General features: G+C 71.2%; 35 protein-coding genes and 1 pseudogene (1 of these 36 running past the window's edge). 18 read left to right on the forward strand and 18 right to left on the reverse strand.

What is annotated here, in order from left to right; all coding sequences use genetic code 11:
* Positions 1 to 148: 148 nt before the first annotated feature.
* Both AB0E24_RS16435 and AB0E24_RS16440 read right to left on the reverse strand, forming a co-directional pair.
* Entirely contained in the window at positions 149 to 1,156 is a 1,008-nt protein-coding gene (locus tag AB0E24_RS16435) for an aldo/keto reductase (RefSeq protein WP_069871605.1), read from the reverse strand.
* A gap of 272 nt (positions 1,157 to 1,428) precedes the next feature.
* The gene (locus AB0E24_RS16440; protein ID WP_351373738.1) at positions 1,429 to 2,460 is read right to left on the reverse strand and encodes a DUF8189 domain-containing protein; all 1,032 of its coding nucleotides are present in this window, start codon (positions 2,458 to 2,460) and stop codon (positions 1,429 to 1,431) included.
* A 280-nt stretch (positions 2,461 to 2,740) separates the two neighbouring features.
* Between AB0E24_RS16440 and AB0E24_RS16445 the strand changes: the two genes are divergently transcribed.
* The 10 genes and pseudogenes from AB0E24_RS16445 (at position 2,741) to AB0E24_RS16490 (ending at position 12,261) form a co-directional block, all read left to right on the forward strand.
* Positions 2,741 to 3,826 (forward strand): MerR family transcriptional regulator, encoded by a 1,086-nt coding sequence (locus AB0E24_RS16445; RefSeq protein WP_359377627.1) that lies wholly within the window; start codon positions 2,741 to 2,743, stop codon positions 3,824 to 3,826.
* A gap of 176 nt (positions 3,827 to 4,002) precedes the next feature.
* Positions 4,003 to 6,012: a glycoside hydrolase family 127 protein gene (locus AB0E24_RS16450; RefSeq protein ID WP_359377630.1), complete on the forward strand. Its 2,010-nt coding sequence runs from the start codon at positions 4,003 to 4,005 to the stop codon at positions 6,010 to 6,012.
* Positions 6,013 to 6,159: 147 nt separating this feature from the next.
* Positions 6,160 to 6,387 carry an SGM_3592 family protein gene (locus tag AB0E24_RS16455; protein WP_069871597.1) on the forward strand — a complete coding sequence of 76 codons (228 nt, stop codon included), beginning with the start codon at positions 6,160 to 6,162 and terminating at the stop codon, positions 6,385 to 6,387.
* Positions 6,388 to 6,558: 171 nt separating this feature from the next.
* The gene (locus AB0E24_RS16460; RefSeq protein ID WP_069871594.1) at positions 6,559 to 7,353 is read left to right on the forward strand and encodes a basic amino acid ABC transporter substrate-binding protein; all 795 of its coding nucleotides are present in this window, start codon (positions 6,559 to 6,561) and stop codon (positions 7,351 to 7,353) included.
* A gap of 43 nt (positions 7,354 to 7,396) precedes the next feature.
* On the forward strand, positions 7,397 to 8,182 hold the full coding sequence (locus AB0E24_RS16465) for an amino acid ABC transporter permease (protein WP_069871592.1): 786 nt from the start codon (positions 7,397 to 7,399) through the stop codon (positions 8,180 to 8,182).
* 5 nt (positions 8,183 to 8,187) lie between these two features.
* Positions 8,188 to 9,024 carry an amino acid ABC transporter ATP-binding protein gene (locus AB0E24_RS16470; RefSeq protein WP_284705992.1) on the forward strand — a complete coding sequence of 279 codons (837 nt, stop codon included), beginning with the start codon at positions 8,188 to 8,190 and terminating at the stop codon, positions 9,022 to 9,024.
* An 80-nt stretch (positions 9,025 to 9,104) separates the two neighbouring features.
* A pseudogene (locus tag AB0E24_RS16475) lies at positions 9,105 to 9,386 on the forward strand (acetylxylan esterase); the annotation flags it as partial.
* 273 nt (positions 9,387 to 9,659) lie between these two features.
* The gene (locus AB0E24_RS16480; protein ID WP_069871782.1) at positions 9,660 to 10,316 is read left to right on the forward strand and encodes a DedA family protein; all 657 of its coding nucleotides are present in this window, start codon (positions 9,660 to 9,662) and stop codon (positions 10,314 to 10,316) included.
* A 227-nt stretch (positions 10,317 to 10,543) separates the two neighbouring features.
* Positions 10,544 to 11,626, forward strand: coding sequence for a sensor histidine kinase (locus AB0E24_RS16485; RefSeq protein ID WP_167459970.1), 1,083 nt, complete (start codon positions 10,544 to 10,546; stop codon positions 11,624 to 11,626).
* Positions 11,617 to 12,261 (forward strand): response regulator, encoded by a 645-nt coding sequence (locus AB0E24_RS16490; protein WP_173963146.1) that lies wholly within the window; start codon positions 11,617 to 11,619, stop codon positions 12,259 to 12,261. The genes AB0E24_RS16485 and AB0E24_RS16490 overlap by 10 nt, the downstream gene beginning before the upstream one ends.
* Positions 12,262 to 12,402: 141 nt before the next feature.
* On the opposite strand, the gene AB0E24_RS16495 is transcribed toward AB0E24_RS16490, so the two are convergent.
* Positions 12,403 to 13,464, reverse strand: coding sequence for an ornithine cyclodeaminase family protein (locus AB0E24_RS16495; RefSeq protein ID WP_331717374.1), 1,062 nt, complete (start codon positions 13,462 to 13,464; stop codon positions 12,403 to 12,405).
* 350 nt (positions 13,465 to 13,814) lie between these two features.
* On the opposite strand from AB0E24_RS16495, the gene AB0E24_RS16500 reads away from it, so the two are divergent.
* Positions 13,815 to 16,004, forward strand: coding sequence for an MMPL family transporter (locus tag AB0E24_RS16500; protein ID WP_347235025.1), 2,190 nt, complete (start codon positions 13,815 to 13,817; stop codon positions 16,002 to 16,004).
* Positions 16,005 to 16,109: 105 nt separating this feature from the next.
* On the opposite strand, the gene AB0E24_RS16505 is transcribed toward AB0E24_RS16500, so the two are convergent.
* The 8 genes from AB0E24_RS16505 to AB0E24_RS16540 form a co-directional block, all read right to left on the reverse strand.
* Complete coding sequence (locus AB0E24_RS16505) at positions 16,110 to 16,922, reverse strand: alpha/beta fold hydrolase (RefSeq protein ID WP_069871583.1); 813 nt, start codon at positions 16,920 to 16,922, stop codon at positions 16,110 to 16,112.
* 134 nt (positions 16,923 to 17,056) lie between these two features.
* Positions 17,057 to 17,281: an MbtH family protein gene (locus AB0E24_RS16510; RefSeq protein ID WP_069871580.1), complete on the reverse strand. Its 225-nt coding sequence runs from the start codon at positions 17,279 to 17,281 to the stop codon at positions 17,057 to 17,059.
* Between the two features lie 55 nt (positions 17,282 to 17,336).
* Positions 17,337 to 24,542 carry a non-ribosomal peptide synthetase gene (locus AB0E24_RS16515; RefSeq protein WP_359377639.1) on the reverse strand — a complete coding sequence of 2,402 codons (7,206 nt, stop codon included), beginning with the start codon at positions 24,540 to 24,542 and terminating at the stop codon, positions 17,337 to 17,339.
* Positions 24,542 to 35,680 carry a non-ribosomal peptide synthetase gene (locus AB0E24_RS16520; protein WP_359377641.1) on the reverse strand — a complete coding sequence of 3,713 codons (11,139 nt, stop codon included), beginning with the start codon at positions 35,678 to 35,680 and terminating at the stop codon, positions 24,542 to 24,544. Before AB0E24_RS16520 ends, AB0E24_RS16515 begins: the two co-directional genes overlap by 1 nt.
* 81 nt (positions 35,681 to 35,761) lie before the next feature.
* Positions 35,762 to 36,034, reverse strand: coding sequence for an acyl carrier protein (locus tag AB0E24_RS16525; RefSeq protein WP_069871569.1), 273 nt, complete (start codon positions 36,032 to 36,034; stop codon positions 35,762 to 35,764).
* Between the two features lie 65 nt (positions 36,035 to 36,099).
* A complete protein-coding gene (locus tag AB0E24_RS16530; RefSeq protein WP_102936323.1) occupies positions 36,100 to 37,056 on the reverse strand; it encodes a hypothetical protein in 957 nt (318 codons plus the stop codon).
* On the reverse strand, positions 37,053 to 38,819 hold the full coding sequence (locus AB0E24_RS16535; RefSeq protein ID WP_359377644.1) for an acyl-CoA dehydrogenase family protein: 1,767 nt from the start codon (positions 38,817 to 38,819) through the stop codon (positions 37,053 to 37,055). Before AB0E24_RS16535 ends, AB0E24_RS16530 begins: the two co-directional genes overlap by 4 nt.
* The gene (locus tag AB0E24_RS16540) at positions 38,816 to 40,591 is read right to left on the reverse strand and encodes a fatty acyl-AMP ligase (protein WP_359378051.1); all 1,776 of its coding nucleotides are present in this window, start codon (positions 40,589 to 40,591) and stop codon (positions 38,816 to 38,818) included. The genes AB0E24_RS16535 and AB0E24_RS16540 overlap by 4 nt, the downstream gene beginning before the upstream one ends.
* 412 nt (positions 40,592 to 41,003) lie before the next feature.
* On the opposite strand from AB0E24_RS16540, the gene AB0E24_RS16545 reads away from it, so the two are divergent.
* Positions 41,004 to 41,834 (forward strand): ABC transporter permease, encoded by an 831-nt coding sequence (locus AB0E24_RS16545; RefSeq protein WP_069871560.1) that lies wholly within the window; start codon positions 41,004 to 41,006, stop codon positions 41,832 to 41,834.
* Positions 41,835 to 41,890: 56 nt separating this feature from the next.
* Complete coding sequence (locus AB0E24_RS16550) at positions 41,891 to 42,832, forward strand: TauD/TfdA family dioxygenase (RefSeq protein ID WP_283881947.1); 942 nt, start codon at positions 41,891 to 41,893, stop codon at positions 42,830 to 42,832.
* A gap of 75 nt (positions 42,833 to 42,907) precedes the next feature.
* Here AB0E24_RS16550 and AB0E24_RS16555 read toward each other — a convergent pair whose 3' ends face one another.
* The 7 genes from AB0E24_RS16555 to AB0E24_RS16585 all read right to left on the reverse strand — a co-directional run bounded on the left by AB0E24_RS16555 (position 42,908) and on the right by AB0E24_RS16585 (position 53,202).
* Positions 42,908 to 46,228, reverse strand: a complete 3,321-nt coding sequence (locus tag AB0E24_RS16555) for a non-ribosomal peptide synthetase family protein (protein ID WP_359377647.1) — start codon at positions 46,226 to 46,228, stop codon at positions 42,908 to 42,910.
* Entirely contained in the window at positions 46,228 to 47,496 is a 1,269-nt protein-coding gene (locus tag AB0E24_RS16560) for an ATP-grasp domain-containing protein (RefSeq protein ID WP_359377649.1), read from the reverse strand. The genes AB0E24_RS16555 and AB0E24_RS16560 overlap by 1 nt, the downstream gene beginning before the upstream one ends.
* Entirely contained in the window at positions 47,493 to 48,977 is a 1,485-nt protein-coding gene (gene argH, locus AB0E24_RS16565) for an argininosuccinate lyase (protein ID WP_359377652.1), read from the reverse strand. The genes AB0E24_RS16560 and argH overlap by 4 nt, the downstream gene beginning before the upstream one ends.
* A complete protein-coding gene (locus AB0E24_RS16570) occupies positions 48,974 to 50,047 on the reverse strand; it encodes a cysteine synthase family protein (protein WP_173963147.1) in 1,074 nt (357 codons plus the stop codon). Before AB0E24_RS16570 ends, argH begins: the two co-directional genes overlap by 4 nt.
* A 104-nt stretch (positions 50,048 to 50,151) precedes the next feature.
* A complete protein-coding gene (locus AB0E24_RS16575) occupies positions 50,152 to 51,105 on the reverse strand; it encodes an efflux ABC transporter ATPase subunit, DrrA-related (RefSeq protein WP_069874970.1) in 954 nt (317 codons plus the stop codon).
* Between the two features lie 169 nt (positions 51,106 to 51,274).
* Positions 51,275 to 52,114 (reverse strand): TrmB family transcriptional regulator sugar-binding domain-containing protein, encoded by an 840-nt coding sequence (locus AB0E24_RS16580; RefSeq protein WP_141765418.1) that lies wholly within the window; start codon positions 52,112 to 52,114, stop codon positions 51,275 to 51,277.
* Positions 52,115 to 52,566: 452 nt separating this feature from the next.
* A complete protein-coding gene (locus AB0E24_RS16585) occupies positions 52,567 to 53,202 on the reverse strand; it encodes an HAD family acid phosphatase (protein WP_069874965.1) in 636 nt (211 codons plus the stop codon).
* 271 nt (positions 53,203 to 53,473) lie between these two features.
* Here AB0E24_RS16585 and AB0E24_RS16590 point away from each other — a divergent pair, with 271 nt between their 5' ends.
* From AB0E24_RS16590 to AB0E24_RS16610, 5 genes are all read left to right on the forward strand, one after another.
* Positions 53,474 to 53,794 (forward strand): hypothetical protein, encoded by a 321-nt coding sequence (locus AB0E24_RS16590; protein WP_099016100.1) that lies wholly within the window; start codon positions 53,474 to 53,476, stop codon positions 53,792 to 53,794.
* On the forward strand, positions 53,791 to 54,591 hold the full coding sequence (locus AB0E24_RS16595) for a DUF427 domain-containing protein (protein ID WP_351373683.1): 801 nt from the start codon (positions 53,791 to 53,793) through the stop codon (positions 54,589 to 54,591). Before AB0E24_RS16590 ends, AB0E24_RS16595 begins: the two co-directional genes overlap by 4 nt.
* 307 nt (positions 54,592 to 54,898) lie before the next feature.
* Positions 54,899 to 56,173, forward strand: a complete 1,275-nt coding sequence (locus AB0E24_RS16600) for an O-antigen ligase family protein (protein WP_359377659.1) — start codon at positions 54,899 to 54,901, stop codon at positions 56,171 to 56,173.
* A 328-nt stretch (positions 56,174 to 56,501) separates the two neighbouring features.
* Positions 56,502 to 57,128 carry a LysE family translocator gene (locus tag AB0E24_RS16605; RefSeq protein WP_147965748.1) on the forward strand — a complete coding sequence of 209 codons (627 nt, stop codon included), beginning with the start codon at positions 56,502 to 56,504 and terminating at the stop codon, positions 57,126 to 57,128.
* Positions 57,129 to 57,337: 209 nt separating this feature from the next.
* Positions 57,338 to 57,671 carry the 5' portion of a hypothetical protein gene (locus tag AB0E24_RS16610; protein WP_250849263.1) on the forward strand. It continues 95 nt past the right edge of the window, so 334 of the gene's 429 nt are visible here — the first part of the coding sequence; it begins with the start codon at positions 57,338 to 57,340; the stop codon falls past the right edge of the window.

Genomic DNA, 57,671 nt, shown 5'->3' on the forward strand with positions numbered 1-57,671 from the left:
CCGCGGGCACGATGGTCATGCGGACGATGAAGGCGTCGAGGGCGACGGCGACCGCGAGGCCGAATCCGAGGGCCGCGATGACGGATTCCCGCCGCGCCGGGCGCGGCGGGCCTCAGGTCATCCGTGTGGGTCCCGGGGCCGGGGCCCGTCAGGGGATCTCGACCCCCGCCTCCGCCGAGAGCCGGTCGATCTCGGCCAGCTCGGCGTCGGTGAAGGCGGGCGCGTCCAGCACCGCAACGTTCTGCTCCAGCTGGGCGACGCTGCTGGCGCCGATCAGCACCGAGACCACCCGGGGGTCCCGCAGCACCCATGCGAGCGCCAGCTGGGCGAGGGTCTGGCCACGCCCCTCGGCGAGCTTGTTGAGGGCGTGCAGCAGGGCCAGCCGCTCCTCGGTGAGCGCCTCGCGCTTGAGGAAGTGGCCGAGCGCCATGCGCGAATCGGCGGGCACCCCGTGCAGATAGCGGTCGGTGAGCTGTCCCTGCGCCAGCGGCGAGAAGGCGATGACGCCGACGCCCGCCTCGGCGGACGCCTGGAGCACCCCGCCCTCGACCCCGCGCTGGAGGATCGAGTACGGGTACTGGTTGATCAGGTACGGGGTGCGCAGCTCCTTCAGGATCGCCGCGGCCTCGGCGATCGCCTCCGGCGGGTAGTTGGAGATGCCCGCGTAGAGCGCCTTGCCCTGCCGTACCGCGCTGTCGAGGGCACCCATCGTCTCCTCGAGCGGGGTGTCCGGGTCGAAGCGGTGGGAGTAGAAGACATCGACGTAGTCCAGTCCCATCCGGGACAGCGACTGGTCGAGGCTGGCGAGGACGTACTTGCGCGAACCCCATTCCCCGTACGGCCCCGGCCACATGAGGTGTCCGGCCTTGGAGGCGATGAAGAGCTCATCGCGATAGGGGCGGAAGTCCTGGGCGAAGATCGAGCCGAAGTTGGCCTCGGCGCTGCCGGGCGGCGGACCGTAGTTGTTGGCCAGATCGATATGGGTGACGCCGAGGTCGAAGGCGCGGCGCAGCACCGCGCGCTGGGTCTCCAGGGGGTGGGTGTCGCCGAAGTTGTGCCACAGGCCGAGCGAGACCTTCGGGAGCAGCACACCGCTGCGTCCGCAGCGCTGGTACTGCATCGAGTCGTAGCGGTTCTCGGCGGCGAGGTGGACCATGGGCGTCGTCCTTGTCCGTACGGTGCGGTTGGGTGCGGGCAGACCGTGGGCACGGCCCGCCCGCCCGAGCCTCTCAGCTTTGGGCCAAAGTGGCGACCTCATTAGCGCTGAGTGTCCTGCCGTACACGCGGAAGTCGTCGAACGCGGCCTTGAGATACGGGTCCGGGTACTGCGACCTGCCGAGGTAGCCGGCGCGGATGTGGTTGCCGAAGTGGACGGGCTCGACGGTGACGGCGGAACTCTCAGCGGCTCGGCGATCCGGCGAGGAGGGATCAGACGAAGGTCTGGCGCTGGAGCCAGAGGTCCCTGGCGGTTCCGCTGCCCTGGATGAAGACGTAGAGCAGATTCTCCTCGTTGAGGATGGGGACCCCGACACCCGCGGAGCCTACGACCCCGCCCAGGGACTGGAAGCCGCTGTACGCCGTGCCGTTCTCGGTGTTCTGGACGGCGACCCACAGGGCGTTGTCGGTGGCCTTGATGAACACGTTGATCCGGCCGTCCTGGGCCAGGGCGCAGGTGGGCCGCCAGACGATCTGGGCGCCGAGGCTCACGGGGGCGCCGAACGTGTCGTAGTCGTCGCTCTGTCCGACCCGCCGGACGGACCCGTCGGAACCCCGGTAGAAGATCTGCACCCGGCCCGCCGCGTCCGGGCACACCGACGGGCGGCTGGTCACATTGGAGGCGTTGAGGGAAAAGGCTTCCCAGACCGTGGAGTTCGCCGTCTGCTGCTGGATGGTGTAAAGGGTCTCGCCCGCCCCCTTGACCGCCACCACGAGCCGTCCTCCCCCGTCCAGGATGGGCGAAGGCGTGGCGAAGATGCCGCCCCCCAGCGACGTGGCGGCGCTGTAGGTCTCGTATTGCAGATCCTGGTTGCGGATGTACCACAGGGCGTTGTCGGTGCCGGGGAAGAACACATAGATGCGGCCGTCGGCGCCGAGCGCGGCGGCCGGGTCGTCCCCGATGCCGGTGACCAGGGTCTGGGGCGGTCCGTACCCGGAGTTGATGGAGGTCTGGGTGATGACCTCCAGGTTGTTGCTCGGGGTGCGGTAGAAGACCCGGACCTTTCCGTCCTTGCCCCGGATCGGCGCCGGGATGCCGTCGACGGACAGGCCCGGGTATTGCTGCCACGGCCCCCAACTGCCGTCGCGGGCCTCCACCCTGCTCCACAGGACGTTCGACCCGCCCCGGATGAAGACCTGCACCCGGTCGTCGGCGAACGTGACCGGGGCGGGCTCGGAGTGGATACCGCCCTGCAAGTTGATCCAGGTGCCCCAGACGGTGCCCGGGGTGGTGGAAACGGCCATGAGAGGACCTCCCTCTTCTCGTGAGGCCACGAGAACGCGCGGATACACCGTCAGTTCCCGGGTAAAGCATGGCGGATACCCGAAGAAGGCAAGATGTATGGATATGACCGACTCATTGCCATGAGAGCTTGATATCGGATCGTGGGCGCTCACTTGCTTCGGGAATTCGTTCGCCTGAGAGTCGAGCTACTGATCAGGGGCCCATCGTTGACCTTCCCCAAAGGGGAAGCCCGAGCATCGTGGTGGCCGGGCGAGGTGCCCGGCGACGAGGAGGGCGAGCATGGGGCTGCTGACCATCGGTGCGTTCGCGAGGGCGTCGCGGCTGTCCCCCAAGGCGCTTCGCCTGTACGACGAGCTCGGACTGCTGCCGCCCGCCCGCGTCGATCCGTACTCCGGCTACCGCCGCTACGATCCGGCCCAGCTGGAGCGGGCCCGTCTGGTGGCGTGGCTGAGGCGGCTCGGCATGCCACTGGCCGACATCCGGGCGGTGTGCGAGCTGGCGCCGGAGACGGCGGCGCGGGAGGTGCGCGCGTACTGGGCGCGGGTCGAGGCCGACACCGCCGCCAGGAGGGACCTGGCCGCCTTCCTCGTCGACCATCTGTCCGGGAAGGACATCACGATGTCTTCTGACCACCCCACCCTGGGGATCCGCTACGCCGTGCTCTCCGACACCGGCTCGGTCCGGGAGAGCAACGACGACGCCGGCTACGCCGGTCCGCGCCTGCTCGCCGTGGCCGACGGCTTCGGGGGCGGCCGGCACGCCGGCGAGGCGGCGATCGAGGCGCTCAAACCGCTGGACGCGGGCGTCCCCGGCGGGGAACTGCTGAGCGCCCTGGAGGAGGCGGCCCACCGGGCCCGGGAGTCGGTCTCCGCGCTGGCCGCCTCCGACCCCACGCTGCGGGACGTCGGCACGACGCTCACCGCGATGGTGTGGTCGGGCTCCCGCCTCGGGCTGGTCCATATCGGCGACTCGCGCGCCTATCTGCTGCGCGACGGTGAGCTGTTCCAGATCACCCATGACCACACCGTGGTCCAGTCGCTGATCGACGAGGGGCGGATCACCCCCGAGGAGGCCGCCTCGCACCCCCAGCGGGCGCTGCTGCTGCGCGCCATGGGCGGCGGTTCGGCGTTCGAGCCGGACTTCGCCCTGCGGGACGCCCGCGCCGAGGACCGCTATCTGCTGTGCTCGGACGGGCTGACGGGGGTCGTGCCCACCGGGGAGATCCGGCGCGTGCTCGCCTCGGAGGACGACCCGGGCAGGGCCGTACGGGAGCTGGTGGCCCTCGCCAACCGCGCGGGCGGGCCGGACAACGTCACCTGTGTGGTGGCCCATGTGGCCGAGCAGGGGGCGCTGACCTCGGCGTAGGCCACCGCCGCGGCCGCCGCGTCCGCACACCGTGCCCACATGTTGAATGTTGTTGAATGGTGTGTGGAAAGTCTTGTCGGCCGGAAGAACACCTCCTTATGCTCGCGGCGGAAACCGGTTTCCACTCCTGACCGGGAGACAGGCATGGCCGGCGGTGCGGTGTAAGGGGTGGGCGGATGTCCGCAGGTCCGATCCGGCTCTCCGAGGCAGCGCACACCGCGCTCCGCCCGGCCACCGCGGCACGGATCACCGGGGGCTTCTGGGCCGCCAGACGCCGGGTCAACGCCGAGGTGAGCGTCGCCCAGGGGCCGGACCGGCTGGAGCGGGCGGGCAATCTCGCCAATCTGCGGGCCGCCGCGGGAGCGGAAGCGGCCCGGTCCGGCTTCCGGGGCGACTTCCCGTTCCAGGACTCCGATGTGCACAAATGGCTGGAGGCGGCGTCCTGGCAGCTGGCCGACGGCGGCGAGGGACCGGCCGAGGAGGAGTTGTCCCGGCAGGTGGAGCGGCTGGCCGGGCTGGTGGCCGCCGCACAGGCCGAGGACGGCTATCTCCAGACGTACTACCAGCTGGGGCCGGACGCCCGGCGGTGGGCGGAACCGCACTGGGGGCATGAGCTGTACTGCGCGGGCCATCTCCTCCAGGCCGCGGTCGCGCACCACCGGGCCACCGGCCGGGACGGGCTGCTCGCGGTGGCGGTGCGGTGCGCCGACCTCGTCGACGCCACGTTCGGGCCCGGCAAGGACGAGACGGTCTGCGGACATCCGGAGATCGAGACGGCGCTGGTCGAGCTGTACCGGGAGACCGGTGAGCGGCGCTATCTCGAACTGGCCGGGCACTTCGTGGACCGGCGCGGCCGGGGCAGCCTCGGCGACGGCCCGCCGGAAGGCTCCCCCGGCCCCCGGCCCGGGGCGCCCTACTGGCAGGACCATGTCCCGGTGCGGGAGGCGACGGCGGTCGCCGGGCACGCGGTGCGCCAGCTGTACCTCCTGGCCGGGGCCGCGGACGTGGCGGCGGAGACCGGCGATACGGGGCTGCGGGACGCCCTGGTGCGGCTGTGGGAGGACATGGTCGCGACAAAGACCTATCTGACGGGCGGGGTGGGATCCCGGCATGAGCTGGAGTCCTTCGGGGACGCCTACGAGCTGCCGCCGGACCGGGCGTACGCGGAGACCTGCGCGGCCGTCGCCGCCATCCACTTCGGCTGGCGGATGGCGCTGCTGACCGGGGAGGCCCGCTACAGCGATCTGGTGGAGCGGACCCTGTTCAACGGCTTCGCATCGGGGGTCTCGCTCGACGGTGAGCGCTGGCTGTATGTGAATCCGCTGCACGTCCGCGAGGACGATGAGCTCCGTAAGACGGCCACCGGCGATCAGAACGCCCACCGGACGCCATGGTTCCGGTGTGCCTGCTGCCCGCCCAACGTGATGCGGCTGCTGGCCTCGCTGCCGCACTACATGGCGAGCGGCGACGCCGAGGGGCTCCAGCTGCACCAGTACGCGTCCGGCTCGTACGAGGCGGGCGGCGGGGCGGTGCGGGTGGGGACCGGCTACCCGTGGGAGGGGCGGATCGCGGTGGTGGTGGACGCGGCCCCGCGGGACGCGGACTGGACGCTTTCGCTGCGCATCCCGCACTGGGCCCGGACGTACGAGGCCACGGTCGGCGGGGAGCCGGTGGCCGAGCGGGCCGAGGACGGCTGGCTGCGGCTGCGGCGGCGCTGGCGGCCCGGGGAGACGGTCGTGCTGAGCCTGGCGCTGGACCCCCGGCTCACCCGTCCCGATCCACGGGTCGACGGGGTGCGCGGCTGTGCCGCGATCGAGCGCGGCCCGCTGGTGTACTGCCTGGAGCGGCCCGACCAGCCCGCCGGGCTGCGGCTGGACGACATCGCCCTCGCCCCGGGTGCCGCGCTGAGCGCCGAGCACCGGCCGGAGCTGCTGGGCGGGGTGACCGTGATCACCTCCCGGGCCCAGTGCCGGCCCGTGGCGCGCGACGGCTGGTGGCCGTACCGGGACGGCGGCGTGGGCTCCCGCGGGGGCGCGGGCGGCGCGGACGTCGGCTCCGGCGGGGAGGCGGACGGCGCGGAAGTCCCCGAGCCGGTCCGGGTGACCGCGATCCCCTACTACGCGTGGGCGAACCGCGAGCCCGGCGCGATGCGGGTGTGGCTCCCGGTCCAGGACCCGCCCGGCTGATCTTCGCGGGACCGGGCGCAGACCAGGCACAGACCGGGAACAAACCGGACGGTGTCCGCCGGAACTCGGCGGACACCCCAGGCGTTTCTCGCTAGAGGAACACGCTTTCGTGCCCGAGCGGCACTGTTGATTAAGGGGAGGTGCCCCTTGAGCACCGGATCCACACCCCAAGGGGACGACGCCGACGGCTGGGACGACGTCGAACTCGACGAGGACTTCATACGGGGTGCCGAGGTCACCGAGCCCGCCGCGCGCACCCGGATGCTCACCGCGCGGTGGCGGCGCGGCGCACCCGAGCCCCAGCCCTGGCGAGCCGACGAGCCACCGGCCGGCTGGTTCTGGAGCAAGCGCCGCAAGCGGCGCCGGCGGCGCTGACCTCGTCCCTGTCCGTGCCTGTCGGTGCCCGGCCGCGCCCGTCGGCGCCCGTCCGTTACGTGGTCGCAATACACATCTGAAGACATCGCGCCACCTCCGGTGGGAGGATTCGGGCCGACTCACTGATCATGAGATCCGTGATCGTCCTGCCCATCCTGCCCCGGAGGCGCCGTGTCCGCTCGCTCCGCGTTGCCCGTCATAGCCGTCGCCGCTGTATCCGCCCTGCTGGCCGGGTGCACCAGCACCAAGTCATCGGGGTCCGGCGGCTCTGACATCAGCCTGGTGAAGTCCGGGAAGCTCACGACCTGCACACATCTGCCGTATCCGCCCTTCCAGTCCAAGCAGGGCAAGAAGATCGTCGGCTTCGATGTGGACATCGTCGATCTCGTGGCATCGGCGCTCGATGTGAAGCAGGAGATCGTGGACACGCCCTTCGAGGGCATCCAGTCCGGGGAGGACCTCAACACCAACCAGTGTGATGTGGCCGCCGCCGGGATGACCATCACCGATGTGCGCGAGAAGAACCTGGACTTCTCCGAGCCCTATTTCGAGGCCACCCAGGCGCTGCTCACCCCCAAGGGCAAGCCGTACAAGTCCCTCGCCGACCTCAAGGGCAAGAAGCTCGCGGTCCAGCAGGGGACCACCGGTGAGAGCTACGCCCAGAAGCACGCCAAGGGCGCCAAACTGGTCCAGTTCGAGGATCTCGCACTGCTGCTGACCGCCGTCAAGACCGGCCAGACCGACGCGGGCATCAACGACAACGGGGTCCTCTACGACTACGTCAAGGACAACCCCGACACCGCCGTGGCGGCCGAGTTCGACACCGGAGAGCAGTACGGCATCGCCGTACGGACCGGCAACGACGCACTGCGCAAGAAGATCAACGCGGTGCTGAAGGACGCCCGGGCGGACGGCTCCTACGACCGGATCTACAAGAAGTGGTTCGGCACCGCGCCCAAGAAGTGACGCGCCCGCTGACGGTCATCGGAGCTGAGGAGTCCGCATACATATGGCAATGACCCGCCGGCAGCGGGTGCGGGCGATACGAGCGGTGCAGTACGCCGTGCTCATCGCCCTGCTGCTCGCCATCGTCCTGGCCGCGGACTGGGGTGAGCTGCGGCGCGCGTTCTTCGACGCCGAGGTCGCCCGGTCCCTGTTCCCCGAGATCATCACCACCGCCCTGGTCAACACCATCGTCTACACCCTGCTCGGCTTCGGCTTCGGCCTGGTCCTCGGGGTGGTGCTGGCGCTGATGCGGCTCTCGCAGGTGCCGCCGTACCGCTGGCTGGCGGTGGCCTATATCGAGTTCTTCCGCGGGGTGCCCGCGCTGCTGGTGTTCATCGCGCTGGGCTTCGGAGTGCCGCTCGCCTTCCAGGTGGCGCTGGACCGGTATGTCACGGTCATGCTGGCGCTGGGGCTCGTCGGAGCCGCCTATATCGCGGAGACGATGCGGGCGGGCATCCAGGCGGTGCCCAAGGGGCAGATGGAGGCGGCGCGTTCGCTGGGCATGTCCCACACCCGGGCGATGGCCTCGATCATCATCCCGCAGGCGTTCCGGATCGTCCTGCCGCCGCTCACCAATGAACTGGTCCTGCTGACCAAGGACTCGTCCCTGGTCTATCTGCTCGGGCTCTCCCTGGACCAGTACGAACTGTCCAAGTTCGGCCGGGACGCGCTGAATCAGAATCGCAGCCTCACCCCGATCCTGGTCGCCGGGGTGTGCTACCTGATCATCACCGTACCGCTCGGCCAGTTGGTGCGCCGGCTCGAGTCCCGTGCGGCGAAGGCGAGGTGACCGGTGTGAAGGAGACGACGAAGGTGGAGGGGACCGGCGAGGCGGACGGCATCGCCATCCGCCTGGAGGGGCTGCACAAGTCCTTCGGCGACCTGGAGGTACTCAAGGGCATCGACCTCACCGTCCGGCGGGGCGAGGTGGTCTGTGTCATCGGCCCGTCGGGATCGGGCAAGTCGACGCTGCTGCGCTGTGTGAACCTCCTGGAGGAGCCGACTTCCGGCTCGGTCACCGTGGCGGGGACCGAGGTCACCGACCCGGATGTGGACATCGACCGGGTGCGGCGGCGGATCGGCATGGTGTTCCAGGCGTTCAACCTCTTTCCGCATCTGACGGCCCTGGAGAACCTCACCATCGCCCAGCGGCGGGTGCTGCGCCGCGACAAGGCGGAGGCGGTGCGGATCGCGCGGGAGACCCTGAGCCGGGTCGGTCTGGGCGACAAGGAATCGGCCTATCCGGCGCAGCTGTCGGGCGGACAGCAGCAGCGGGTGGCCATCGCCCGGGCGCTGTCGATGGACCCGGAGCTGATGCTCTTCGACGAGCCGACCTCGGCACTCGATCCCGAGCTGGTCGGGGATGTGCTCGCGGTGATGCGCGCCCTGGCCGACGAGGGGATGACCATGCTGGTCGTCACCCATGAGATGAGCTTCGCGCGGGAGGTCGCCGACCGGGTGGTGTTCATGGACGACGGGGTGATCGTGGAGGAGGGCGGACCGGAGCAGGTCGTGTCCGACCCGGTCCACCCCCGCACCCGCGCCTTTCTCACCCGGGTGCTGAACCCGGCCGCGGCGCGGGTCGGCGAGCTACCGGACACGGGCCCGCACGGAGCGCGTATCGACCGCTGAACTCCGGGCCGGGGCGCCGGATCGCGGTGATCGGCGGCCAGGTGCGCGACGGTCGCCGGATGGCCGGGTACCGTTCGGCGGAGTTCTCCGGTTTCGACGGGCACCGGATACGCGGCCGGCTGCTGGTTCCGCGCGACGCGGCGGGCCCGCTGCCGTGCGTGGTGCGGTGCCTCGGCTACAACAGCGGCCGGGGGCTGCCGCACAACCGGCTGCCCTCCCCGGACGACTACTACTACCGCCGGCTGTACACGGACGCGGTGCGGGCGGTTTAGGCCGCCCGTGAGCATTCGCCGGTGGACCCCGCGCGGATCGTGATCAGCCGGGGCAGTCAGGGCGGTGCGCCGACGCTGGTGGCGTACGGCGGTGCCGGAGTGGTCCGCAGCGGCGCCCGCCATCCGTCCATCTCCCCGTACGGCGCCTATCGCCGCGGGGACGGCGCTCAGGTGTTCCTGAGTGTGCAGAGCGACCGTGAATGGGCCGGGCTGATCTGCGGTTTCCCGCAGGGTCAGCGCTGCGGAGAACACCACCGGGTCGGGCGGCAATCCTCATGTCCCCGCCGATCCGCGGTTTCTAGATTGGCAGGCGTCGGGGCGGGAGGCGCCCCTGGCGCCGGACCGCCATGTTGGAGACCACGCATGCACTTGATGACCCTGGCTCTGCCCCAGGAGCCCTCGGACGGCATCGCCGGCTGGGCCGCGGACCTCGTGGACGCGATGGGCGGGCCGGGAGCCGGTCTGGCCATCGCGCTGGAGAACCTCTTCCCGCCGCTGCCCAGCGAGGTGATCCTGCCCCTGACCGGGTTCGCGGCGGGTCAGGGTGTGATCAGCCTGGCCTCGGCGCTGTTCTGGACCACGCTCGGCTCGGTGGTGGGCGCGCTGGTGCTGTACTGGATCGGGATGCTCGTCGGCCGTCGGCGCATGCACGCCATCTGGGCGAAGCTGCCGCTGGTGAAGACGTCCGATCTGGACCGTACGGAGCAGTGGTTCGAGAAGCACGGCACCAAGGCGGTGTTCATCGGCCGCATGGTGCCGATCTTCCGCAGCCTCATCTCCATTCCGGCCGGGGTCGAGCGCATGCCGCTGCCGGTCTTCGCCCTGCTGACCACGCTGGGCAGCCTGGTCTGGAACACGGTGCTGGTGATGGCCGGTTACTGGCTGGGCGATCAGTGGGACGAGGTGGAGACCTACGTCGGTGTCTTCTCCAAGGTGGTCCTGGTCGCGGTTCTGGTGGCCATAGTGGTCTATGTGGTCATGCGCTTTCGCGGGCGCGACCGGCGGCGCCACGCTTCATGAGCCACGACGCGCGGCCCGGCCCCTCCGCTCTGCTCGCGCCACAGCCCGGGCGATCTTGCCCGGGCTGTGCGGCCGGGCTAGGCTTTGCCCCCGTGCAGGGGGATTTGACAAATATCGCCACTCATCACCTGTTTCTCGGCGCGCCCGGTCAGCACGACGGCAGGGGGGCGGCGGAGCCCTCTTGGCCGCGCAGGATTCCGGGAGCGCTCCTCGGCTGCTGTACGGCCATGCTCGGATTGCTCTACCTGCTGATCGCCGGCACGGCCTTGGCGGCCTTCCTGCTGTGGCCGCGCACCCGGCCCCGCGCCCTGGCCGCCCTCGCCTCCGGGGCCCGTCGGGTCGCGGCGCTGGACCGGGCGCGCCGCTTCATCTTCTTCGGCGATCGTTTCCCCGAGCACTACAAGTCGTCCGACCAGAAGGTCCTGCGCTATCTGGCGACCCGCAGCTACACCGGGCTGCTGTGCACGATCGTCGTGGGTCTGCTGGGGTTCGGCGTCATCCTCGCCGCCGTGCTGGCCGTGCGGCTGGTCCAAGGCCGCCTCGACCTCCAGGAACTCCTCACCCAGGCGCTGCTCGGCGGAGTGCTGCTCTTCCTCGACGTGCAGGGCATCTACTCCCTGGCGGTGCTGGACGCCAAGCTGGCCCGCGAGTGCTTCGGGCCGTCCGAGCAGGAGGTTCTGCGGCAGCGCATCGATGAGCTGGCCACCAGCCGGGCCGCGGTCGTCCAGGCCGTCGACGCCGAGCGCCGCCGCATCGAGCGCGATCTCCACGACGGCATCCAGCAGCGCCTGGTGGCGCTCGCCATGCTGCTCGGCCGGGCGCGCCGCAGCCGTGCCCGCAACCCCGAGCAGGTGGACGCCTTGCTGCACCAGGCGCACCAGGAGTCCCAGGAGGTCATCACCGAACTCCGTGAGGCGACCTGGCGGATCTATCCGTCCGCCCTGGACAGCCTGGGGCTGAAGGAGGCACTCAGCGGGGTCTCCGAGCGGTGCTCCATCCCCATCCGTATGGACTTCGAGGTCGACCGCGCGCTGCCCCAGACGGTGGAGACCGCCGCGTACTTCGTGGTGTCGGAGTGTGTGACCAACGCCGCCAAGCACTCCGGTGCCACGGCGATCTCCATCCGGCTCGCGCTGTACGGAGCGGTGCTCGTGGTCCGGGTCGAGGACAATGGCACCGGCGGAGCGGACCCGTCGGGCAGCGGTCTCACCGGACTGCGCAGCCGGGTGGGCGCGCTCGACGGTCTACTGCACATCGACAGCCCCCTCGGGGGACCCACGACCATTACCGCGGAGCTTCCATGCGCGTGATCCTCGCCGAGGACTCGACCTTGCTACGGGAAGGGCTGGTACGGCTGCTCGTCGAGGAGGGCCACGAGGTCGTCGCGGCCGTGGGCGACGCGGTGTCCCTCATGAAGGAGGTCGAGGAGCGGACGCCCGACATGGTCGTCGTCGACATCCGGATGCCGCCGACACACACCGACGACGGGTTGCGGGCCGCGTTGGAGATCCGCAAGCGCTGGCCCCGGATCAGCCTGCTCGTGCTGTCACAGCACGTGGAGCGCAACTACGCGGCCCAGCTGCTGGCCGCCAACGCGGAGCGGGTCGGGTACCTCCTGAAGGACCGGGTCGCCCAGGTCGAGGAGTTCCTGGACGCGCTGGAGCGCATTCACGCGGGCGGCGCGGCGATCGATCCGGAGGTCGTGCGCCAGTTGGTCATCCGTACCACGCACGGTGACCCGCTCGCGCGGCTCACCCCGCGCGAGCGAAGTGTTCTGGAGACCCTGGCGCAGGGCCACACCAACACGGCCATCGCGCAGAAGCTGCACATCTCGCTGAGCTCGGTGGAGAAGAACCTCAACACGATCTTCGACAAGCTCGAGCTGTCGCACACCGCCGGCTACAGCCGGCGGATCCTGGCGGTCCTGCGGTATCTGGAGTCCTGAGGCGTACGACCGGCGACAAGCACACATGCCGAGGTGCCCGACGACGTCGTCCCATACGCCGTCGAGCACCTCTGGGCGTCTGACACACCGCCGGGCTGTCCGCGGCCCCGCCACGTTCCGGGCGGGCACAGCCCGGTTCCGTCACTGGAAGGAGTACGGGTTGAGCGCGTCCTCCGGCAGGTGTTCCAACTGCACCCGGTCGCCGATGCCGGCTTCCTCCGCGAGTTCGAGGAGCACGTCGAAGGCGACGTGATCCTCCAGGGCGAATCCGGTCGAGTCGAAGACGGTCAGCCCCTCCCGCCGCGCCTCGGCGAGCGCCGGTTCCGCGCACAGCTCGGGCAGCTCCGGGCCCAGGTCGCTCGCGTCGAGCTGCTGGCACTCGCCCTCGCGCAGCGCCTGCCCCCGGTGGTCCGGGGTGACGAAGGCGGACTTCAGCACGGACCGCGGCACCTCGTACTTGCCGATCAGATCGGCGCCTATGGCGTTGATGTGGACGTGCGGGCGCAGCCGCTCGCCGTGGAGGACCGGGCCGTCCCCGACCCCGACCGAGGTGACGGTGCAGATGATGTCCGATGCCGCCTCGATCTCCGCGACGGATGCCACCCGCACGTCGATTCCGAGGAATTCCACGCGCTCGGCGAACGACTCGGCGTGGGCGGGATCGATGTCATGGACGAGGACGCGCTCCAGCGGGAAGACCAGGCTCAGGGCGTGCGCCTGGGTCACCGCCTGGGCACCGGCGCCCACCAGGCCGAGGACCCGGCTGTCGGGGCGGGCCAGCAGACGGCTGGCGATGGCGGAGGCGGCGCCGGTGCGGACCGCGGTGGGCAGGATGCCGTCGCCGATGGCCAGCAGACGGCCGGTCACATCGTCGTAGCGAGCCATGGTGCCCACGATGGTGGGCAGCTGATGGACGGACGGATTCGTGGGGGTGTACGCCACGGTCTTGATGGTGGTCGAGTCGCCGGGCTGGTGGTGCGGCATCCATTCGAGGATGGCCGTGTTCTCCGGACCGCGCAGGAATCCGTCCCGCGCCGGGGTGATGCCCCGTCGGCTTTCCTCTCGGAACGCCTCGTCGAGCCGGTCGATCATCCGGTCCATGAAAAGGTCTAATCCCTTCTCCTGGACGATCTTGGCAACATGTTGCCGAGTGAGGACCGTGGTTTCCATTGTTTCCCCTTGATTCGCATAATGGTGCGGCATTTACTTGCCAATGGAATTTTCACTCCACCGGAAAGGACGAACCGGGATATGAAACTAATGGCCGCAGTTTCCTCCGGTCAAGTTTTCGCCTGGGCGAGTACGGTTTCCCGCAACTGTCACCCTGCGGTTCCCCGCAGGGTGACAGTTGCGGGAAACAATGACCACCGAGGCGGTTTACCCCGTATCGACGTCCGGGCCACGCGACTAACGTTTCACCGTCATAATCCCGTCGGCCGCCCCGGCGGTTCGGCGACATTGGGAGGATAGCGACGGTGCGAAAGAAACCGGCGACGTTACGGGTAGCCCGATGGAGCGCCACACACCCGTGGTCGGCGATCGGACTGTGGGTCGTGTTCGTCGTCCTGTGTCTCTTCCTCGGCGGCGCCGCCGGCACGAACAAGCTCGACTCCGAGGAGTCCGGGGTCCGGGAGTCGGGCCGGGCGGGCAAGATCGTGTCTTCGGGGGACTTCACCGAGCGGCCCGAGGAGAACGTGCTCATCACCTCCGATTCGGGCGGGAAGCTGGACCGGCGGGCGGCGGAGCGGGCGGCCCGGGACATCACCGACCGGATGAAGGACCTGCCCGAGGTGCGGAGCGTCGGTGAGCCGGTCCCCGCGCCGAACGGCAAGGCCCTGCTGGTGCCGGTCACCATGACCGGTGACGAGGACGACGCCATGAACCGGGTCGGCCCGCTGCTGGACGTGAGCGCCGAGGCCGATCGCGCCCACGACGGGCTCAAGATCGAAGAGGTGGGCGACGGTTCCACGGTGAAGGGCATGTCGGAGACCATCGGCGAGGATTTCAGAAGGGCTGAGCTGATCAGCGTTCCGCTGACCCTGCTGATCCTGCTGGTGGTCTTCGGCGCGATCATCGCCGCCGGGGTGCCCGTGCTGCTCGCCCTGTCCTGTGTGGTCTCCGCGATGGGCCTGTCGTCCCTGGCCTCACACGTACTGCCGGAGACCAGCGCGGTGAGCAATGTCATCCTGCTCATGGGCATGGCCGTCGGCGTCGACTACTCCCTCTTCTATCTCAAGCGGGAGCGGGAGGAGCGCCGTAAGGGCAAGTCCCACCTCGACGCCATCGACATCGCCGCGGAGACGTCGGGGCATACGGTCGTGGTGTCCGGCACCACCGTGATCGTGGCGATGGCCGGGCTCTATCTGGCCCAGGAGGCCACCTTCGCCTCCCTGGCGACCGGTTCCATCATCGTCGTGGCGGTCGCGGTGCTCGGCTCGGTGACCGTGCTGCCCGCCCTCCTCGCCAAGCTGGGCGGCCGGGTGGACCGTCCCCGGGTGCCGTTCCTGTGGCGGCTCACGATGCGCTCCGGCGAGTCGCGGATGTGGCCCGTGCTGCTGCGCCCGGCGCTGCTCAAGCCGGTTCTCACCCTGGTGGTGTCCATCGGCGCGCTGCTGCTGCTCGCCCTGCCCGCCCTGGACATGAAGCTCAAGCAGCCCGGCCAGGACGACCTGTCGCGGGACATCCCGATCGTGCGGGCGACGGACCGGCTCACCGATGCCTTCCCGAGCGAGGGAACCGTGCACAAGGTGGCGGTACGGGCTCCCGCCGGCGAGGCCGGCCAGGTCGAGGCCGCCCTGCGGGGGCTGATCGCCCGTGCCGAGGGAAACAGCCTGTTCGCCCATGACCAGACGCCGGTGATCCGCGAGTCCGAGGACCGCCGGGTGCACACCGTCGATGTGGGCACGCCGTACCCGCCGAAGAACCCCAAGGCCACCGAGTCGATGAAGGTGCTGCGCGGATGGGTGCCCCAGGCGCTGGAGGACGTCCCGGACGCCGAGAGCGCGGTCGGCGGCGCGGTGGCCCAGGGCGCCGACTTCACGGCCCATCTGGAGGAGCGCATGCCCTGGGTGGTGGGCTTCGTGCTGCTGCTGACCTTCGGCACCATGGCGGTGATCTTTCGCTCTCTGGCCGTGGCGCTGTCCGCGGTGCTGCTGAACCTGCTGTCCGCGGCCGCCTCGTTCGGTGTCCTGGTGGCGGTCTTCCAGCACACCTGGGCCGAGGGCCTGCTCGACTTCGACAGTTCGGGCACGGTGGTGTCCTGGCTTCCGCTGTTCCTGTTCGTGGTGCTCTTCGGGCTGTCCATGGACTACCACGTGTTCGTGGTCAGCCGGATCCGGGAGATGGCCTTGGAGGGCGCGTCCGTGAAGGACTCGGTACGGGAGGGCATCGTCCGCTCGGCGGGCGTCGTGACCAGTGCCGCGATCGTCATGGTGGCCGTGTTCTCGATCTTCGGCACGCTCAACGCGGTCGAGTTCAAGCAGCTGGGCGTGGGACTCGCGGCGGCGATCATGCTGGACGCCGTGGTCATCCGGATCTTCGTGCTGCCGGCGCTGATGACGGCGCTCGGCCCGTGGAACTGGTGGCCCGGCGGCACGTCCGGGACCGGCCGGCGGCTCTCCCCCGTATCGGCTCCGGCCGGCGGCGGTGCCGATGTGCCGGCGGCCTCGTACACACCGCCGGCCGCGCCCGGGACGGGCAGGGACGAGGCGCCCAGCGCGTCGCCCGGCCACCCGCAGCGTTAGTGGCCGAGCGACCCCTTTGACGAGAGGGGGGAGGGCCGTCCGATACCCCCGGTCGGGCCCCTCCCCCCTCTCCTCGTTCCGGTGCCGTTCGGCCTCCCATGGCCGTCAGCGGGCGGCCGTCCCGGTGAGGAACTCCACCATCGCCTTGTTCACCGCGGCGGGGTCCTCCAGATAGCCGTAGTGCCCGCAGCCCTCGATGAGTTCGTACGCGGCTCCCGGGATGGCGTCGGCGACCTCGCGCGCCAGGTGCGGAGGGGTGATCAGGTCGTCGGCGAAGGCGATGACCTGGCAGGGGACCCGGATGCCCCGGTATGCCTCGAGCCGGTGGTCCAGTGTGCTCAACTCCATCTGGGACCGGTGTCCCGGCCCGCCCGCGGGCGAGAGTTCGAACAGGTCGAGCCAGTCGGCCATGGCCGCCCCGTTGTCGAGGGTGCGCGGGGACAGCGACTTCAGGGCTCGTACCACGGCGGCGTACCGGACCGGGAGTTCCACCTCGGCGTCGTACAGTTCGATCTCGGCACGTGTGATGGCGGCCCGCAGCACATCGGTGCGGCCCCGGGTGGCGATGAGGACGGCCTGGCGCACGAGATCGGGCCGGGACAGCGCGAGTTCCTGGGTGATGAAGGCGCCCAGGGATGTGCCGACGACCCGGCAGGGACCGATCCCGAGGTGCTCGATGAGCCCCGCCACATCGCCGACCATGTCCTGGAGGGTGAACCCCTCGGTCCACCCCGAGGTCGGCGGTATGCCCCGGTTGTCGAGGGTGATCACGCGGAATCCGACGGCGGTGAGGGCGGGCACCTGGTGCAGTTGCCACACGGTGCGGCCGGCGCCGGTCCCCTGGATCATCACGACCGGCTCGCCCTCGCCGGCTTCCTCGTAGTGGAGCTGTATTCCGTTGACATCGATGACCGGCATCTCGCTCCTCCCTTCTCCTTGGTCTTCGGGGTCGCGCGGACATGGGTGTGGCCCGCCCGTCGGGTGCGACGCGTCGGAGGCGTCCCGGCGGGGCGGGCCACACGGCGGTCCAGCGGGTGCGGCGGTGCCGCGGGTCAGGCCGCGCCGGCGCCTTCCATCGCCTTGATCAGGCTCTTGGGGCGCATATCGGTCCAGTTGGTGTTCACGTATTCGAGCGCCGCGTCCCGCGTGGCGTCGGCCAGAACCGTGCGCCAGCCCTGGGGAACCTCGACGAACGCCGGCCACAAAGAGTGCTGCCCCTCATCGTTGACGAGCACGAGATAGGTGCCCTCGGGGTCCTCGAAGGGGTTGGTGCTCATGAGATCGCTCCTTCTCGAAGAATTCTTCTCTTGTCACTTGACGTACATTCAGGGCTCACAGCCGGTCGGCGAGAAAACGTCCGATACGGGCCGCGTGACGGGCGTCGGTCATCAGATCTCCGTGGTTCGAGTCTACGGGGCAGATCTCGATCGACCCGCCTATCAGCGGTTGCCACAAGTTGACATCCAGCAGGGTTTCCTGATCGGCGGGTTTCCGTTCCGCGGACACGAAAAGCATGTCCCCATCGAAGAACCGGGGCACGTAGGACCGCATGATCCGGACATTGTTCACGTAGACGTCCTTGAGGGCCAGCACGTCCTGGGCCTCGAGGTGGTCGAGGTGCGCCATGGGGTGATTTCCCGCTTGCAGGAACTCCCGGAAGCGCAGCAGAACCCGCTCCTGGTCTGCTATGAGCTCGGCCATGTCGAAGGTGAACCCCATGGCCCGCAGATTGTTCGCGACCACCTCGTGCTCCACCGGCTCCGAGTGGTCGCTGTGCTCCCCCGGCGGGTAGGAGTCGAGCACCGCGAGCATCCCGACCTCCTCGCCCTCCGCTCGCAGCCGGACGGCCAGGGCCTGCGCGGTCAGCCCGCCGAAGGACCAGCCGGCGAGCCGGTAGGGGCCGTGCGGCTGCACGGAGCGGATCCGGGCGACATAGTCCTCGACCATCTCGTCCATGGACGCCGGGAGCGGTCCGGCGCCGTCGAGGCCGCGGGCCTGGACGCCGTAGACCGGTACCTCGGCGCCGAGATGGCGGACCAGCCCCGAATAGCACCAGCTGAAGCCGCCTCCCGGGTGCAGGAAGAACAGCGGTGCGGCGGTACCGCGGGCGCGCAGGGGCAGCAGTGTGCCCGTCGAGTCGCCCTCCGCGGCCGCCTCGCCCGTCAGCAGGCGGGCCAGCGCGGCCGGTGAGGGCGCGTCGAAGACCGCGCGTACCGGCAGGTCGCCGCCCATCTCGTCACGGATCCGGCCGACCAGCCGGGCGGCGAGGAAGGAGTGACCGCCGAGGTCGAAGAACTCGTCGTCGGCTCCGACCCGCTCCACGCCCAGGACCTCGGCGAACAGGGCGCACAGCGCACGCTCCTCGGGCGTCCTCGGCACGCCGGGCGCGGCACCGCTCCGGTACTCGGGCGCCGGCAGCGCGGCCCGGTCCAGCTTGCCGTTGGGCGTCAGGGGCAGTGCGTCCAGGGTGACGAACGCGGCGGGCACCATATGGTCGGGCAGGTGCCGGGCGGCGTGTTCGCGCAACCGGCGCGCCTCGGGCTCCTCGCCGTGCGCCCCGACCACGTAACCGACCAGGCGCCGGTCCCCCGGCCGGTCCTCCCGCACGACCACGGCCGCCCGCGCCACCTCCGGCGCCGCGGTGAGGACCGCCTCGATCTCACCCGGTTCGATGCGGAACCCGCGGACCTTGACCTGGGTGTCGGTGCGCCCCAGATAGGTGAACTGTCCGGCGCGGGTGAGACGGGCCAGGTCGCCGGTGCGGTACATCCGGGCGCCCGGCGGGCCGTAGGGATCGGCGACGAACCGCTCCGCGGTGCGGTCGGCGCGGGCGATATAGCCACGGGCCAGGGCGGCTCCGGTGATGTACAGCTCTCCGGGGACGCCCGGCGGCACCGGGTTCAGCCAGGGGTCGAGCAGCCGCACGGCGGTGTTGTCGACGGGCCGCCCGATGGGGGCGGGGCCGGGCGTCCAGGTGTCGGGGTCCGCCGGGAGCGGGCAGGCCGTCACCACATGGGTCTCGGCGGGCCCGTAGTGGTTGTGCAGCCGCCGGCCGGGGCGGTCGGCGCAGAACGTGCGGATGGCGCCGTGCGGGGTGAGCGCCTCCCCGGCCTGTACCAGGTCGGTGAGGTGCGGCAGTTCGAGCCCCTGGGCGGTGGCGGCCTCGCATACGGCGTCGATGACCAGGTTGGGCGCGTACAGCTCCTGGACGCCCGTGTCGTGCAGCCACCGCGCCAGGCGGGCCGGGTCGCGGCGGACGTCCTCGGGGCAGACCACGAGGGTCTTGCCGTGCAGCAGAGCGGAGAGGATCTCCTGAACGGAGACGTCGAAGCTGACCGCGGTGAACTGGGCCACCCGGGTGCCCGGTCCGCCCGGCAGCTGCGCCCGGTGCCAGTCCAGGAGGTTGGCGAGCGCGCCCGCGGGCATCACCACGCCCTTGGGGCGCCCGGTCGAACCCGAGGTGTAGATGACGTACGCCGGGTGTGCGGGGTCGAGCGGCCGGGTGCGCTCGTCGTCGGTGACATCGGTCGCGGGGTACGCGGCGAGCGCTTCGGCGGCCCGCGGGTCGTCGATCGCGAACGTACGGCCGGCGAGCCCTTCCGGAAGTGCCCCGGCCAGTTCGCGGGTGGTCAGCACGAGGGCGGGGCGGGCGTCTTCGAGCATGAACGCGATGCGGCCGGCCGGATACTCGGGGTCGACGGGCAGATATCCGGCACCGGCCTTGAGAACCGCCGTGAGGGCGGTGACCAGGTCGGCCGACCGGGGCATGGCGACCGCGACGAGGTCCTCGGGGCCCACCCCGCGGTCGATGAGCAGCCGTGCGAGCCGGTTGGCGCGCGCGTTCAGCTCGGTGTAGCCGACCGCTCCGGCCGCGGTTTCCACGGCCACGCCGTGCGGGCCGCGGGCGACGGCCGCTTCGAACCGCTCGGGCAGCGAGACGTCCGGCGCGGGGCGGCCCGGGCCGTGTCCACCGCTCAGCACCGTGGCCCGTTCGCCCTCGTCGAGGAGCGCCACCTCGCCCAGTCTCGCCTGCGGGTTCGCGGTCACGGCCGCCAGCAGCCGCAGGAGCCGCGCCACGATCCGCTCCGCCGTGTCGCGTTCGAAGAGATCGGTGCTGAATTCGAGACCCGCGTTCAGCCCGTCCACACCCCCGTCGGGGGCGTGCCGCTCGGCGAAGGACAGCAGCAGATCGAATTTGGCCGTACCGGTGTCCGAGTCCAGTTGCTCGACGGCCAGGCCCGGCACTCCCACGCCGTCCTCGGGGGCCGCCGCGTCCGCCGCCTGCCGCCGCTCGGTGTTGTTGAAGGTGAGCATGGTCTGGAACACCGGGTGCCGGGACTGTGAGCGCTTGGGGTTGAGCGCCTCCACCAGCCGCTCGAACGGCAGGTCCTGATGGGCGTACGCCGCCAGGTCCGTGTCCCGGACGCGGGCGATCAGCTCGCGGAAGGTGGGGTTGCCGGAGGTGTCGGTGCGCAGCACCAGCGTGTTGACGAAGAAGCCGACGAGATCGTCCAGGGCGTCGTCGGTGCGGCCGGCCACCGGAGTGCCCAGCGGGATGTCGGTGCCCGCCCCGAGCCGGGTGAGCAGCGCGGCGACCGCGGCCTGGACCACCATGAAGGGGCTGGCCTTGGTGGCGCGCGCCAGGGAGCGGATCCGCTCGTACAGCGGTCCCGGCACCTGGTAGGGGATGCGTTCGCCGCGATGGGCGGAGGTGGCGGGGCGCGGCCGGTCGGCGGGCAGTTCGAGTTCGTCCGGCAGTCCGGCCAGGGTCCGCTTCCAGTAGGCGAGCTGACGCGAGATCAGGCTGTCCCCGTCGTCCTCGGAGCCGAGCACCTCGTGCTGCCACAGGCTGTAGTCGGCGTAGCTCACGGGCAGCGGCCGCCAGGCGGGAGCGGTGCCGTCGCGGCGTGCGGCGTAGGCGGAGACGATGTCGCGGGCGAGCAGCGGCACCGACCAGCCGTCGCCCGCGATGTGGTGGACCAGGAGCAGCAGCACGTGTTCCCGCTCGCCGGTCTCCAGCAGCCAGACGCGCAGGGGGAGTTCCTCGGCCAGCTCGAAGGCGTACCCCACGGCGGCGGCGATCTCCCGCTCCAGGCGGTCCGGCGGCACATCGGGGACGACGGTCAGCGCGGGCCTGGCTTCCGGGCCGTCCAGCACGACCTGGTACGGGCCTTCGGCGTCCTCGGCGAAGACCGTGCGCAGCGACTCGTGGCGCTCCGCGACGTCCATGAGGGCGTCCCGCAGCGCCGTGCGGTCCAGATCGCCGGTGAGCCTCAGCGCGAAGGGGATGTTGTACGTCGGGGAGGGGCCCTCGAAGCGGTGCAGGAACCACAGCCGGCGCTGGGCGAAGGAGGCCGGGACGCGGTCGGGGCGCGGCTCGGCGGGCAGCAGTGCCGGCCGGGCCGATCCGGCGGTGTCGAGGGCGCGGGCGAGCCCGGCCACGGTCGGGGTGTCGAACAGCCGGCGCACCGCCAGCTCGGCACCGAACACCGAACGGATGCGCCCGGCGAGGCGGGTGGCGAGCAGCGAGTGTCCGCCGGCGTCGAAGAAGTCGTCGTCGATGCCGACCGACGGCAGACCGAGGACCTCCGCGAAGAGCCCGCACAGGATCTCCTCCTGGGGGCCGCGCGGGGCGCGGCGCGCCGCGGTGCCGGCGGCCGGACCGGTGTCGGGCACGGGCAGGGCCCTGCGGTCCACCTTGCCGTTGGCGGTCAGCGGCAGCGCGTCGAGGACGACGAACGCGGTGGGCACCATGTAGTCGGGGAGTTCGGCGGCGAGGTGCGCCCGCAGCTCCTCCGGGGAGGGGGTGGTGCCGCGCTCGGCGACGAGGTGGGCCACGAGGCGCTTGTCGCCGGGGCGCGGCTCCTGCACGGTGACGACGGTCTGGGCGACGCCGGGGTGGCTGCCCAGCCGCGCCTCGATCTCACCGAGTTCGATGCGGAAGCCGCGCAGCTTCACCTGTTCGTCCGCGCGCCCGAGGTATTCGAGGACGCCCTCGGGGCTCCAGCGCACCAGGTCACCGGTGCGGTACATACGGGCCCCGGGCGGGCCGTACGGGTCGGCGACGAAGCGTTCGGCGGTGATCCCGGGGCGCCGCCAGTAGCCGCGCGCCAGGCCCGCCCCCGCGATGTGCAGCTCGCCCGCGGTGCCGGGCGGCACCGGGCGCAGCCCGGTGTCCAGGACCATCAGCCGGGTGTTGTCCAGGGGGCCGCCGATGGGGACGGAGTCGGGGACCTCCCGCCCCCGGGGAAGCCGGTGCCGCACCGCGAACGTGGTCGTCTCGGTGGGCCCGTAGACATCGACGACGGTCGTGTCGGGGCAGGCGCGCATCACACGGCGGACGGACGCGGCGGGGACCGCCTCTCCCCCGGTCCACACCTCCTGGAGGCCCGCGAAGTGTTCGGGCGCCTCGTCGGCGACGAGCTGGAAGAGGCCGGTGGTCAGGAACAACCCGGTGATCTCGTGCTCGACGAGCAGCTTGCCGAGCAGGTCGGCGTCGAGGTCGCCGGGCGGGGCGACGACGGCGGTGCCGCCGGTCAGCAGCGGCACCCACATCTCGTAGGTGGAGGCGTCGAAGGCGTGCGGCGAGTGGACCAGGATCCGGGTGTGGGCGCCGCCCGTGAACGAGCGGTCATGGGCGAGTTCGAGCACATGGCGGTGGGTGGCGGCGACGCCCTTGGGGGTTCCGGTGGAGCCGGAGGTGTGGCAGATGTAGGCGATCTGGTCGGCGTGGACGCGCGGCAGCGGCTCCCCCGGCGCGGGATCGGCCTCCATGGCGCCGTCGTCCACGACGACCGACGGGAGTCCCAGGTCCTTGGCGCGGCCGGCGTTGGCCCGGTCGGTCAGCACCAGGGAGACACCGGCGAGGCCGGTGAGCAGACGCAGCCGGTCGGCCGGGTCGCGCTGGCGCAGCGGCACATACGCGCCGCCCGCCTTGAGGACTCCCAGCGCGGACACGACGACGTCGGCCGAGCGCTCCATGAGCAGCGCCACCGGGGTTTCCGAAACCACTCCGAGCCGGGTCAGACGGCGCGCCAGCGCTTCGGAGCGGGCGTCGAGCGCGGCGTAGTCGAGCGCGTCGGCGCCGGTGCGGACGGCTGTGGCGTGCGGGGTGCGGGCGGCCTGGGCGCGGAACGCCTCCGGCAGGCTGTGGTCCGGGATGTCGGTGTCCGCGCCGTGGCCGAACGCGGACACGGCCCGGTGTTCGTCCCGGGAGAGCAGTTCGAGCCGGCCGACGGACCGGAGCGGGTCGGTGGCGACCGCGGTGAGGACGCGCACCACGCGGTCCAGGACGGCGCGGGCCGACGCCTCGGGGATCAGATCGGGCTGGTGGTCCAGGCGCAGCCGCAGCCGGCCGCCGCGGCCGACCGCGACGAGCGCCAGCGGATAGTGGGCGGCATCGCGGTTGCGGGCGCCGACGACGGTCAGGCCGTTCGCCCCGCCGGGCTTGTCGTTCCCGGCCGTGAGGTCCACGGGGTAGTTCTCGAACACCATGGTGGTGTCGAAGAGTTCACCGGCTCCGGCCAGCCGCCGCACCTCGGCGAGGTCGATCTGCTGGTGGGCCTGGAGCCGGGTCTGCTCGTCCTGGACCCGGCGCACCAGGTCCACCAGCGGCTCGCCGGGGCGCAGCCGCACCCGCACGGGCAGGGTGTTGATGAACAGGCCCACCATCGTCTCGACCCCGGCGAGTTCGGGCGGCCGCCCGGAGACGGTGGCGCCGAACACCACGTCGTCACGGCCGGTCAGCCCGCCGAGCACCACCGCCCAGGCGCCCTGCACCAGCGAGTTGAGGGTCAGCGCGCGCTCCCGGGCGAGGGCCGCGAGCCCTTCGTGGACGGCGGGTTCGAGCTCGGCGTCCAGACGGCCCGGCACGACCGCGGGCCGGTCGCCGGCCCGGGGCGCGACCAGGGTGGGGCCGTCGAGTCCGGCCACCGCCTCGCGCCACGCGGCCACCGCGGCGTCCCGGTCCTGGTCGGCGAGCCAGCGCAGATAGTCCCGGAAGGGCCGGACCCGTGGCAGCCCGCCGTCGTCGCCCCGGGACGCGTACAGCGCGAGGAGTTCGCGCAGCAGCATCGGGCGCGACCACCCGTCCAGCAGGATGTGGTGGTTGGTCAGGACGAAGCGGTGCCGGCCCTCGCCGAGCCGCAGCAGGGTGAACCGCATCAGCGGCGGCTTGCCGAGGTCGAAACGGCGCCGCCGGTCCGCCTCCAGCACCCGGTCCGCCGCCGCGGTGCGCTCGTCCTCGGACAGATCGGCGAGGTCGAATTCCTCCCAGGGGAGGGTCACCTCATGCGGAATGAACTGGACGGGCCGCCGCAGGCCCGCGTAGCGGAAACCCGCGCGCAGATTGGCGTGGCGCCGCAGCAGGGCGCGGCACGCGGCGCGCAGCGCCTCCGGGTCGAGGTCGCCCTCCAGGTCCATGGTGTCCTGCACGACATAGACGTCCGGCGCCGCCTCGTCGTAGACGCTGTGGAAGAGCAAGCCCTCCTGAAGCGGGGCCAGCGGCAGGATGTCCTGCAAACCGGACTGCGTCGCCATCACATGGTCCTCCAGTCGTCTTCCAGCAACTCGATCTCGTCCTGGCTCAGCAGGCTCAGGGAAACGTCCGAGACGGTGAGCCCGCCCGCGTCGGGGCGCTCCGCGTGCTCGGTGAGGGCCGTGAGGGCCTGGAACCACAGGTCCGCCAGCGTGGCGACCTCGGCGCGGTCGAGGATGTCCTCCGCCCAGGTCCAGGTGGCGGCCAGTTCGGGTCCGCGCGGTCCGTCGTCGGTGCGGGCGTTCAGCTCCAGGGGGTGGGCGAGCGGCACCCGGGGGTCGGTGCCGCCGATGCCCGCGGCGCTGGCCAGCACGGTCCAGTCCGGGACCGTGGCGCTGCCCGCCTCCTCGGCGTCCGCGACCGTGAAGCGTCCCAGGTAGTTGAAGGCCACCTGCGGCTCGGGCAGATCGGTGAACCCCGGTGCGGTGCCCGCGTTGAGATGCCGGACCAGGCCGTAGCCGATGCCCTTGTCGGGCACGGCCCGCAGCTGCTCCTTGATCCGCTTGACGGCCTCCCCCGCGGCCGGGCCCCCCGCGAACGCGTCGGTGAGGTCCGCGGCGCCCGGGTCGATCCGTACGGGATAGAGGCTGGTGAACCAGCCCACGGTGCGGGACAGGTCCACGGCGCCCACGAGGTCCTCCTCGCGCCCATGGCCCTCCAGGTCGAGGAGCACCCCGGCCGACCGGCCGCCCGCGCCGCCGGCACCCCGGCCGCGCCAGCGGGCCCAGGCCAGGGCGAACGCCGTCAGCAGCACGTCGTTGACCTCCGCGGTGAACACCGACGGCACACGGGTGAGCAGCTTCTCGGTGACCGCGACCGGCAGCGTGACCGTCAGATGCGCCGCGCTCCCGTAGGTGTCCCGGGCCGGGTCCAGTGCCCGTCGGCCCAGGAGCGGGTCCCCCGGCCGCAGCACCTGCTGCCACCAGGCGGCCTCCGCCGCCCGCGCGGGCCTCGCCGCCGCCTCCGTCAGGCGCCGCGCCCAGCGCCGCAGCGAAGTGCCCACGGGCTGGAGTTCCGTCTCCCGCCCGGCGCTCACGGCCCGGTACGCCTCGGCCAGGTCGGGTACGAGGATGCGCCAGGACACCCCGTCGACCACCAGGTGGTGGACGAGGAGGAGCAGCAGGCCCGGTGTGTCGGCGCCGCGGTCGAACCAGACCACCTGGACGAGCCGCCCCGCGTCCAGGTCGAGGCGCTCCCGCGCGGCCTCGGTCTCCCGCCGTACGAGATCCCGCTGTGCCGGCTCCTCGAGCCCGGCGGCGGCCACGCGGCGGACCAGGGACGCGGCGTCCACATCGCCCGGCCGCCGGATCTCCAGCCTTCGTTCGGGATCGGCGGTGAGCCGGGCCCGCAGGGCGCCGTGGTGGTCGAGCACCGCCTGCACCGCGGACCGCAGATGCTCCTGGCGGAGCGCCGCGGGCACCTGGATGAGCCGCGACTGGTTGAACTGGTCGGCCGGACCGCCCCGTTCGAGGAACCAGCGCACGATCGGCGTCAGCGGTACATCACCGATGTCCGCCCCCGGCTCCTCCGCGGCCACGCGGACGGTCTCCGTGGCGATGTCGGCGAGCGCGGCGACCGTGCGGTGCTCGAAGACGTCGCGCACCGCGAGTTCGAGTCCGGCCCGCCGGGCGCGGCTGACGAGCTGGATGGACATGATGCTGTCGCCGCCGAGGTCGAAGAAGCCGTCGTCGATACCGACCCCGTCCAGCCCCAGCACCTCGGCGAACAGCCCGCACAGCGTCTTCTCCCGCTCGGTGCGCGGCCCCCGCCGGTCCGCCTCCGGCTTCCCGCCGTACACGGGCGCGGGCAGGGCGCGCCGGTCCAGCTTCCCGTTCAGGGTGAGCGGGAGCGCGTCCAGCGCGACCACGGCCGACGGCACCATGTGCTCGGGCAGGGCGGTGGCGAGATGGGCGCGCAGCGCTTCGGGCTCGGGGGTGGACCGGGCTCCGGCGGCAGGCACGGCATAGGCCACGAGGCGTTTGTCGCCTGGCCGGTCCTCGCGCAGGATGACCGCGGCCTGGGCCACCGAGGCGTGTGTCTCCAGCGCCGCCTCGATCTCGCCGAGTTCGATACGGAAGCCGCGCAGCTTGACCTGGTCGTCCACGCGGCCGTGGTACTCCAGCCGCCCGTCGGCCAGTCGGCGTCCGGTGTCCCCGGTGCGGTACATACGGCCCTCGCCGAACGGGTTGGCCACGAAACGCCCGGCAGTGAGCCCTGGCCGGCCGAGATAGCCACGGGCCAGACCGGCTCCGACGACATACAGCTCCCCGACGACACCCCTGGGGACCGGCCGCAGCCGCTCGTCCAGCACATACACGGCGAGATCGGGGATCGGTTCGCCGATCACCGAACCGGACGAGGCTGCGACGACGGCCTCGTCGAGCGCGACATGGGTGACATGCACGGTGGTCTCCGTGATGCCGTACATGTTCACCAAGGACGGGGCGTCGTCGGGGTGCCGGGAGTACCAGTCGGCCAGCCGGCCCAGCTCCAGCGCCTCGCCGCCGAAGACGACATGGCGCAGGCGAAGCCGCGCGGCGGCCTCGGGGTTGTCCCGGTCGGCCGCCATGAGCTGGTAGAAGGCCGACGGGGTCTGGTTCAGCACGGTGACCCGCTCGTCCGCCAGCAGCTTCAGGAACCGGTCCGGGGTCCGGCTGGTCTCGTGCGAGACGACGACCAGGCGTCCGCCGTGCAGCAGCGGTCCCCACAGTTCCCAGACGGAGAAGTCGAAGGCGTAGGAGTGGAACAGCGTCCACACGTCGTCGGGGCCGAAGCCGAACCAGTGACCGGTCGAGTCCATCAGGCGTATCGCGTTGCCGTGCGGCACCTCGACGCCCTTGGGCCGCCCCGTGGATCCCGAGGTGTAGATGACATACGCGGTGTCCAGGGGCGAGAGTGCCACTTCCGGGTCGGCTACGGGATACCGCTCCGACCCGGCGAGCACATCGGGCGTGACCGTGAGGATCGGCCGCGCGTCGTCGATGACGTAGGCGATGCGGTCGGCCGGGTAGGCCGGGTCGATGGGCACGTATGCCGCACCCGACTTCAGTACGCCGAGGACCGCGACGACCAGCTCCTCGGTGCGGGGCATGCTTAAGCCCACATACCGCCGGGGGCCCGCTCCCCGCTCGCGCAGCAGATGGGCCAGCCGGTTCGCCCGCGCGTTCACCTCGGCATAGGTGAGGGACGTGGTCTCGTATGTCACCGCGATCGCGTCGGGAGTGGCGGCCACCTGCCGCTCGAACCTGGACACGATCGTGTCGCCGGGGGTCGTGTCGCCGGAGGTGGAGGTGTGCCGTGGCGGCACGGTCAGCTCGCGCCGCTCGGCCGGGTCGAGGATCCGGAGGTCCTGTATCCGGACGGCCGGGTCGGCCGCCACCTGATCCAGCACGCGGACGAAGCGGTCGGCGATGCTCTGCGCGGTGGCCCGGTCGAACAGGTCCGTGCTGAAGTCCAGCGCACAGCCCAGCCCGGCCCCGGTGTCCCCGGCCGCCTCGGCGATCTCGAAGGAGAGGTCGAACTTCGCCGAGGGCGCCCCGAGCGGTCGTCCGGTGACGGTGAGCCCCGTCCGGGCGGTGAGGGGCCGAGCGGCGTTGTTCAGGTTGAGAACGGTCTGGAAGAGCGGGTGCCGGGCCAGCGAACGCTCCGGGTTGACCACCTCGACCAGCCGCTCGAAGGGCAGGTCCTGGTGCGCGTACGCCTCCAGGTCCCGCGCCCGGACGCGTTCGACCAGTTCGGTGAAGGTGGGGTTGCCGGAGGTGTCGGTGCGCAGCACCAGGGTGTTGACGAAGAACCCGACGAGGTCGTCCAGCGCGTCGTCGGTACGGCCCGCGACCGGCGTGCCGATGGGGATGTCGCTGCCCGCCCCGAGCCTGGTCAACAGGGTCGCCAGGGCCGCCTGGAGGACCATGTACAGACTCGCGCGATGCTCACCGGCGACCCGCACCAGCCGCTCGTACAGGCCCGGCGGCAGCTCGAACCCGACCCGGTCGCCCCGGTAGGAGGCGGCGGCCGGCCGTGGCCGGTCGAAGGGCAGGGCCAGCTCCTCCGGGAGCCCTTCCAGCGCCCGGGTCCAGTAGTCGAGCTGGCGGGCGATCTCGCTGCCCGCGTCGGACTCGTCGCCGAGGAGGTCGCGCTGCCAGAGGCTGTAGTCCGCGTACTGCACCGGCAACGGCTCCCAGGCGGGGGCGCGGCCGGTCGTCACACGGGCCGCGTACGCCGCCGTCAGGTCACGGACCAGGACACCGCGCGACCAGGCGTCACCGGCGATGTGGTGGGTGAGCAGGAGCAGCGCGGAGCGGTCGGCCCGTCCGGCGCGGGGCCGGTCGGGGGGCAGGGCGCGGGGCAGGTCATCGGGCGGGGCAGCGGGCAGTGCATCGGACGGGACACCGGAGAGGTCGGCGGATGGGTCGGAGGATGGGTCAGCGGATGCGTTCGCGGATGCGTCACCGGGCAGCGCGGCGGGCAGGCGGAACAGCGCGGCACGAATCGGAATCTCGCTGGTCAGGTCGAAGGCGTACGCGGCGGCGCCGCGCATCAGCCGGTCGACGGACGCCTCGTCGGCCACCCGCTCCACGGACAGCGGCACCCGCGCCTGCTCCGGCGCGAGAACCACCTGATAGGCACCGCCGGCCGCGTCGTCCGCGAAGACCGTGCGCAGGCTCTCGTGGCGGGCGACCACGTCGGCCAGGGCCTGACGCAGCGCGTCCTCGTCCAGCGGGCCCGTCAGGTCGAGGGAGATGACCATGTTGTAGGCGTCGCTCGGCCCCTCCAGGTGCTGGAGGAACCAAAGGCGTTGCTGTGCATGGGACAGCGGCACCCTGGCGGGTCGCGTCGTACGCACCACTCGGCCCCGCACCGCGGCGGACTCGTCGAGCGCCGTGGCGAGTTCGGCCACGGTGGGCGCCTCGAAGACCCGGCGTACGGCCAGTTCGGCGTCCAGGACGGTACGGATCCGGCTGACCAGCTTGGTCGCCAGCAGGGAATGGCCACCGAGATGGAAGAAGTCGTCGTCGATGGTGACCGACTCCACGCCGAGAACTTCGGCGAACAGGCCGCACAGGATCTCCTCGCGCGGCGAACGCGGCGCACGGCCTTCCGCGCCCTCAGGACCGTAGTCGGGCGCGGGCAGCACACGGCGGTTCAGCTTCCCGTTGGCCGTCAACGGGAAGGCGTCCAGCGTGACGAACGCGGACGGCACCATGTAGCCGGGCAACTGGGCCGCCACATGTTCACGCACCTCAGCGCTGACCAGGCCGGTGTCGGCCGTCGCCGGGACGAGGTAGGCCACGAGGCGCTTGTCACCGGGCCGGTCCTCACGGACCAGGACAGCGGCCTGCCCGACCCGGTCATGCCCGGCCAGCACCGCCTCGATCTCACCCAGCTCAATCCGGAAACCACGCAGCTTGACCTGATCATCAACCCGCGACAGATACTCCAGCTCACCATCCGCGGTCCACCGCACCACATCACCCGTGCGATACATCCGCCCACCGCCGACGCGGTCAAACGGATCGGCCACGAACCGCTCGGAGGTCAGCCCCGACCGCCCGTGATAGCCACGGACCACACCCTCACCCGCGATATACAACTCACCCGGCACCCCGACCGGCACCAGTCGCAGCCCCGCGTCCAGCACATACACCCGGGTATTGGCGATCGGCCGCCCAATACGCGGGCTGCTCGCGCTCTCGGGAGTCACCGGCCACGCCGTCGACCAGATCGTGGTCTCCGTCGGACCATACAAATTCGTCACCGACTCAGCCCGACCCGCCAGCGCCACCGCCAGATCAGCGGGCAACGCCTCACCACCCACCAACACCCGCACACCACCCAGCACCGCCGGGTCCTCAGCCAGCACCGCCCGCCACAAACTCGGCGTCGCCTGCATCACCGACACCCGCTGAGCCAGCAGGAGAGCGCACAAGGCCGCGGGGTCGCGCACCACATCCCGCTCGGCCACCACCACAGCCGCACCGCTGAGCAGCGGCACGAACAACTCCAGCCCCGCGATGTCGAACCCGACCGTAGTCACCGCCAGCAAACGGTCCTCGCCCGTGAGCCGGAAACGCCCAGCCATCGACACCAGGAAATTCACCAACGGCCCCTGCGGCACCACCACACCCTTCGGCCGCCCCGTCGAACCCGACGTATAAATCACATACGCCGCATGAGACGCGCCAGGCCGGGTGAGCCGCTCCTCCGCCCGCCCCTGGGCAAGCTCCTCCACAACCTCCGGCGCATCCAGCAGCACGCGGGGAACGTCCACATCCGGCAGCACGGCCGCCAGATCGCCTGTGGTGAGGACGAGTGTGGGGGCTGCGTCCTGGAGCATGTAGGCGAGCCGGTCGGCCGGGTACTCGGTGTCCAGCGGAAGATATGCCGCCCCCGCCTTCCACACCGCCAGCAATGCCACCACCAGATCCACCGACCTCGGCAACGCCACCGCCACAAATCGCTCCGGCTTCACCCCACGCTCAGCCAACAACCGCGCCAAACGCCCAGCCCGGACATCCAACTCGCGATACGACAGCGACACACCACCCGCCACCACCGCCACCGCATCCGGCGACCCAACCACCCGCTCCTCGAACAACTCCACCACCGAACGACCCGGCACCTCACACACCGTGTCATTCCAAACCGACAGCAACGACCGCGCCTCAACCTCGTCCAACAGGTCGATACGGTCGAGCGGGGCGTCGGGCGCATCGACCATGCCCCGCAACACACGCAGGTACCGCCTGCCGAGCGTTTCGACCGTGTCCCGGTCGAACAGGTCGGTGCTGAACTCCAGCACTCCTCGCAGCCCGCCGGTTTCATGCGGTTGCTCGGTGAAGGCGAAGGACAGGTCGAACTTGCCCACCCCGGTGTCAGCCGCCACCGGCGACACGGTGAGGTCGGGGATACCGGCCACGGCTTGGTCGGTGGCCGCTGTGTCGGTGTTGTTGAAGGCCAGGAGCACCTGGAAGAGCGGGTGACGGGCGAGCGAGCGCTCCGGGTTGAGCACCTCGACCAGCCGCTCGAACGGCAGGTCCTGATGGGCGTAGGCGGCCAGGTTCCGCGTACGGACGCGCTCGATCAGCGCGCGGGCCGTGGGACGTCCCGACGTGTCGGCGCGCAGCACCAGCGTGTTGATGAAGACGCCGACCAGGTCGTCGAGCGAGGTGTCGGTGCGGCCGGCGATCGGCGTGCCGATGGGGATGTCCGTACCCGCGCCGAGCCGGGTCAGCAGCGCCGCGAGCCCCGCTTGGACCACCATGAACGGACTCGACTGCGTGGCCCGCGCGAGCGCGACCACCTTGTCGTAGAGCGGGGCCGGGATCTCGAACGGAATGCGGTCGCCGCGGTAGGAGGCGACGGACGGCCGCGGCCGGTCGTACGGCAGCTCCAGCTGATCCGGCAGACCCTCCAGCGCGGAGGTCCAATAGCCGAGCTGACGCGAGATCTCGCTGTCGGGGTCGGACTCGTCACCGAGGACGTCCCGCTGCCAGAGGCTGTAGTCCGCGTACTGGACCGGCAGCGGCTCACGCACGGGAGCACGGCCCGTGGTGACACGGCTGGCGTACGCCGCCGTCAGGTCTCGTGCCAGCGGGGCGCGGGACCATGCGTCGCTCACGATGTGGTGCAGGACCAGCAGGAGGATGTGTTCGTCACCGCCGTCGAGGGCGAACAGCGTTGCCCTCACCGGCAGTTCTCCGGAATCCGCCGACAGGTCGAAGCCACGGCGTGCGGCCTCGCGCAGCTCCCGTTCGACGTTCGCCCGGTCCGTCTCCACCGTCGTCCACTCCGGCTCGGCCTCGCCCAGCGCACGGACGACCTGGTAGGCACCGTCGGTGTCCTCGGTGAAGACGGTGCGCAGGCTCTCGTGGCGGGCGACCACATCGCCCAGCGCCAGGCGCAACGCCTCCCGGTCCAGATGGCCGGTCAGTCTGAGCGCGATCGGAACGTTGTAGGTGGCGCTGGGGCCCTCGAACTGGTTCAGGAACCACAGGCGTTGCTGGGCATAGGAGAGAGGGATGCGGTCCGGGCGCGGATCGGCCACGGTCACACCACGGCGAACGGCGTCGGTCGCCAGGGTGGTGGCAATCCCCGCGACCGTGGGCGTCTCGAAGAGCTGCCGGATAGGCAGCTCCGCGTCCATCACGCTACGGATCCGGCTGACCAGCTTCGTCGCCAGCAGGGAATGGCCACCGAGATGGAAGAAGTCGTCATCGATGGTGACGGACTCCAGGCCAAGCACCTCGGCGAACAGGCCACAGAGGATCTCCTCGCGCGGTGAACGCGGGGCGCGGCCTTCCGTACCCTCAGGACCGTAGTCGGGCGCGGGCAGGGCACGCCGGTCCAGCTTCCCGTTCGGCGTCAACGGCAGCGCGGAGAGGGTGACGAACGCCGACGGCACCATGTAGTCCGGCAGCAATCCGGCGGTGTGCTCCCGCAGGGCCGCATCGGAAACGTCGGAGTCCGCCACCACATAGGCGACCAGCCGCTGATCCCCGGCCCGGTCCTCCCGCACGACCACCGCAGCCTGGGCGACCTCACTGTGAGAAGCGAGAACGGCCTGGATCTCGCCCAGCTCGATCCGGAACCCACGCACCTTGACCTGGTCATCGACCCGGCCCACGTACACCAGCTGGCCATCGGTGTTCCAGCGCGCCAGATCCCCCGTGCGATACATCCGCGCACCGGCCGGACCAAACGGATCAGCGGTGAACCGCTCCGCCGTCAGATCCGCACGACGCCAATAGCCCCGCGCCAGAACCACACCGGCGATGTAGAGCTCACCGGCTACGCCCGGCGGCACCGGCCGAAGCCGCGCGTCCAGGACATAGGCGCGGGTGTTCCAGAACGGCCGCCCGATGGGTACAGCACCGCTCGTAAGTTCCTGACCAGGCTCGATGCGGAAGTCCGCGCAGTTGACCGTCGCCTCGGTCGGACCGTACGCATTGACCACCGTCACATCCGGATGCGCGGCCCGCCACGACGCGAGCGCCTCACCCACCAGCGCCTCACCACCGGTGATCAACGTCCCCGACGGCGACACCTCCTCGGGCAACGCCTCCAACAGCCCCAGATGGGAAGGGGTGACCTTCATGAACGACGGCCGACCGACACCGACCGCCCGCTCATCGAGATCCGCCAACACCACCCGGCCACCGCTCACCAACGGCGTGTACAACGCCGTCACCGTGAGATCGAACGCCACCGAAGAGTGCAGCAACGCCGTACCCGACGCATCCGGATACACCTCACGCGCACGCTCCAGATACGCCCCCACCGAACGATGCTCAACCACCACACCCTTCGGCCGACCCGTCGAACCCGACGTATAGATCACATACGCCGGATGCGACAGCTTCGGGGCGTCTGCAATCGGCGTGTCCGTGTACTCGTCAGCCGCCGCGAGGGCCGCCAGATCGTCGATGACCAGCACCGGCCGCGCATCGGTGAGGATGTGGGCCTTGCGCTCCGCCGGATACTCCGGATCCACCGGCACATACGCACCACCCGCCTTCACCACACCCAACAACGCCACCACCAACTCCACCGACCGCGGCAACACCACACCCACAAACGACTCGGCCCCCACCCCCCGACCCACCAACCACCGCGCCACCCGGTTCGACCACGCATCCAACTCCCGATACGACAAGCCACGATCCCCGGCGACAACAGCCACCGCATCCGGCGTCCGCGCCACCTGCTCCCTAAAGAGCACCGGCAACGACACACCCCGCACACCCCGCGACTCACCATTCCACCCGACCAGCACCCGCTCCCGCTCCACCGCGGACAACAACTCCACATCACCAATACGGCGATCGGGATCCTCAGCGACCCACTCCAACACCCGCACCAGCCGTTCCTGGTGGGCGGCGATCTCCCGTTCGTCATAGAGGTCCGGGTCGGCGTCGAACTCCACGCGGATGCCCGTGCCGGAGGCCGCGGTGCCATAGAAGTTGATCTTCAGATCGTTGACCGGTCCGGAGGACAGCGGGTGGGGGGTGGCGGGGCTGTCGCCGAAGCGGAGCTCGTCGACGTAGGCCACCACGTTGAGTGTCGGGCCGAGGCGGGCCTGGCGGCCTCCCGAGAGCCCGAGCTCCCTGACGAGTTCCTCGCCCCGGAACCGCTGGTGCCTGATGACATCGGCCAGCGAGCGCGACACCGACGCGACCAGCTCGGTGAACGTGCTCCGCGGGGTGGCTGCCACCCGGATGGGCAGGACGTTCACCATCGCGCTCGGCGTGGCCAGGGACACCCGGCTGGTGCGGCCTGCCAGGGGCAACGAGAAGGTGAGGTCCGTGCTGCCGGTCATACGGTGGTAGAGGACGGCGGTGGCCGCGATGGCGACGGCCGGCCACTGCACCCGGAGCCGGTCGCCCAGCGCGGTGAGCCGATCGGCCAGGGCGGTCGGCAGGACCAGGATGCGCCGCAAACTGCTGTGGGTGCTGCCGGCCGCGCGGCCCGCGAGCGCCACCGGGTCGGGCATCTCCTCGAACAGGTCGAGCCAGTGGGCCCGGTCCCGGGTGTGACGGCGCGAACCCGGATAGCCAGTCTCCTCGGCGACCACCCGGTCCAGGGTGGCGAAGCCGGACGCGGGCGGCTCGGTGCCGGTGAGCAGGGCGGTGTAGAGGGCCGCGACCCGCGCGCCGTACACGGTCTGTCCGAACGCGTCGAGGACGGCGTGGTGGTAGCGGTGGAAGTAGAAGGACCGGTCGTCGGCCAGGAGCAGCAAGGTCTGATCGCTCAGAGGGCCGTGGCCGAGGTCGAAGGGCTTGAGCATCTCCGCGTTCATCCACCGGTGCGCCGTGGCCTCCGGGTCCGCCGCGTCGCGCAGGTCGCGCACGCGCAGAGACGACGGCTCGGCGGGCACGACGAGCTGACACAGCCGGGTGTCCTCGGCGGGATCGGTGCGCTCAGCGGGACCGGTGTCCTCGGTGAAGTACGACCGCAGTGCCTCGGTCTCCTCCACGGCCCGCTGTACCGCCTCGCCGAGGACGCCGGTGTCGACCGGGCCGTCGATCTCCAGATAGGCGCCGCAGTTGTAGAGGGGACTGTCCGGGTCCAGCTGCTGGGCGACCCACACGCCCAACTGGGCGGCGCTTACGGGTCGACGGAGCGTACGGGCGGCGTCGGACATGGCGGAGCGGTCCTCTCGGTTCTGCGGAGTGGCGGACTGCGCGGGGCGGGATGCCGTGGCGGATGCGGTGTGAAGTGCCCGTCAGGCGTACTGGGCCAGTTCTTTGGCGAGGGCCTCGCTGAGCGCGTCGATGGTCGGGTTGTCCCACAGGAGCGTCGGGTCGAGGGAGATGTCGAGGTGGTCCTCGAGCTCTCCGGCGACGGACAGGACGTACAGCGAGTCGAGTCCGTAGTCGGAGAGCCGCACGCTGGTGTCGATGGTGTCGGCGGACCGCTCCAGGTGGGAGGCGACACAGTTGGTCAGCCATTCCCGCAGGCTGTCGACGGTATGCGGCTCGGCGTGGGGGTCGGACATGGGTGTCTCCTTCGCTGAGGTGGCGGGTGTCCGGCGCTGAGGTGGCGAGTGTCCGGGCGCGGCGGCTAGGGGCGGTCGGGGAGGGGGCGTTCGGCCAGGTCGAACGAGCGGCCGGTGTCATACCGGTGGTCGAGTTCCGTGGCCAGGCGCTCCAGTGCGGGGCCCGACGGCTGCGGGGTCCGTCGCACACGTGTGAGGAGCGCGCGGCCGGGCGCGGCGGCGAGCAGCTCGGGGTCGCACAGTGCGGTGACGGCCGGTGCCGTGGTGAGGTCCGCGCCGGTCATGCCGCTGAGCGGAGCGGCATGACCGGCGGGCCCCGGGGGCCGACCCGGCCGGTCGGCCGGGTTCGGCTGCCCGTCAGGTCGGCCCTCGGCCGCGAAGAGGGCGCGCTGCATCTCGTTCAGCAGCAGGTGGAAGGCGGCGTGTTCGCTCTCCCTGATGTAGAAGCGCGACCCCAGGGCCATCGAAAGGCGGTCCATCGCGCCCTGGAGCACACGCGGTACCAGGACCCGGACCACGCTGTCGTGGGCGTCCGGCCGCGTGGGGAAGGCATCGGTGCCCCGGACCGCGAGTGTTGTCAGTGTGTCGCACAGCAGCAGGTCGGCGTAGGCTCCCGCGAGTACCGCGCGCAACTGGGGGATGTCGATGGCCGCCGCGCCGTACAGGCGGCGGGCGCGCAGGTGGCGCAGCGTCATGCGCAGGCCGGAGTCCAGTGTGCCGACGGCGGTCGCGCCGACCGTCACGGCGCCGCTCCCCCGCTGGGCCCCGCCGCAGGACCGGGCCAGCGTGGGCGATCTGCGGTAACCGGCGCGCAGGGCGTGCATCAGCGACTCCGGGTCCACGTGGCCGACTTCGGCGCCGCCCACGCCGAGGGCGCGGAAGGGCTCACCGGCCGGGGGCCGTCCGGCTTCCCGTGCGGCGAGGATCGCCTGGAAGCCGTTGGGGTTCGTGGGGTCGTAGGGGTCACCGAGGCGCTCCTCCACGGTGGTGGCGAGGGTGAAGGTGCCGGTGGTGGTGTTCACGAGGCGGCCCCTTGCCGGGAGCCGGTCGGCTCCACATGGTCGAGGAGCGAGTGGAAGGGGGCGGACCGGCGGGAGAGGACCGCTTCGGCGAGGTCGTCGAAGGCGGTGCGGTCGGCGTCGTCGACGGGCTCCTCCAGGTCGGTGAGGGCCTTGACGAGACAGGCGAGCAGCGCGGCCTCCGGGATGGGGCCCCGGGCGCGGGCGGCGGCGCGCAGCCACAGGTGGAGCGCCGAAGCCGCCGCGAAGCACGACTCGAACCGCTCGGCGAGCCGGAAGGCGTGGCCGGGGACGGCGCGGGGCGGGAACCGGATCGCCGCCATGTCCTGGTGGAGCCGGTCGGACACGTCCAAAAGCTGCCCGGCCAGGGTGGTGAGCGCCGTGGAGGCGTGGCCGCGTACGGCCAGGTCTCGCAGTTCGCCGACGGCCGCGGGCAGACCGGCCACGATGGAGCAGCCGCCGCTGGAGACCAGGCCGAGCTCGCGAGGCCGCATCGGGCGCAGGGGGGCGTGGGGATTCGTGGCCTCGGCGAGGCCCTCCGCGTCCCAGCGGCCCTTCGCGTAGCCGCGGGCGATGCGGGGGAACTGCTCGATGAGGGCGCTGCGGTTGACCAGGCTGCTGCCGTCGAAGATGCCGATGATGCGGTGGTCGCGCTCCACCTTGGCGAATCCGGTGTGCGGGTCGTCGGGGCGGAGCAGTCCGTACGGGCCGAGGAGGTGCAGCAGGCGCGCGATGAGGTCGTCGACCTCGGTGGGCACATATGCCTTCGCGACAGCGGAGACGACGCTCATCTCGCCGGCGAGCGCGTGCGGGGAGCGCGCCGCCACCAGACCGGCGGCGTCGGAGAGCAGCAGGCCCGCGGCGGCCTCGCCCAACTCCCGCCGCACGTACGGGTCCTGCGCAAGCGGTTCGCCGTCGGTGTCCTGAGCGACGAACTCGGCGGCCAGGGCGAGCGCGTGGTCCCCCGCGCCCAGTGACATCGCGACGCAGCCGGTCCGGCTGAAGTGCAGCGCCTTGACGATGATCTCGATGCCCTCACCGACCCGCCCGATGAGCGCGTCCTCGGGAAGTGGCGCGTCGTGGAATGCGATGCCGCTGATGTCCGCGCCCCGGATGCCGTAGGTGGGCACTTTGGGCAGGTGGGTGAAGTGTTCGGGGGCGAGACGGGACTTGTCCACGAGGAAGAGGCTGAAGCCGCGCGGACCGCCTTCTTCGTCGGTGCGGGCCAGGACGGTGACCAGACCGCCCCGGGTGGCGAGGTTGATCAGCCACTTCTCGCCGGACAGCAGCCAGCCACCGTCCGGGGCGGGCCTGGCGGTCACCTCGCCGGCCATCAGATCGCTGCCGTGGTGGCGTTCGGTCAGGGCGCATGAGACGGGTGTCCCCTCCGCTATCCGCCGTCCCAGCCGGCGGGCGGCCTCCGGCTCTCCCGCGATCCAGGTGGCGGCGGCCCCGAGATAGGTCTTCCCGTGCGAGAGGGCCACGGTCAGGTCGATCCGGGACACGGCCCGCAGCAGCCGCATGACGACGTCGAAGCTCTCCAGTGCGCCGCCGTGTTCGACCGGTACGTAGAAGCGCCGCAGTCCGAACGTGTCGAGCGCCCGGCATGCCTCGGTGGGAAACGCCTCCGTCCGGTCGAGTTCGGCGAGCGCCTCGGGTGAGAAGGGCTGCCCCGGTCCGGTGAGCTCGCCGAGCAGGCGGGTGAGCTGCTCGAGGGGTGCGGCGGAGGGGTCCTGGGTCCGGGTGGCCGGGGAGGCGGTGGTCATACGGCGGCCTCCTGGGGCTCGGGTAAGGGGCGCAGCAGGCTCTGCTCGTAGACGGCGTAGGTGGGCCGCAGCGCCCCGGCGCGGAACAGGTCGCGCATCGCCGACCGCTGGATCTTGCCGCTGGTGGTGCGGCGTACTCCACCGGGGCGCAGCAGCAGGACCGCGCCGACGGGGGCGCCGAATTCGCGGGCGACGGTGAGCCGCATCTCGGCGGCGAGTTCGCTCAGCCGTTCCTCGTCCTTGATGCCGCGCACCTCGTGGGTGACCACGAGCACGTCGTCGCCCTGTGGTCCCTCGCCCGGTACGGCGAAGCACGCGCCGACGAGGTTGCCCAACTCCGGCCACTGGATGCGCAGTTCATCCTCGATGTCCTGCGGGTAGAGGTTGCGGCCGCGCAGGTTGAGTACGTCCTTGATGCGGCCGGTGATGTGGAGTTCGCCCTGGTACAGGGCGCCGAGGTCGCCGGTGCGCAGCCAGCCGGGGTCGCCGTCCGCGGTCGTGGCGCGGAACTCGGCCTCGTTGGTGGCCTCGCGGTTCCAGTAGCCGTGGCCGACGATGTCACCGCGGATCCAGATCTCGCCTACGCCTCCCTCGGACAGGGCGCGCCGGGTGTCCGGTTCGACGATGCGCACCTCGGCGCCGAGTGGCGGGCCGCAGCCGACGACGGCGCGGGCGGGCTCGTCCGGGGCCGCGGGCCGGAACTCGTGGTGTTCCAGCAGTTCCGCGGAGACCTGCCGCACCCGGGGGGCGGTGCGGGCGGCCCCGGAGATGAAGAGGGTCGCCTCGGCCATGCCGTAGCAGGGGGTCAGGGCGTCGGCGCGCAGGCCGTGGCCGGCGAAGCGCCGCTGGAATCGTTCGAGCACGGCGGCGCGTACGGGTTCGGAGCCGTCCAGCGCATGCCGCCAGCGGGACAGGTCCAGGCCCTCGCTCTGTGCCTCGGTGACCCGTCGGCTGCACAGGTCGTACGCGAAGTCCGGCGCCGCGGACGCCTCGATGCCATAGCGGTCGATCATGTGCAGCCACAGGTGGGGGCGTTTGAGGAAGGTGGTGGGGCTCATCAGGACGGTGGTCGAGCCGAGCAGCAGTGGCGGGAGTATCGAGCCCATCAGCCCCATGTCGTGGAAGTGCGGAATCCACCCGCCGATGGGGGTGGTGTCGTCCAGGTCCAGGGAGTCGGCCAGATTGGCGGTGTTGTGCAGCACATTGCCGTGGCTGATCATGACGCCTTTGGGATCGCCGGTGGAGCCGGAGGTGTACTGGAGCACGGCGAGCGTGTCGTGTCCGGCGGGCGTCAGCGTCCATGTGTGCGGATCCGGGGCGTCGCCGTCGTCGGTGACCAGGAGGGGAAGTGTGTCGAGTCCCTCCTCGGCGGCCCACGCCCCGATGTCGGCGCGGGTGGCGGTGTCGGTGAGGATCGCCGCGGCGCCCGCGTCGTCCGCGATGCGCCTGACCCGGTAACGCTCATGCCGGTACCGGCCGGGCAGGGACGAGGGAACCGCGACGGCCCCCGCGTACAGACAGCCGAGGAAGGCGGTGACGAAGGCCGGCCCGGCGGGGTGGAGCAGGACGACACGGCCGCCCGGCGGGACATGGGCACGGAGCCGTACGGCCACGCTCCTGGCTTGTGCGTCGAGTTCCGCATAGGTGAGCCGCTGCGCTCCGTCGGTGCGCAGCGGGTCCGTCACGAATACGACCGCCGTGTTTTCCGGGCGGTTTTCCGCATGCTCCCGGAGCACTGCGTCAACGCTGGGGGCGGTGCTGATTCCCGCCATATCCAAGGCCCTGCCCTTCGTGTCCGCGAACTGAGTTTCCATGCGCCGATCCGGCACTGCCGTGCATTTCTACCGAGGGACCGCAAGGAGGGAAAGGCACTGACAACAAATTGCACAGTGCACCCCATCTCCTCGACACAGAACCCCGCATATCGCCCATATCGCACCGTGATTTCGGTGCGCCCCGGCCAGTACTGGCCAGGAAACGTCCCGTCGGGTCCAATTCCGCGCGATAGAGTCGAAGTGCGTTCGTTCCGCATGGACGACACAGCTATCCGATACTTCCGCGCTCAGTCATCGCGTAGCCGGTCATGGCGGCGGATTCTTTGATCCTGCCTTTTTCGATTACCGCTCCAGGAATTTGGCGCACCGTGCCGCGCACCAACGGGCGCACGACTCCCGGAGGAATTTCATGACCCCTGGTCCGTCGTTACCGGACGGCGGCGCCTTCGCTCCCGCCTGGCACGGCAGCAGCCCCTGGGCACAACTGCTGATCCTCACCCAGCGGTCGCTCAAGGCCCATCTCGCGCACCGCCGGACCCTGGTCCTCGCCATGCTGCAACCGGTCTTCATGCTGCTTCTGCTCAGCGAGGTCTTCGGCAGCATCGTCGACCTCGACCATCTGCCCGACGGCGTCTCCTACTTGGACTATCTGCTGCCCGCGCTGCTGGTGACCACGGGCATCGGCCCCGCGATCGCCTCCGGTATCGGCCTGGTCCGGGACATGGACAACGGCGCGGTGGCACGGCTGCGCACCCTGCCCATCCACGCACCGCTGCTGCTGTTCGCCCGCAGCTTCGCCGATCTGCTGCGCACCACCGCGCAGCTGGCGATCCTGCTCGTGGTGGCCGTGGTGTTCATGGGCGCCGACCCGGCCGGCGGCGGTGTGGGGCTGGTGGCCGCGCTGCTGCTGACCTGTGTGGTGGTGTGGGCGATGACCTGGATCTTCCTGGCGCTGGCGGCCTGGCTGCGCAGTGCGGAGGCGATGCAGAGCGCCGCCTATCTGGTGACGTTCCCGCTGATGTTCGCCTCCAGCGCCTTCGTCCCGGTGGACCGGATGCCGGGCTGGCTGGAGGTCCTGGCGATCCTCAACCCGCTGTCGTACGCGATGGACGCCTCGCGTGCGCTCTGTCTCGACCAGCCGCTGGGCGCCCAGGTGTGGTCCGCCCTGGGCGCGAGCGCCCTCGTCGCGCTGCTCGGATCGAGCGCGGCGGTATGGGCGTTCCGGCGCCCCCTGGTCTGAGCTCGTCCTCCCCTTCCCCCGCACTCCCCCTCATCAGACGGAAACGGAGAGCCCTCATGTCCGAACAGCGAGATGCCCTGCGGCGGCTGGACGCCGCCCCCGGGCCCGGCACCGACGCCGCGGCCTGGGTCACCGAACACCGCGAGGAGATCCGGGCCCTGGTGGCCCGGCACGGTGCCCTGCTGGTCCGCGGGCTGGACCTGGACGGCCATGAACACGCCGCCTCGGTGATCCGCGGGATCGTCGGCGAGGGCATGGCCGAGCGCGAGGGGTTCGCTCCCCGCGACGAGTTCGGACCGGGCGTGTACTCCTCCTCGCACTGGCCGGCCGACCAGCCCATGTGCATGCACCATGAGCTCAGCTACGCGGCCGAGGCGCCCCGGTTGATGGTCTTCGCCTGTGTCACCCCGCCGTCCGCGGGCGGTGTCACGGCCGTCGCGGACGCCCGTGCGGTGCTGCGTGACCTGCCGGAGGAGCTCGTCGAGCGCTTCGAACGCCACGGTTGGGTGCTGACCCGCCACTACAACCCGTTCGTCGGGATCGGCTGGGAGGACGCGTTCGGCGCCAAGAACCCCGACGAGGTGGAGCGTTACTGCGCCGACCACGGCATCGAGGTGCGCTGGGACGCCGATGGCGGCCTGCGCACCCGGCAGACCCGTCCGGCCGTCCTGGCGGATCCCGATTCCGGCGAACGGTGCTGGTTCAACCAGATCGCGTTCTTGAACGAGTGGACGATGGCTCCCGAGGTGCGTGAGTTCCTCATCGCGGAGTTCGGCCCCGACGGGCTGCCGTTCAACACCTTCTACGGCGACGGCTCTCCCCTGGACGGCGCCACCGTCGACCTCATCAACGCGGTCTACGAGAAGCACACGGTGCGCGAGCCCTGGCGGCGCGGCGACCTCATGGTCGTCGACAACGTCCGCATGGCGCACAGCCGCGAGCCCTACCGGGGCGAGCGCGAGATCGTCGTCGGCCTCGGCGAACCGTTCCGTCCCTAGGCGCACCGAGGTGTCGGGACCGACGAGCCACGGCTGAGGGGGCGTACCCGGGCGGACCCGGGTACGCCCCCTTCGTCACCGGTCCCGCGACTGCGACGACAGGCAGCCGGACCGTATCAGCGCGGCGGTCTCCGCCGGCCGGGTGCGGACGAAGTAGTGGCCGCCCCGCTCCAGTTCATGGAGGGTGATCCGGTCGGAGATCGCCTTCCAGCCGCCGTACTCCTCGGTGAAGGAGGCCGTGGCGGTGTCGTCCCGTGCGACCACCACCTCCACCGGGGCGTCGAGCCGGTATGCCTCCGGGTCCTCACGGACCGCGCGCAGATGTCGGCCGGCGGTCAGTACGTCGTGCTGGTAGGCGCCGGCCACCACATCGGCACGTTCCGCCCCCAGTTCGTCCAGCTCCGTGTACACCTCTCCGGCCCGCAGCCGGGACAGCAGGCTCTCTTCGTCCGCCGTGGCCGCCTGTGCCATCTCGGCGGCGAGCGTCTCGGCGTCCCCCAGCGGCAGCGCGCCGATGTAGACACGCTCGACGGGCCGGCCCGCCTCCGCCAGCAGTCGCGCCGTCTCCAACGCCGCGGCCACACCGGTGGAGTGTCCCCATACCGACACCGGCGTGGAGAGGTGCGCGACGATCTCGTCCCGTACCCACGAGGCCAGGACGGGGACGTCCTCCATCGGCTCACCGTCGCCGGCGAAGTCATGGCCGGGCGGTTCCACACCGAACACCGCGATGCCGTCGCGCTGGAGCTCGCCGGCCAGGGGCCGGAAGTTGACGGCGTTGCCCCCCGCGAAGGGGAAGCACACGAGGGTGTGGTGCGGATCCGGCACGGCGGCCAGCGGCTGGAGCAGCCGGGTCGCCACCGGGCGGGCGAAGGCACCGCCATGGTGGGGTTCGAGCACCGCCGCGCAGTCGGCGAGCACCGGATGGGCGGCCAGGTCCTTCAGCGACAGCGCCCGGTCGAGCCGGACCAGGAGCCGCACCGCGGCCAGCGATGTGCCGCCCAGTTCGAAGAAGTCGTCGGACCGGCCGATGCGCTCCAGCGGTACGCCGAGGACGTCGGCCCACAGCTCGGCCAGGCGCCGTTCGGCGGGGGTGGCGGGCGGGATGTGGGCGGGGCGTCCGGCCGTCTCCTCCACGGGCCGCGCCAGCGCCTTTTTGTCGATCTTCCCGTTCTCGGTGAGCGGCAGCCGGTCCACCCGGTGGACATGGGTGGGCACCATGTAGTCGGGCAGGACGGTGCCGAGGAAGTCGCGAACCCGCTCCGCGGTCACCTTCTCCGAACCGCTCAAGAAGGCGACGAGGACGCGCTGTTCACTGGTGTCGCCCTCGGTGACCACTGCCGCCTCGCGGACACCCTCCATGGTCAGCAGCTTGTTCTCGATCTCACCGATCTCGATGCGGAAGCCGCGGATCTTGACCTGCGCGTCGCGGCGCCCCAGGAATTCCAGGCGGTCCTCGGGCAGCCACCGGCCGAAGTCACCGGTCCGGTACATCCGGCTGCCCGGCCGGAACGGGTCCGGGACGAACGCCTCCCGGGTGCGCTCCTCGTCGTTGATGTAGCCACGGCCCACACACACCCCGGAGAACGCGATCTCGCCGGGCGTGCCCAGCGGCACCAGCGCCAGGTTCTCGTCGAGCACATAGGTGTTGACGTTGCGCAGCGCCCGGCCGACGGACACGAAGTCGCGCTCCGGGACACCGTGCAGCACCTCGTGCATCGGGTCGTCCGATGTCTCGGTGGCACCGTAGGCGTTGACCAGCTGGATATCGGGGTAGGCGGCGAACCAGCGCTGCACCAGTTCGTAGGTGAGCGCCTCGCCCGTCACCGACACCGAGCGCAGGGCGCCGAGCGGGCTGGGGTGCTGCTCCAGATGGGTGAGGAGCACTTCCAGATACGAGGGGACGACCTGCATCACGGTGACCCGGCCCTCGACGATCTCCTCGACGAAGGCGGCGACATCGAGCTGGGTGCGGGTGTCCACGATCCGCACGCTGCCGCCGATCAGCAGCGGCGCGGCGAACTGCCACAGGGAGATGTCGAAGCACTGCGACGCGATCTGGGTGGCCACGTCCCCGCCACCGGCCGTCATCCCGGTGTCCTCGATCTTCGCGTAGAGGTGGTTGAGGAAGCCGGCGTGCTCGCACAGGGCTCCCTTGGGGCTTCCGGTGGAGCCCGAGGTGAAGTAGATGTAGGCGGCCTGGCCGGGCGTCACCTCCACCCGGGGCGGCTCCGCGTGGCCGCCGCGCGCCAGGACGCGCGGCACGGACAGCCGTGTGAGCGGGGCGGCCAGCCGGGCGGAGGAGGCACGCACCAGCGCCTCGCTGTCCGGATCGGTCAGCGCGACGGCGCAGCCGCTGCGCTCCAGCTGGGCGACCACGCGTTCGACCGGGAAGTCCGGCCGAACGGGCAGGTAGACACCGCCCGCCGTGAAGACGCCGAGGGCGGCCGCGATCCACTCCGGGGTGCGGTCCATGACGACGGCGACCACGTCCTCGGTGCCCACCCCGGCCTCGACCAGCGCGTGCGCGATCCGGTTGACCCGCCGCTCCAGCTCCCGGTAGGTCCACCGGACCGTGCCGTGCTCGACCGCGATGGCGTCGGGGCAGCCGCGGGCCCGCTCCTGGAACAGGTCGACGAAGGTGCGGTCGGGCAGTTCGACGGTGGGGCCGGCGAGCCCGTACAGCTGCTTCTCGGTCTCCTGGGGGGACAGCAGGCTCTCGGCCTCGTGGCTCCCGTGCGGGTCGGCCACGAGAAGCCGCAGCGCGGCGAGGTGGTATCCGGCGAGGCGCCGCGCGTAGCCGCCGTCGATCGCGGCACGGTCGTGCAGCACCCGCAGCGACAGGCCGTGCTCGTCGCGCGACCAGGCCACCCGGAGCACCACGCCGTCGTCCAAGGCGGCGGGCGGACTGTCGCCGTGGGCCTGGGCCGGAGTGTCCTCGTGCTCCGCCGGCCCGGACAAGTCCAGCCCGGACAGGTCCAGTCCGGACAAGTCCAGCCCGGACAGGTCCAGCCCGGACAGGTCGAGCACGGCCTCGGGCCGTGCGCCGGCCGCGGGTCCCAGGCCCTTCAGCGCCCCGTCCGCGAGTGCCGCCAGCTCCGCCCAGGTGGAGTCGGCGACGGACAGGCCCAGTGGCCGCGCGGGGCCCGGCCCGTCCTGCGGCACGCAGCCGAGGAGCAGGTCGCGCTCGGCGGCGACGGTCGCCAGGACACGGGCGTGACCGGCGAGCAGCAGGGCCGCCAGGGAGGTTTCCCCTTCCCCGGCGGTGCGTTCCAACGCGTCCGTGAGCTCCGCGTCCAGCCGTATGCCGTGGACCCCCGTGCCCGCGTCCGTCGCGGACGGCGGGGTCCACCGGGGAACGCGGGTGAACGCCAGGGACTTCGCGCCGTCTCTCATCAGCCTGCGACTCCTTCATCCGGCAGCGCCGGCTCCTCCAGCTCGATCCTGATCAGGCGCGCGGCGGCCGCCGCGCGGTCTCCGGCCTGCTCCCCGTCCGCCCCGGTGGCGACCACACAGCCCAGGCGGTCCTGGAACGTGTTCGTCACCCGTACGGTCCGTCCCGGGGCGGTGCCGATCGCGACGGCCACCACACCGGGGGCCGCCCGCGCCGCCTCGACCCCGCCGATGTCCGTGACCCGCCCCTCGCGCTCGTTGCGCAGGAAGCGGACCGCGGCGTGGAGCCGGCCCGGCCGCGCGGGTGTCCGGCTCTGTCCCGCCGCGCGGGCGATCACGGCGTCGACCAGATCGACGCCGAGGGCGGCCCGTACGGCGACGGGGATCATGCCGCCCGCGAGCCGCGGGTTGACCTCGATGACGACGGGGCCGTGGGCGGACATCCGCAGTTCGGTGTGGGCGGCTCCCCAGCCGAGGCCGAGCGCGGCGAGCGCCCGCAGGGCGGTGTCGGCGAGCGCGGCGGCGGTGGCGTCGGGCACGGGTGCGGGCACCTCGTGTCCGGTCTCCACGAAGTACGGCCGGGGCCCGATGTGCTTGGCGACGGCGGTGACGACGGCGTTGTCGAAGGTCTCGACGGAGAACTCCGGTCCCTCGACGGCCTCCTGGACCAGGATCCGGGCCGGCACCGGGTTGCCGCGTTCATCGGTGGACCGGCTCAGCAGCTCTTCCGCCCACCGCCGGGTCTCCTCGCGGTCCCGGCACAGCCGGACGCCGACCGAACCCGATCCGAGCACCGGTTTCAGCACCACCGGGTGGCCGATCCGGTCGGCGGCGCGCACCGCGTCGGCCACCTCGCCGACGGCCGTGGAGTCGGGTACCGGGACACCGGCCGCCGCCAGCGCGGCGACCTGCGTCTCCTTGTCCCGGCACCGGGCGATGGCGTCCCCGTCCGCCGCGGGCAGGCCCAGTTTGGCGGCCGCGCGGGCGGCGGTGGACACGAAGTACTCGGAGCTGGAGGCGACTCCGGCCAGCCCCCCGTCCGCCACGAGCCCGGCGCAGCAGTCCACCACCGCGGCCAGGTCACCGGTGTCCAGCAGCCTGGTGTCGATGCCGTCCTGCTCGACGTACACATAGCGGCCCGGGTCCCGGGTCAGCAGCACCGGCCGCAGTCCTCGCGCCCGCGCCGCCGCGCAGAACTCCCGCCCCGTTCCCGTGGTGTTGCTCTCCACGAACGCGAGCCACCGCCCGCTCGTGCTCCCGTGCCCGGTCACCGTTCTCCTTCCCTTCCGGCCGCGGTTTCCCGGCCCGCCAGGAGCGCGTCGACCGCGAGGCCGAGCCTCCGCCGAGCGTCCCGTGTCCGGCCGCGGTGGACGGCGAGCCGTCGCCCATGGGCGGTGAGCCGCTCCCGAAGGACGCCCACGGCCGTGTCGCACTCGCCGGGGCCGCCGCCCCGGTCATGTGCCTCGACGACATCACGCAGGGAGGGCAGTTCGGCGGCCGTGCCGCCGGAGACCCCGTCGGGTAGGTCGATCTTGCCGAGTTCCGTCGCCCCGCTCTCGATCGCCTCGCGGACGGCGGCGCCCACGATGTGGTGGGCCGTACGGAACGGAACCCCCTGTGCGACCAGGCGGTTGGCGATCACGGTGGCGGTCACGAAGCTCTCCGCCGTACGCCGCTCCATCCGCTCCACCATCGGACGGGCGCCGCTGACGAGCACCTGGGCGAGGAGGACGGAGTCGCGTATCTCGGCCAGCGCGGGCCAGGCCGGGGCCACCGCCTCGGTGCCGACCTCGATGGAGTTCGTGAACGGCGCCGACTTCATGGCGGAGGCGGAGGCCGTCCAGGCGCCGATGGCCGCGCCCGCCTTGGCCTTGACGTGTTCCAGCAGGAACGCGTTGCGCTTCTGGGGCATGGCCGAACTGCCGCCGACGAGCCGCTCGGGGAACTCGATCAGCCCGAACTCCTGGGTGCTCCACAGCTGGAGGTCGGTGGCGAGCCGGCTCAGCGTCACCCCGGCCGAGGACGCGGCGGCGAGCGTGCGCAGCAGCGTGTCCCGTGCGGCCACCGCGTCGATCGCGTGCAGCGGCGGACCGGTGAATCCCAGCAGGGCGGCGGTGCGCGCCGGTTCGATGGGCAGGTCGGTCCCGGACACCGCCCCGGCGCCCAGCGGGCAGCGGTCCAGCTCGTCCAGCGCCTGGCGCAGCGCGGTGATGTCGCGGTCCAGCGCGGTGGCGATCCCGCACAGGTAGTAGCCGTAACTGACCGGCATGGCCGGCTGGAAGTGGGTGTAGACGGGCATCACCACGTCGCGGTGGGCGCGGGCCCGGGAGAGCAGGACCGCCTGAAGCCTCAGCACCTCGCCGAGCAGATCGGTCAGTTCGGCGCGCAGCCGCATCGCGGTGACGGTCGCCTTGATGTCGTTGCGGGAGCGTCCGGTGTGCAGTTTTCCGCCCACGTCGGCGCCGAGTTCGGCCACGAGATGGCCTTCGTACATCAAGTACAGGCCGCGCGGTGCCGGCAGCCCGTGCAGACTGCCGAAGCCTTCCGCCCGCAGCCGTGTGATGCGCTCCAGGAGCGCGGTGGCCGTGTCGGCGGGCAGCAGTCCGCACTCGGTGAGCATGACCACGTGTGCCATGTCGATGGTGCTGATGGGCTCCAGCTCCCCGCGGATGGCACCGGGATCCGGTTCCCCGTAGACGACGCGGCGGGTGCGCGGGCCGAGGGTGCGGGTGAGCCGTCCGGTGGAGCTCACGACAGGGCCCGCTCGGCGAGGGGGTGCGTCACCCTGGGCACGACGCCGGGCACCTCCTCGTAGGAGCGGCGGCCCCACACGAGCCGGGTCCAGCGGTCACCGGCCTCGGCGGGGGAGGCGACGGTCACCGGCTCGGTGGGACGCTCGGCGAGCACATGGCCGTTGGCGGCGAGCCACGCGTCGTCGTAGACGGTGGCCTGGTAGCGGTACCCCTCGTCGGGCAGCATCACCACACACAGCCCGTCCGGGTTCTTCGCCGCCCACCACTGGGCGACCAGATGGGCGGCGCCGCTGGTCGGGCCCTGGAAGAGGGCGGATTCCGCGTGCAGGGCCCTTGTCTGGGCGTATGCCTCGGTCGCGTTGCACCAGTGGATCTCGTCGAAGAGGGTGTGGTCGAGGTTGGCGGGCCACAGGCTGTTGCCCAGGCCGCGCAGCGAGCGGGGCCCGTCGGGCTGGCCGAACAGCACACTGCGGTGGCTGTCGACGCCGATGACCTGGGTGTGCGGACTGTATTCGCGCAGGCCGCCCCCGGTGCCACACATCGATCCGGCGGTGCCGACGGTGCCCACCAGGCAGTCGACGGTGCCGAAGGTGCGCACCAGCTGGTCGGCCACCACATGGTACGAGCGGGCGTTGTCCGGGTTGTTGTACTGCTCGGGGCAGAAGGTGGACGGCAGCGAGGCGCGGATCTCCGCGACCTTGGTCAGCCGGGCTCCCTGGTATCCGCCGACCGGCGCGGGCTCCAGGCACATCTCCACCTTGGCGCCGAGGTCGGTCAGTCTTCGGTAGAGGTTGTCGTCGATCGCGGGGTCGCTCACCAGGACCAGCTCACGCTCCATCAGCGCCGCCTGCATCGCGAGGGCGAGTCCGAAGGTGCCCGAGGTGGTTTCGACGATCACGGTGTCCTCGGTCAGCTCGCCGCGCTGTAACGCGCGGCGCAGGATGTACTGGGCGGGCACCAGTTTCATCAGGGTGAAGACCGCGCCGTACAGATTGGGGCCGAGCCGGATGAGGCGTGGCAGCATCTGGGCGTCGGTGATGGAGCGGTACGTCAGGGTGGACAGCGGCATGGAGACTCCTCGGAGTCCGGGGGCGGGCCATGGATCCGGGATCCGGCGGGCGCCCCGCGGGGTTCGTGTGGCATGGCCTGTCGGCCGGGGCACGGGGAACGGAATCAGGAGAGGACCGGCAGGTCGGTCAGCCCCTCGGCGAGGGCCACATAGACGTCGTCGAGGGTCGGCTCGGACAGCGAGATCCCGGTGATCACCACTCCCGCGTCGTCCAGGGCCCGTACGACGGCGGCGAGGGCGGCGGACTCGCGCACGGGGACGCAGACCGTGCCCGCGGGCTCACCGGGTTGCGGCTCGAGACCTGCGTGGCGCAGCGCGGCCCATGCGGTGGGTACGGCCGCCGGTTCGGCGAGGGTGGCGCGCACCGAGCTGACCCCGAGCTGTTCCTTGAGCTGTGCCACCGAGCCGTCGGCGATGGTCCGGCCGCGGCCCAGCACGATGACCCGGTCCGCGAGCTGTTCGGCCTCTTCGAGGTACTGAGTGGTCAGCAGCACGGTGGCACCGCCCGTCACCGCCGACCGGACCGAGTCCCACAGCGCGCTTCGGCTGACCGGGTCGAGTCCGGTGGTGGGCTCGTCGAGGAACAGCACCTGGGGGCGGCCGACGAAGCTGCTGGCGAGGTCGAGTCGGCGGCGCATGCCTCCCGAGTACGTCGCGGCGGCGCGGTCGGCCGCGCCGGTCAGCGTGAAGGTCTCCAAGAGCTCATCCGCCCTCGTCCGGGCCTCGGTGCGGCTCGCGCCGAGCAAACGTGCCACCAGGATGAGGTTGTCCCGGCCGGACAGATTCTCGTCCACCGCGGCGAACTGCCCCGTCAGGCCGATGCGCCGACGCACCTCACGGGCCTCGCGCACCACGTCGTATCCGGCCACCCGGGCCGTGCCCCGGCTGGGCGGCAGCGCGGTGGCGAGAATGCTCACCAGCGTGCTCTTGCCCGCGCCGTTGTGGCCCAGCAGACACAGCACCTCGCCTTCCCCGATGCGGAAGCTGACACCGTCCAGAGCCCGTGTGCTGCCGAAGGACCGGCATATGTCCATCACATCAATCATCGCGCTATTCACCGGATGTCATTCCTCGCAGGGAGTGGATCGGGCAATGCAGTGAGAGGCTGGGATGTTCCTACATTCACCGCTCATTCCCCTGCAAGGCCCATACAACAAGTTGCCAGACGATGCGGGGAGGTTCAGGAGAGTCGACTCGTCCTGACAGGTTCTGACCGCGGTCCGGTGATTACGCGGGCTGCGAGTCCTCATCGTCGGCGGCGTCCACATAGGGCAGCAGACCCAGCTCCACCGCGCGGGCACCGGCCTGAAAGCGAGAATGCGCGCCGAGTTCACGCGTTATTTCGGCCACGTTCCTTCGATAGGTGCGGACCGACATGCCGATTTCCCGTGCGGCGGCTTCGTCCGTACGCCCCGAACTCAGCGCCATGAGTATCCGCCGGGCCATGACGCTGCGGGTCCGGCCGCTGAGGCGGCGGTGGTCCTCGAGCGCCGCGCTGCCGTTCCAGGAGATCGTGAACAGGGTGCGCAGATTGCGCAGCACGGCCGGCGCCCGCACCAGCACCGCCTCGCGCGAGAGTTTGTCCGAATCGGACCACACCACACCCACCGAGCCATCGGCGAGCACCATTTCGTGCAGGGGTGCCCCGACAAGCCTGACGTCGACCCCCGACGCCTGCTTGTCCAGGCATTTCAGCAGGTACCGCTCGTCCATCAGCCCCACCCGCCCCAGCAGACGCACATCGACCCCCCGGGCGACGGCCCTGCCCAGCCGTGTGACCAGCCTGGGGGCCCGCTGGTCGTCACCGCCGGCGAATACCACGGAGAGGCTCTGCTGCGCCGACTCGATGACGTGCTCGGCGGCGTCCACGCCCTCCTCCGGCTCCATCTCGGTCAGGAGCCGTTCCTCGCTGCGATGGCGGTCGACGGCCGACTTGACGAGCCGGCCGGCCTCCAGAAGCATGCGTTCTATCTCTCCGCTGAAGACTCCGCCACTCGTTCTTAACGGTGTGATATCAGCGTCTGGTTCGGAATCCGAACCGGTGGAATTGTCGGCGATGATGAACACGTCATTGCAAGAGCTTGGCACAGTTCCCCCTGATGCCTGGGATTACGTCCTAAACCCGGCGTTGATCGTCGAAAGGTAGGGTTGCGACTCACGAGTGCGCCATGGGATCAAGGCAGCTCAAGGAGAAAAGAGGGCTTGCCGCTCGCCCACACCGCCCGCGCTCGGAACGTGGCTCGCCATTCCCATGGGCACCTCGCCTCCAGCGGACAAAGACGTAGCGGTCGCACCTTGACCGTCCATAGCGCTGGACTATACCTATCCGCCCCAGCGCGGAGAATGGTCGAACCCCTAAAGACAATGGGGGAAACCTCATTGCAAGGTGCGGATTCACGCCCCTCGGACAACGGGGAACCCGCACCCCGGAACGCCACCCGGGGGACCGGTGGCAGGGCCGTGGACCGACGAGTTCCGGCGGCTTCCTGGAGGAAACCGCCGGAACTCACAATTCCGATTCAGGACAACTGACCGTCGTAGTCAGGCAGTTTGAACGTGCGCTCGGCATGCCCGCCAACAAGATCGCTTTCATTGTTCCCGATGTTGGCGATGATGGTGTAACCGAGGGACTCGATCTCCGCCCGCTTCGCCGTCTTGTACTCGGCCGGGTCACCGAGGACGTCCCCCAGTGGCCGCTGGTACAGGCCGGTGATGGGGTAGCCGACGTGCACCAGGTTGCCCCGGGTCACCTGCTCGAGGAGGTCCGGGCGAGCGGTGATGAAGAAGATGCCCACTCCGCGCTCGCTCGCGTAACGGGTGAGCTCCAGGACCCGCTCGACGGCGGGAGTCGGCGGGAACCACTGGAAGTAGGTCTCCAGCGAGGTGTTGTCGATGTCGAGGACGATCGCCTGCTTCTGTCCCCCACCGTCCTGGATGCGCTGCTGGATGTAGGGAAGGGCCTGGTCGATCACCTTGTCGACATCGCTCTTCCACGTCTCGTAGTCGACGGCCGCGGCGGCGCTGGGGGCCCCGACCGCCGTGGTACGCGCCCGATCCGCGTCAAGGGCCTGGGCGTCAACCGTCCCCGCCAGCCCCAGCAGAGCCGCCGTGGCGACAACCGCTCCCGCCCGCGCCTTCCGTAAGACCGCTCTCATGGTCGCTTCCTCCGTTTCGTCAGCCGTGGCCGGCGGCCACGATTCGGCTCGAAGCTAAGGCCGCCACCGACGCTTCGGCGAGCCCCTGGCCACAACCGGAGCGAGGGGCTCTGACCGCACAGGGGAGCCGAGAACGCAACCGCGCGCTTCTCGCCGGACCGGCCGAAATCATGGCAAGTAGCTGCCACCGGGCATGAGGCATGGAGGGTGGATTAGAGTAGAAAATGTCATCGCGCGGTTGTCCGTCAAGGTCGATGAACGGATCGAAACCATGACCAGAGCAACCAAGACACCCCCTCCCACCAGCGCGTCCTCCCAGGCGTCGGCCCCGGCCACGAAGAGGTCGCGCGGCCCCCGCGCCGCGGCCGAGCACATCTGCGAGCGCCATTCGGTGACCATCCAGTTCGATGGGCGGCGAGTGGAGCTGCCCTCGCAGGAACAGCTGTGGTTCCTCGCGGGCCTCGGTGTCATCGCCGCCGTCGGGATCCTCGACTGGCCGGTCGCGGCGGCCATAGCGATCGGGCACTGGCTGTCCCACAGCCAGCACGGCCAGGCGTTGCGCGAGTTCGGAGAGGCCCTGGAAGAGGCATGACACAGTACACACCGGACTATCCGGCGATGATCGTTCCGGCCGGGCATGTGGAGCCCGTACCGCGCCGCATCCGCGGCTATGTGGCCGGCCGCCCCGTCTTCGACACGGTGCGGGCACGCTATCTGTGGCTCTGGCCGGGCTATCCGCAGTACTGCGTGCCCCGCGACGACATCGCCGAGGGGGCGCTCGTCGACGAGGGCCGGAGCCTGACGCTGAAAGTCGGCGGAGCACGCCGCCAGACCCTCCAGATGGGTTCGGTCACCCGCCCGGGCGCGGCCTGGGAGTGGGGCGAGGACGCGCCCGCCGGTGTCGTCGGCTGCGTCAGCTTCCGGTGGGAGGCCATCGACGCCTGGTTCGAGGAGGACGAGCAGGTGTTCGTCCACCCCCGCAGCCCGTACACCCGCGTCGACGCGCTCCGGTCCGGCCGCGGCGTCCGCGTCGAGCTGGACGGCACCGTGCTCGCCGACGCCCCGAGCTCGGTGATGGTGTTGGAGACCGGGCTCCCGACCCGCTACTACCTGGACCGGGTGTATCTCGACTGGACGCGCATGGCGCCCACCGACTCGGTCACCAGCTGCCCTTACAAGGGAACGACAAGCGGCTACTGGACCGTCCGGACCGACAAGGCCGAATACCCGGACCTCGCCTGGACATACGACTTCCCCACCCGGCAGGTGTCCCCCATCGCGGGGCTGGTCGCCTTCTACAACGAAAAGGTCGACCTCTACCTCGACGGACAGCCCCTTCCCCGGCCCGACCCGGTCAGCAGGGCGAACTGGGAGAAGGAACACCGATAGGCGGTAACGCCCCCTCGCTCGACCGCGCCCTGGGCCTCGGCCCAGGGCACACGTAGGGGTCTCACGGCGGGACTTGACGCCCCGTCGGCCAGGCGGCACACCGAAGTCGGGCGGCAACCCGCTGAGCCGGTCCGGCGGCTGATGGAGAACGCGCTGGTCCGCGGGCGGGCCGGGCACATAGGTCCGCGTCGGGATCGCGGCCGCCGCGCCGGACGTGGGCGGCGAGGCACACCGGACGCGAAGGCGGTGTCCGGTGTTCGTGTGTGTGCCATCTGCCGGTACCCGCGGCCGGACACGCTGGGGCGCCATGGCACCCGTGCGCGCGACAGTTCAGGCCGTTCCGCTGGTGGCTACGGCCATCGTCATGCTCGACGCGGCCACCGACTTCTTCCCGGACGCCCCGCTGGTCGGTGTCATCACACCGGTGCGCCTCGCGGTGCTGGCGGGCCTGGTGGCGACGGCGGTGACGGCCCCCGGGCTCGCCACCTTCCGCACCCGGCTCGACCCCGCCATCGCGCTGCTCCTCCTCGGTGCCATCGCCACCACCTATGTCGGCGGGCACCCCGTCCCGCCGCTGCGCGCGCTGATCACCGCCCTCGCCACCTTCTATCTGGTGGTCGGGGTGCGGCGTGCGCAGCCTGACTCCTGGCGGGCGGTGGCGCTGCTCGCGCTGGCCGCGGTGACGGCCGCGGCCACCACGGCGTTCTCCCAGGTGACCAATGAGGTGCCGACCGGCTTCTGCCGCACCGGGCTCTTCACCGACGTCGACTGCGACAGCGGTGGTTCCGGTGCGATGATCCGCGCCACGGGAACCTTCGCCAACCCCAATCTGCTCGCCGCGTTCCTGGTGCTGCTCACTCCGTTCGCCCTGCTGGCAGCGGTGACGGTCGCCGAACGTACCGCCCGCGTCGCCGTCGTGAGCGTGGGCCTCCTCGCGTACGGCGCGGTGCTGACCACCTTCTCCCGGGCGGGCTGCGTCGCGGCGGCGGCCGGACTGCTGGTGCTCGGCGGCGCGTACTGGCTCGCGCCCCGCCTCGGCCGGTGGGGTGTGCGGACGCTGACGACGGTGGGGCTGGCCGGGCTGGTGGCCGTGACGGTGGCGCTGTGGGTGGTGTCGCGGGCCGGTGACGCGCTGGGCGTCCGGGGCCAGGCGTGGAAGGCGGCCGTGGACCTCGCCATGGATCATCCGCTCGGCATCGGTCTCGGCCGGGCCGGGGACGCCGTCTCCGCCGCCGTGCCCGGCGGCAGGACGTTCGTCCATGCGCACAACATGTGGCTGAACTGGCTGGCCGAAGCGGGGGTGGCCGGTCTGCTCGGCATGGTGCTGGTGACCGTGATCGCCGTGGCCTCGGCGGTCCGCGCCGCCCGGGAGAAGTCCGTGGCCGGGGTCGTCGGGCTCGCCGCCCTGACGGGGTTCTTCCTCGCGGCCACGGTGGACCACCCGGCCAATCTGGACCGGATCGCCATGCTCTTCTGGCTGGTCCTCGGCCTCGTCATGGCCGAAGTCCCGGGCGGTTGGCGGGAGTCCGGGGCGCCCGCCAGGGCCACCGGCCGGTCGGGCCGCCGCGCGCGGCGCCACTGAAGCGCTCCGCCGGAGGTGCCGCGATGCGTCGTCGGCCATCCGCGGCGCCGTCTGTGGCGCCGTCTGTGGCGCCGTCTGTGGCGCCGTCTGTGGCGCCGTCTGTGGCGCCGTCTGTGGCGCCGTCTGTGGCTGGTCGCGCCCGCGCGGCGGAGCCACACATCGACACAGCCCCGCGCCCCTTCGGGGTGCTGCCGAACGGCAGCGGACTTCGCCCGACCCGCTCAGCGGGTCCGGCCTTGCCGCGGCAGCCGTGCGAACCAGGCGCGGCCGCCGTTCCACTTTCCGAAATTCGCTCGCCACCTGCGGCTCCGCCCCGAACCATGGCCCCATGGTTGACACATCCTTGTACGCGGCGTTCCTCCTCGCCGCCTTCGTGCTCTGCGTCACCCCCGGCCCCGACATGATGTTCATCGTGGCGATGGGCGGCCGGGGCGGTCCCACCGCGGGGGTCATGGCCGCGTTCGGGGTGGCGTGCGCGATGTTCGTGCACGCGGTGGCCGCGGCGCTGGGGCTGTCGGCCCTGTTCGCGGCGTTGCCCACGCTCTATCATGTGCTGCGCTGGGCGGGGGTGTCATATCTGCTCTACCTGGCCTGCAAGGCGTTCCGTGACCGCTCGCTGCCGGGCGAGGAGCGCGGGAGCGTCGGCCCCGGCAACCGTCGCGCCTTCTGGCAGGGAGCCCTCATCAACCTGCTCAACCCCAAGGTGATCCTCTTCAACATCGCCTTTCTGCCGCAGTTCGTGAGCCCCGAACTCGGCCATGTGCCGGGCCAGTTCATGATTCTGGGGATCACCTTCGTGGTCATGGGCTTCTGTGTCGACGGGTCCATCGGTCTGCTCTCGGGGAAGCTGGCCGGGCTGCTGAGCCGCAGCCGCCGGGTGGCGCGGGGGCTCAATGTCTTCAGCGGGACGGTGTTCACGGGGCTGGCGGTACGGCTGGCCGCCACGCCGAAGTAGGCGTCCCGGCAGTGCCTCCGCCGCGGCCGCCCGGGGTCCGGACAGCGGACTCCCTCGGCCAGGCCGAAGGGCCCGTACTCGATCGAGCGGTTCGCCGACGGGGTGGAGGCGATGGCCGACGCGCTCGGGCTGAACACGTTCCACCTGGTGGGCCATCACACCGGCGGTGTGGTCACGTCGACCCCAAGCCGGACGGCTCACATCTGGTGGTGCTGTGGAACCGCCGCCGCGGCTTCTACCGGGCGGGCGAGGAGGCCGCACTGAACCGGTATGTGATCGACGCGCTGAGCGTGCCGGACCGGGTGGAGGAGGGGCACGAGGCGGTTTACCGGTACCGGAGGATGGAGGAGCGGCTGGTACACATCACGGCGCCGGTACTCGCCGTGTGCGCGCCGCGGGACCACTATTCGCTGCCCGCGCTGGAGGAGTTCGCGGCGGCGCTCGGCCGCGAGACCGCGGTGCTGTCCGGTGGCCACGTACCGGCGCCCGAGCAGCTGCCCGGGGAGTTCGCCGACGTGGTCAACCGGCGGTTCTTCGCGGACG

The organism is Streptomyces malaysiensis subsp. malaysiensis (assembly GCF_040653035.1).
GTDB classification, from domain to species: domain Bacteria; phylum Actinomycetota; class Actinomycetes; order Streptomycetales; family Streptomycetaceae; genus Streptomyces; species Streptomyces malaysiensis.

What these genes read in the sequence shown, in the direction of transcription:
- AB0E24_RS16435 (WP_069871605.1), bottom strand. Translation starts at nt 1,156, where the DNA reads ATGGTCCACCTCGCCGCCGAGAACCGCTACGACTCGATGCAGTACCAG.
- AB0E24_RS16440 (WP_351373738.1), bottom strand. Translation starts at nt 2,460, where the DNA reads ATGGCCGTTTCCACCACCCCGGGCACCGTCTGGGGCACCTGGATCAAC.
- AB0E24_RS16445 (WP_359377627.1), top strand. Translation starts at nt 2,741, where the DNA reads ATGGGGCTGCTGACCATCGGTGCGTTCGCGAGGGCGTCGCGGCTGTCC.
- AB0E24_RS16450 (WP_359377630.1), top strand. Translation starts at nt 4,003, where the DNA reads ATGTCCGCAGGTCCGATCCGGCTCTCCGAGGCAGCGCACACCGCGCTC.
- AB0E24_RS16465 (WP_069871592.1), top strand. Translation starts at nt 7,397, where the DNA reads ATGGCAATGACCCGCCGGCAGCGGGTGCGGGCGATACGAGCGGTGCAG.
- AB0E24_RS16480 (WP_069871782.1), top strand. Translation starts at nt 9,660, where the DNA reads ATGCACTTGATGACCCTGGCTCTGCCCCAGGAGCCCTCGGACGGCATC.
- AB0E24_RS16485 (WP_167459970.1), top strand. Translation starts at nt 10,544, where the DNA reads ATGCTCGGATTGCTCTACCTGCTGATCGCCGGCACGGCCTTGGCGGCC.
- AB0E24_RS16490 (WP_173963146.1), top strand. Translation starts at nt 11,617, where the DNA reads ATGCGCGTGATCCTCGCCGAGGACTCGACCTTGCTACGGGAAGGGCTG.
- AB0E24_RS16495 (WP_331717374.1), bottom strand. Translation starts at nt 13,464, where the DNA reads ATGCCGCACCATTATGCGAATCAAGGGGAAACAATGGAAACCACGGTC.
- AB0E24_RS16505 (WP_069871583.1), bottom strand. Translation starts at nt 16,922, where the DNA reads ATGCCGGTCATCGATGTCAACGGAATACAGCTCCACTACGAGGAAGCC.
- AB0E24_RS16510 (WP_069871580.1), bottom strand. Translation starts at nt 17,281, where the DNA reads ATGAGCACCAACCCCTTCGAGGACCCCGAGGGCACCTATCTCGTGCTC.
- AB0E24_RS16515 (WP_359377639.1), bottom strand. Translation starts at nt 24,542, where the DNA reads ATGGCGACGCAGTCCGGTTTGCAGGACATCCTGCCGCTGGCCCCGCTT.
- AB0E24_RS16520 (WP_359377641.1), bottom strand. Translation starts at nt 35,680, where the DNA reads ATGTCCGACGCCGCCCGTACGCTCCGTCGACCCGTAAGCGCCGCCCAG.
- AB0E24_RS16525 (WP_069871569.1), bottom strand. Translation starts at nt 36,034, where the DNA reads ATGTCCGACCCCCACGCCGAGCCGCATACCGTCGACAGCCTGCGGGAA.
- AB0E24_RS16535 (WP_359377644.1), bottom strand. Translation starts at nt 38,819, where the DNA reads ATGACCACCGCCTCCCCGGCCACCCGGACCCAGGACCCCTCCGCCGCA.
- AB0E24_RS16540 (WP_359378051.1), bottom strand. Translation starts at nt 40,591, where the DNA reads ATGGCGGGAATCAGCACCGCCCCCAGCGTTGACGCAGTGCTCCGGGAG.
- AB0E24_RS16545 (WP_069871560.1), top strand. Translation starts at nt 41,004, where the DNA reads ATGACCCCTGGTCCGTCGTTACCGGACGGCGGCGCCTTCGCTCCCGCC.
- AB0E24_RS16550 (WP_283881947.1), top strand. Translation starts at nt 41,891, where the DNA reads ATGTCCGAACAGCGAGATGCCCTGCGGCGGCTGGACGCCGCCCCCGGG.
- AB0E24_RS16555 (WP_359377647.1), bottom strand. Translation starts at nt 46,228, where the DNA reads ATGAGAGACGGCGCGAAGTCCCTGGCGTTCACCCGCGTTCCCCGGTGG.
- AB0E24_RS16570 (WP_173963147.1), bottom strand. Translation starts at nt 50,047, where the DNA reads ATGCCGCTGTCCACCCTGACGTACCGCTCCATCACCGACGCCCAGATG.
- AB0E24_RS16585 (WP_069874965.1), bottom strand. Translation starts at nt 53,202, where the DNA reads ATGAGAGCGGTCTTACGGAAGGCGCGGGCGGGAGCGGTTGTCGCCACG.
- AB0E24_RS16590 (WP_099016100.1), top strand. Translation starts at nt 53,474, where the DNA reads ATGACCAGAGCAACCAAGACACCCCCTCCCACCAGCGCGTCCTCCCAG.
- AB0E24_RS16595 (WP_351373683.1), top strand. Translation starts at nt 53,791, where the DNA reads ATGACACAGTACACACCGGACTATCCGGCGATGATCGTTCCGGCCGGG.
- AB0E24_RS16600 (WP_359377659.1), top strand. Translation starts at nt 54,899, where the DNA reads ATGGCACCCGTGCGCGCGACAGTTCAGGCCGTTCCGCTGGTGGCTACG.
- AB0E24_RS16605 (WP_147965748.1), top strand. Translation starts at nt 56,502, where the DNA reads ATGGTTGACACATCCTTGTACGCGGCGTTCCTCCTCGCCGCCTTCGTG.